Below are 52,135 nucleotides of genomic sequence, written 5' to 3'. Positions count from 1 at the left end.
CGCCCGTGTTGTCCGACTTCACCCGGATCTTGACGTTGTAGTCAACGACCCGCTTTACCGCGACCAGGACTTTCATCTTCCTTGCAACCCTCTGATCCGGCGCGCGATTTTATCAAAATCGCCGCACTGAATATTGGTATTGCATCGCACAATATGACGGGTCTTCGGTGATGTCAACGACACCGGAACGGCCTTGGACGCAAGCCAGCCCCTACTCCGCCGCCGCCATCTCGTTGACCATCACCCGGTTGCGGCCGGAATGCTTGGCCCGGTACAGGGCGACATCGGCGGCATTCACCAGATCGCCGGGATCGTGCTCTTCATCGGGAATGATCGAGGCGGCGCCAATACTGAGCGTCACCCGGTCGGCGGTCTGGCTGGCGGAATGGGCGATATTGCGATCGAAAATGGACTGGCGGATGCGTTCGGCCACCCGCAGGGCACCGTCGAGATCGGTGGACGGCATCACCACGGCGAATTCCTCGCCGCCATAGCGGGCGGCCAGATCGGTGGGGCGGAACACCTGATGCCCCATGGCCTCGGCCACCGCCTTGAGGCAGCTATCCCCCTTCTGGTGTCCATAAGTGTCGTTGTAGAGTTTGAAATGGTCCACATCCACCAGCAGCAGCGACAAAGGCGTGCCCTCCCGCTGGGCATGCAGCCATTCCGCCTCCAGCTTCTCGTCGAAGCTGCGACGGTTGGCCAGTCCGGTGAGGCCATCCTTTACCGCCAGGCTGTGTAGCGCCATCTGGGCCAGCTTCTGCTCGGTATTGTCGCGCAAGGTCTCCACCACCGCCAACAAGGCACCGTCCTCGTCGAAAATGGGGCCGGCATCAATGGCCAGATAAAGGCGCTTGTGCACGCGCGGCATCACGCACCAGTTCTCGGCCCGTATCCCATGGGCCGTCTCCCCCGGTTCCGAATGGGCCGCGTAAAGGCTTTCCAGTTCCTCGGTGCTGCCCAGCACCAGAATATCGGCCAGACAGTGGCGCGGCTCCTCGTAGAAGGCATGCCAATGATCCGAGGTGCCCAGGACTTCCGCCGCGGCGACGCCTGTCAGTCGTTCGCAGGCCTTGTTCCAGATGATGACCTTGCGCTCGGCATCGAGCACGAAGGTCGGAACCACCAGATGCTGCATCAGACGCACGGCAAAGGCATGCGCGAACTCGGCATTTCGTGCTGCGGGCACAATGATCCCCTGTCCTGGATGTTCGCCTGATCCGGATATTTCTGTTTTATTCCGGATAACTCCCTGGGAACAGAGTGCATGGAAGCTGCACGGATTTCCATCGAATCGATCAAGGAACCCGGAAATATCACTGGCCGAAAAGGTCGGGCGGATCGGCCTCGGCCACGGGGCGCAGATCGGTGACGCCGATGCCGATCAGGCGGAAGGACCGGCCATCCGCCAAGCGGTCCAGCAGCATCCGCCCGGCCCGCAGGATGATGTCGGCCCGGGCGGTGGGGTCGGCCAGGCGATGATGGCGCGTGACCAGGCGGAAGTCGGCGCTCTTGAGCTTCAGCACCACGGTACGCCCCGCCAACCCCTGCCGCTCCAGCCGCCGGGCGACGCCCTCGGCCAGGGGAACCAGCTCGCGGTCCAGCGCGGCGGGATCATTGATATCACGGGCGAAAGTGGTCTCGGTGGAGACGCTCTTGGCCGGGCGATCCGGCGTGATCCGGCGGTGATCGATGCCCTGGACCAGCCCGGCCAGCTGGCGCCCGAACTTGCCCCAGCGAGCCGACAGTTCGGCCTCGGGCATGGCCTGGAGCTGGGCCACCGAGGTGATGCCCTGCTCGGCCATGCGCGCGGCGGTGGCGGCTCCCACCCCCCACAAGGCGCGAACCGGCAATTCCGCCAGCACCTGTCGGGCCTCGGCCCGGCCGATGACGGCGAAGCCGCGCGGCTTGTCGCGATCCGAGGCCAGCTTGGCCAGGAATTTGTTGTAGCTGAGCCCCACCGAAACGGTGATGCCGATGCGAGTCTCCACCGCCCGGGCCAGCCGGGCCAGCAACACGGCGGCGGGGCGCTCCACCAGCCGCACCCCCTCGGACAGGTCGAGATAGGCCTCGTCCAGGGACAGGGGTTCCACCAGCGGCGTCGCCTTGGCGAACAGGGCGCGAATCTCGGCGCCGACCCGCTTGTACTTGGCGATATCGGGGGGAATCACCACCGCCTGCGGGCAGAGCTCCAGCGCCTTGAACATGGGCATGGCCGAACGCGGCCCGAACCGGCGCGCCACATAACAGGCGGTGGTGACCACGCCGCGCCCGCCGGGATGGCCGACGATCACCGGCCGCTCGGCCAGGGCGGGATTGTCGCGCTTCTCCACCGAGGCATAGAAGGCGTCGCAATCGATATGGGCGATGGACAGGTCCAGCAGTTCCGCATGCGCCACCAGCCGCGCTGATCCGCAGACGGAGCAGGCATCACTTCCGCCCGGATCGGCATGGCCGCATTCCCGACAGACTGACGCCACCGCCCTCGGCCCGGCTCAGCCGCGCGACGTGGCGGCCAGATCGGCTTCCAGCTCGGCGATGCGCTTGGCCAGGGCTTCCTTGATGGCGGCGGCAACCCAGGGCTTGAACGCCGCCTGCTCCTCGCGCAGCCTTTGCAGCATGCGTCGCTTGTCCTCGTCGGTGCGCTTGATGGGCTGCCGGTCGGACCGCTGACCGTCGTGACTGCGCCAACCACTCATGCTCTGCCTCCGGCGTTCTTGGGCCAGGACTATGCCCCGCCGCCGCCGCCTTGCGCAAGCGACGAAACCAAGACGGTATCCAGGGTTCCGAAACGGGGCTCACGGCAACGAGGTCAGGTTAACGGACAGGCAAGATGATTTCTGGGGTCCTGCTCTCTATGCCCCAGTGGCTGCGGATCGCTTCGGCGGCACCTTCCGGGGGGAGGGAGGCGTCGTAATGAATCCTTTATGCTCTCTCGTATCGAACCTTAATGCCGTTCGGCGGGACAATAACTCCATCGCCTTAAGGGCTGCGCATGCGCGAGTCGGCGAGATGGAGGATGTCATGGATAAGGATCTGTTGGGCCTGCTGATCGGCATCGGCCTGCTGATCGCGTTCGTGGCTTACATGGCCTTTATCTATTTCAACCCGGACCGCTTCGATTGGTTGAGGTTGTCTTCGGCGGAATCGAAAAGCACGACGCCAAACCGTCCGAGGAATGATCCAGCCTAGCGGCCTGACCGCGATCATGTCCGCGCCACCCCCCGCAGAAATCGCCGCTCGAGCGCGAGCGCAAACAGACAAAGGCGGAGGACGCGCGAACGCCCTCCGCCTTTTCGTTACCTGCGACCCAAGCCTCAGCCGGTGGTGACGGCGGTCTCCACGTCGGACGGATCGATCCGCTTGTTCAGCGCTTCCTTCAGCATGTCGTGGTCCAGTTCCTTTTCCCACCACGACACCACGATGGTGGCGACGCCGTTGCCGATGAAGTTGGTGAGCGCCCGGCACTCGCTCATGAACTTGTCGATGCCGAACACGATGGCCATGCCGGGAACCAAGGCGGGATTGACCACCGCCAGGGTGGCGGCCAGGGTGATGAAGCCCGCGCCGGAGATACCGCTGGCGCCCTTGGAGGTCAGCATGGCGACGATCAGGATGGTCATCTGATCGGAGAAGCTGAGATCCACGCCCATGGCCTGGGCGATGAACAGGGTCGCCAGGGTCATGTAGATGTTGGTGCCATCCAGGTTGAAGGAGTAGCCGGTGGGAACCACCAGCCCGACCACCGGCTTGGAGCAGCCCAGGCGTTCCAGCTTTTCCATCAGCAGCGGCAGGGCGCTTTCCGACGAACTGGTGCCCAGCACGATCAGTATCTCGTCCTTGATGTACTTGATGAAGCGCACGATGCTGAACCCGGCCATGCGGGCGATCAGGCCCAGCACCACGAAGATGAACAGCGCCGCCGTCAGGTAGAAGGTGCCGATCAGGCCGACCAGGCTGCCCAGGGCCTGCGGGCCGTATTTGCCGACAGTGTAGGCCATGGCGCCGAAGGCGCCGATGGGGGCCGCCTTCATGACGATGGCGATGACGCCGAACACCGCATGGGCGGAATCGTCGATGAAGGAACGGATGGCGCGGCCGCGATCGCCCAGCACCATCAGCGAGAAGCCGAACAGGATGGAGAACAGCAGGACCTGCAGGATATCGCCCTTGGCGAAGGCGCCGACCACGCTATCGGGGATGATGTTCAGGACGAAATCCACCGACTTCATCTCGCCCGCCTGCTTGGAGAACTTGGCCACCGCCGAGGCATCGGGAACGGCGCCGCCGAAGCCCGAGCCCGGCTTGACCAGATTGCCGACGATCAGGCCCAGGGCCAGGGCGAAGGTGGAGACCACCTCGAAATAGATCAGGGCCTTGACGCCGACCCGGCCCACCTTCTTGGCGTCCTGGATATGGGCGATGCCCGAGACCACGGTGAAGAAGATGATGGGGGCGATCATCATCTTGATCAGCTTGATGAAGCCGTCGCCCATGGCCTTGATCCAGTCATTGGTGGAAAAGACCGGGAACAAGGCCCCCACCAAGCCGCCCAGGACGATGGCGAACAGGACCTGGACGTAAAGCTGCTTGTAGAACGGGATTTTCTCGGATGTGGGTGTCATCGTTTCCTCGCCTTGCCACGCGCCGTCAACCGGCTTCATGGATGGCGCTTGTAATCGTTTTGGCACAGACCGGTCGATTGTGGGTTTCCGACGGTCGGGACCAGACGACCGTTGACGCCAGCCCCCGGGTGGGAAATGGTGTGGGCCGATTGAAGCGACGGAACAGTCATGCCGGGCAGGAACGATTACAGCGCCTCGACACTGGTTCTGCGGGTGACCCTGCCCTTCGCGGCGGGCTATTTCCTGTCCTACCTCTATCGCACCGTCAATGCCATCCTGGCCCCCGAGATCGCCCGGACCATCGCCCTTGACGCCGCCGATATCGGCCTGATGACCGGCATCTATTTCATCACCTTCGCCAGCGCCCAGTTGCCGCTGGGCATCCTGCTCGACCGCTTCGGGCCGCGCCGGGTCGAGGCGCTGCTGCTGGCCTTCGCCGCCGCGGGCGCGCTGGCCTTTTCCCTGGCCGAGAGTGTACCCACCCTGGTGGTGGGGCGCGCCCTGGTGGGATTTGGCGTTTCGGCCTGCCTGATGGCGGCGCTGAAGGCCAATGTCCAGTACTTCCCGCCGTCGCGGCTGGCCCTGATGAACGGCGTCATCCTGGGGGCGGGCGGGCTGGGCGCGGTTGCCGCCACCGCGCCGGTGCAGATGGCGCTCCACGTCACCGACTGGCGCGGCGTTTACGGTGGTGTCGCCGCCCTGACCCTGCTGTCGGGCGTGGTTCTGTGGCTGTCGGTGCCCGAGCGTCCGGCCCATGCGGGGCCGAACAGCCTGCTGGCCCAGATCCGCGATGTGGGCGAGATTTTCCGCGACGCCACCTTCTGGCGGGTGGCGCCCGCCACCATGATCGCCATGGGCAGCTTCATGTCCATCCAGGGCCTGTGGGCCGGTCCTTGGATGCGCGATATCTGCGCCATGACGCCGCCCGAGGTCGCCACCGGCCTGACGGTGATGGCGGCGGCCATGGCCCTGGGCTATCTATCGACCGGCGCCATGGCGGAATGGTTCGAGGCCCGGGGAATCGCTCCCATCACCCTCGGCGCGGTGGGCATGGGCATCCACGGCCTGGCCCTGGCGGCCATGGCCCTGGGATGGACCGCCTTTCCCCTGAGCCTGGCGGCTCTCTACGGTTTTTCCGGCGCCGCCTGTTCCATCAATTACGCCGTGCTGACCCGACGCTTTCCCCTGCGGCTGGCCGGGCGGGTCAATACCAGCCTGAACCTGCTGATCTTCGTCGCCGCCTTCGCCCTGCAATGGGGGCTGGGCTGGGTGATCGGCGCCTGGGACAAGATGGACGGCCATTGGCCACCCCAGGCCTGGACGGTCTCCCTAGGCCTTCCAACCGCGGCCATCCTCGCCTCGGTGGCATGGCTGGTTCCCGCCTGCCGGGCGATGTCCCGCCCATGACCGAGGACTCCTTGGATCGTCGGCCGGGCCTGAGCATGGGACTGGCACTGTCGCTGCTGCTGCACCTGCTGCTGGTGCTGGCCATTCGCTACGCCGATCTGCTGCAGTTTGAGATTCCAGAGCAGCCCCCCACCACCGAGGTGGAGATCGTCCGCGAGGAGCCCAAGCCACAGCCTCCCAAGCAGGCCGAACCCAAGCCGGAACCACCCAAGCCGCCGCCCGAGCCGCCCAAGCCGCCGCCGGAACCGCCGAAGCCGCCGCCTGAGCCACCGAAGCCGAAGCCCGAGCCACCCAAGCCGAAGCCCGAGCCGCCCAAGCCGACTCCGGTTCCCCGTCCGCCGCCGCCACAACTGCAGACGGCACCGCTGGCCGAGAAATCGTCGGCGCCCAAGCAGACCCCGAGCGAGCCGGGAATATCGCTGGAGCGGCGCACCACTCCGCCGCCCGGCGGCCTCAGCCAGTCGGCCCAGGACAAGATCCTGGCCCAGATTCTGCGCATGTGGCACTACGACGTCGATCGCTTCCGGGGCAGCGACCTAGTGATCAACATGACCATCACCATCCAGGCCGATGGCACCTTGGGCGACTACATGCACAAGAATGCGCCGTGGAAACCGGAAGCGGTGATCGGCGGCTATGACCGGCTGGCCCCCGCCATGAAGCAGGTGCTGGAATCCATGCTGCTGGCGCTGAAGCTGTCCCAGCCCCTGTCCCTGCCGCCCGATGACGGCAAGGGCTGGCCCCGGCGCATGACCATCAGCTTCCGGCCCGGCGATCTTTGAGCAGCCCGGGAATGCCTTTGACCGGGTTGTGGTGACCCTTGGCGGCTGCTATCGTCCGCTCCCTGTTCACCGGCAGATGACGGAGGCCGTCGCCATGAAGGAGATCAAGGTCGCCATCCTGGGCGCCAGCGGTTACACCGGCGCCGAACTGGTCCGCCTATTGGCGCTGCACCCCGCCCTGAAGATCACCGCCATGACCGGCGACCGCAAGGCGGGCCAGCCCATGGCCACCGTCTTCCCCCATCTGGCGGGGCTTGAGCTGCCCGACCTGGTGGCCATCGACCAGGTGGACTTCAAGGCGGTGGACGCGGTGTTCTGCTGCCTGCCCCACGGCACCACCCAGGAGGTGATCGCCGCCCTGCCCCAGCATGTGAAGATCGTCGACCTGTCGGCGGATTTCCGGCTGTTCGACGTGGACACCTATGCCCAGTGGTACGGCCACGAGCACCGGGCGCCCGCCCTGCAGGAGCAGGCGGTCTATGGCCTGACCGAGATCGCCAGGAATCAGGTGGCCAAGGCACGGCTGGTGGCCAATCCCGGCTGCTATCCCACTTCGGTGCAGCTGCCGCTGGTGCCGTTGCTGGAGCAGGGCCTGATCCTGGCCGAGGATATCATCATCGACGCCAAGTCCGGCGTGTCGGGCGCCGGGCGCTCGGCCAAGGAAGCCAACCTGTTCACCGAGGTGGCCGAGGGCATCCACGCCTATGGCGTCGCCAGCCATCGCCACGCCCCCGAGATCGAGCAGGGCCTGTCCCAGGCGGCGAATTCCCCGGTGGTGGTCAGCTTCACCCCCCATCTGATGCCCATGAGCCGAGGCATGCAGTCCACCATCTATGTCAAGACCACCGGCGCCAACACCGCCGCCAGCCTGCGCGCCGCCCTGGCCGCCCGGTTCAAGGCCGAGCCTTTCGTCCGCGTCCTGCCCGAGGGCGCGGTGCCCGCCACCCGGCATGTGCGGGGGTCCAATTTCTGCCTGATCGGCCTGTTCGACGACCGCATCAAGGGCCGGGTGATCATCACCTCGGTGATCGACAATCTGGTCAAGGGCGCCTCGGGCCAGGCGCTGCAGAACATGAACCTGATGTTCGGTCTGCCCGAAACCCTGGGGCTGGAACAACAGCCCATGTTCCCGTGAGGACGCCATGAGCGGACATATCCTGCCCTATCAGGGCACGCTTCCCACCATCGCCGACGATGTCTTCATCGCGCCCACCGCCACGGTGATCGGCGATGTGGTGATCGGCGCGGGCACCAGCGTCTGGTTCAACTGCGTCATCCGGGGCGACGTCCACGAAATCCGCATCGGCGCCCGTACCAATATCCAGGACGGCACCGTCGTCCATGTCACCGGCGGCAAGCTGGGCACCTATATCGGCGACGACATCACCATCGGCCATGGCGCCATCCTGCATGCCTGCACGCTGCAGGACTGCTGCTTCATCGGCATGGGCGCCGTCATCCTGGACGGAGCCGTGGTGGAAACCGGCGCCATGGTGGCGGCGGGCGCGGTGGTCACCCCGGGCAAGCGGGTCAAGGCGGGCGAGTTGTGGGGCGGCAATCCCGCCAAGCTGCTGCGCACCCTGTCGGACGAGGATCGTGCCTTCTTCCCGGTCTCCGCCGCCAATTACACTGCTCTGGGTCAGCGCTACAAGACCGAGGCGGCGGGCTGAACCTCTTGTCGCATCGGGGCAAGCTGGCTTATCCTGACGCGTAAGGATTTTGGGGGCAGCAATGAAAAGGAAGCGGCCAAACGACAGTCTTCTATCAAGACTGGCAAGGCCCTTCTCGGCCCTGAGCCGTTTGGTGGGGAGCCAGGCCGAAAACGAGGCCCAGGCCTTACCCGCCAGCGCCGATGCCGATGCCGACCGGCTGGTGGAGGATTCCTTCACCCTGGCGCTGGACGCCATGTTGTCCGACGAGGACGCCCGCTTCCAGACCAAGCTTCATGTCATCTCGCTGGTGGAGTTCCGCGAGGCGGTGGGAGCCAAATGGTCCCGGCTATCGGAAAAGGTGATGCTGATCGCCGAGGGCGTCATCAATCATCATATCGGCCCCGGCAATGTTTATGGCCGACGCGGCCAGGACTTCTTCGTCCTGCTGTTCCGCACCGTTCCCGCCGCCGAAGGGCGGCGCCGCGCCGTGCTGATCGCCCAGGACCTGGGAACACGGCTGGTGGGAGCCCAATTCGTCGGCGCCGAGCGACCCCTGGCCCTGGCGGCGGAAATCTCGCTGGAAGAGGCCACCGCCCCCCATGGCGTGCTCAATGTCGAGGCCATCCAGGGCGCGGTGGGCGAAGTCCGCGCCATCATGGCCCCCGAGGCCGAGAGACGCGGCTATCGCCCCCATTTGACCAAGATGCCGACGGACGAGGACCTGTCCATCCATCATTCCGCCCTGCCCGCCCCCATCCCGGAGTCGCACGACCTGCGCGCCCATCTGCGGCCGAGCAAGCTGCAGGCCCGGGACTTCACCCCCCGCCGCTCCATGCTGCCGTCCAATCCGGCACCGGCCAAGGCCGAGGAGCCCCAGAAGGTGGCGGCTCCCAGTTGGACAGCGGTGGACATGGCGGCGGCCAAGCCCGGCACCGCCGCCGATCCCGGCCTGAACGCCGCGCCGCCCATGCCCGGCAATGCCGCCCTGTCCCTGGCCTGGCGCCCCACCTGGATGGCGGAGCCCGAGACCATCGGCGCCTATGTCGCCCAGGTGCAACGGGTGGACGCCCCCGGCGAGACCGCCTTCGAGGGTTGCCGGGCCTACCCCCCCGGCGGCGGCGACAGCGCCCTGGCGTTGGATCGATTCACCATCGGCGCCATGGTGCGCGAGGCCCGTTCTCCCGAAACGGCCCGGTCGGGTGCCGCCATCGTCATCCCCGTGCACTGGGCCTCGGTCAGTTCGCCCCAGCGCATGACCGTGCTGGCCCCCTTCGCCGATCTGTCGGAGGAAATGCGGGCCAACCGGCTGATCATCGACCTGTTCGGCATCCCCGATGGCCTCGGCGAGGCCCCGCTGGCGGCCATGATCCAGTCGCTACGGCCCATGTGTCGCGATGTCTGGCTGCGGGTCCGGCTGGGCTTCCCCCGCCTCACCCTGGCCAAATCCGCCGGAACCCGCATGATCGGCATCGAGCTTGGCGAGCTTTCCCCCGAACAGCGCACCGACGATGCCGGGCTGTTGGACGCCCTGGCCACCCTGAACCGTGACGCCGCCGACATGGGGTTGAACAGCTATGCCTGGGGCATCCGGCGCCGGGCCGTGGTCACCGGCGCCGTCGCGGCCGGCCTGGCCATGATCAACGGGCCGGGGCTGATGAAGGATCTGCCGCGCCCGTCCAAGGTTCTGCCCGCGCCGCGCTCGCGCCTGACCGGATCGGCGTCGTGACCACGCCGCCGCCCAGGCTGGCCGCTGGGATTTCCGCCCTGGCGCTGGTGGCGGTGATCCTGGGCGCCCTGGGCTGGGCGGTGTTCCATCTCGCCTGGGCCAGAAATACCGCCGCCGCCGCCCTGCTGCTCTATGTGGCGCTGGAGGCCTGGCGAACCCCGAGAAGCGGCCAGTTCATGCTGCTGGCGGCGGTGGCCGCCACCGTCGCCGCCCTGCTTCGACTGCCCGATGCCAGCGCCGTGCTGAGCCGCGCCCTGGCCGAGGCGGTGTTCATCACCGGCCTGTTCACCTCGCTGGGCATGCTGCGCGACACCGCCCAGGGCTCGGCCCTGGTGCGCGACTGCGGCGAGGCCATGGTGCGCCAGCCGCCGGGGCGCCGCTACGCCGTCCTCAGCCTGGGCAGCCACGTCATCTCGCTGGCCTTGAATTTCGGTGTGCTGGCGCTGCTGGGCGTCATGGTCATGCGCGGCAACACCCTGGAGGCGGCCGAAGGCGACGCCAAGATCCGCGACATCCGCAAGCGCCGCATGATGACCGCCGTGCTGCGCGGCTTCGCCATGATGACGGTATGGTCGCCGTTGTCGGTCTCCTTCGCCGTCACCCAGGGCGCCATGCATGGCGTCGCCTGGGAACGGCTGCTGGCGATTCAGCTGATCCTCGCCGCCCTGCTGATGGGCCTGGGCTGGGTCATGGATCGGCGCGCCCATCCCCCCGGTATCCGTCGCTTCGCCGACACCTCTTCCGCCGCCGATGCCCGGCCGCTGCTGCTGCTCAGCCTGCTGATCGGCGCCATCGTCGTTGCCGCCGTCTCGGTGGCGGCGTGGCTTTCGGTCCGCATGGTCATCGGCACCATGCTGGTGGTGCCGCTGGCCGCCCTGGCCTGGCTGGCGGTGCAGCAGCGGGCGCCGCTGGCGGCTGCCCGCGACTTCACCCATCGACTGAGCCGCAGCCTGCCCGCCTTCCGCTACGAGGTCGCCATGCTGGGCGGCGCCATGTATGTGGGAACAGTGGTGGCGGGCTTCATCTCGCCCGCCGCCGCCGCCGCCGCCATCGGCGGCCTGCCGCTGCCGCCCATCGTCCTGGTGATCGCCATGGCATGGTCGGTGATGCTGCTGGCCCAGATCGGCATCTCCCAGATCATCACCGTCAGCCTGTTGGGCAGCGCCCTGGCTGATCTGAGCCAGTTGGGCATTCACCCCCTGGTGGCGGCCAGCGGATTGATGGGCGCCTGGGGGCTGTCGGCCTGTTCCACCCTGGTGGGGGCGGCCGTCCTGTCGGTGGCCCGCATCGCCGAGGTTCCCGCCGCCACCGTGGCGCGAGACTGGAATGGCCGTTTCGTCCTGGCCGGCGCCGTGGTACTGGCGGTATGGATGCTGACCCTGTCCCTGGTGTTGCGCTGATGCCGAGAAAACCCGTCCTGATCCTGGCCGCCGCCATGGCCGCCGTGCTGCTGCTGGTCGCCGTCCCCGCTTTGGTGGACTGGAGCCGTTTCCGCCCGGAAGTGGAGGCGGCGGCCTCGGCGGCGCTGAAGCGTCCGGTGCGAATCGACGGCGCCGTGTCGCTGCGGCTACTGCCCTCGCCCGCCCTCGACCTTGCCGGGCTGACGGTGGGAGAGCCCGCCCAGGCCGGGGCCGAGCGCCTGCGGCTGGGATTGCGCCTGGGAGCTCTGCTGTCGGGGCGGCGAGAGATCGAAACGCTCGAAATTTCCGGCGGCCGCATCGGCCCGGTGGAGGCCATTGCCGCCCGCGTCACCCCCGATGGCGCCATCACCGCCGAGGGCCGCAGCGGCCAGGCCAGGCTGAATTTCCAGGGCAAGGCGGAGGGCGGCGCCGTGGCCGGACTGCTGCGGGCCAGTGCCGGAACCGCCGCCGCCGAGGGCAGGCTGACCCTGTCCGCCGAGGAGCTGTCGCTGCCCGAGATCGCCATTTCCCTGGGCGGGGTCCCGGTGGCCAATGCCTCCCTGGGGGCCAGCCTCGCCACCTCGCCGCCCCAGTTGGACCTGATCCTCCGGGCCAGCGAGGTCAATCTGGACGAGGCCGCGCCCGCGCCATCCGCCACCGCTCCCGCACCGGCCCCCGCGACACCGACCTCGCCGCCCCAGTCCGCCGCAAGCCCAATCCCATCCATCGGCAAACCCGGCGGCTTCGCCCTGCCCGGCGGCGTCACCGCCAGTATCGACCTCAGCGCCCAGCGGCTGCGCTGGCGCGGACAGGTCTGGGACCGGGTGGCCCTCAATGCCTTGCTGGACCAGGGCGCCCTGACGGTGAACTGGGCCTCGGCGCTGGTGGCGGGACTCGGCCCCGTGGCCCTGACCGGCACCCTGGCCAGTCACGACGGCGCCCTGGTGGCGGCACCGCTGGGGCTCAGCCTCGGCGGCGTCGAGCTGGGCGGCGCCGCCCGGATCGAGCACGACGCGGTGGTGGTCAATCTTGCCGCCGCCAGCTTTCCCCAGGTGATGCGCCGCCTGACCGGATATCAGCCCCAAGGCGGTGGCCCCCTGACCCTGGCGGCACGGCTGAGCAGCCAGGGCAGGGTGGTAAGCCTGGATCAGCTTCAGGCGCGGCTGGGACCGACCAGCGTCGCGGGCTGGCTCCATCTCGACACCGCCACCCACTCTGTCACCGCCGAACTGACCAGCCCATCCGTGGTCCTGGGGCCATGGCTGCCCCCCGATGCCAAGCCGGGACCGCTGAATTCCTGGCGTCTCGACGATGTGTCGGCGCGGCTGAGCGCTACCGCCAACGCGGTGACGGTGGAGAGGCTGACCGGCCGCGCCCTGGGCGGGACCCTGGCCGCCGCCGGCAGCGCCAACACCGCCGGAGTGGCCCTGGCCGCCAGCCTGCGCGGCGCCGATATCGGCGGCCTGGGCTTGGGAGCGGGCGGGGTCAAGGCCGCCAAGGGCCGCCTGGACGGCGAGGCCCGGCTGGCGGCGCGCGGCACCGCCCCCGACCAGTGGCGGGCCAGCCTGAGCGGCGACGGCCGGATTCAGGTCAAGGACGGCGTGGTGGATGGCTTCGACCTCGCCGCCATGGATGCGCGCATGCGCAACCTGGAAAATCTGGGCAGCCTGCTGGGACTGGTCCAGGCTGGGCTGTCGGGGGGAAGCTCGCGCTTCTCGTCGCTGTCCTCCACCTTTACCGCCGACAAGGGCGTGATCACCAGCCGCGACATCACCCTGGCGGCAGAGGGGGGCTCCGCCGATGGCAGTGCCGTGATCGACCTGCCCCGCGAGAGTCTGGATGCAAGGATCGCCTTCCGTCTCGCCGCACCGGGAGCGCCGCCGCTGGGCCTGCGCCTGACCGGACCGCTGGCCTCGCCCAACAAATCCATCGACGTCAACGCGCTTCAGCAATGGATGGTGGAGCGCGGCCTGGGCAAGGCCATCAAGGGCAAGGCGGGTGGATTGCTGGACTCCCTGCTGGGCCGCCGCCGCGACAAGGCGGAATAAAAGCCCCCTACACCGCGCACATGGACAGATTGACCAGGAAGCCGCCGATCAGGTGATGGGGGTCGGCGCCGAATTCCTTCTGGAACCGCTGGGCCTCGCGCACCGGCAGGTCGGCCAGCGGGTCGAACAGGGCGTGGAAGAACAGGCAGAATTCGTGCTCGCCGAACACGATGGGTTCCTCGTTGGGATCGTGTTCGCGGGTGACGAAGGCGTTGGAGGCGACGCTGACCGAGGTGGGGCGGTACTGCATCAGCTTGATGAACCAGTCCTTGCGCAGGTCATAGCGCTTGAACGAGGCGGCCACATGCACCAGCGTGTGCCACATCACCACCTTGGCCTCGGGATCGTCATAGAAGGCGTCCCAGGTGAAGTGGTCGCCCATCTCGTCCTTCAGCGCCTGGACCACGTCCTTGCACTTCTGGGCATAGATTTCCACCTCGTCACCCAGCACCATGTGCAGGAACGAGAACACATTGGTGACCAGGGCGCGGTCGAGGGATTCGTCCTGGAACAGCGGGCTCAAGGGATGCAGCATCAAGCGGCCGAAGGCGTTGGTCCGGCGCTGCTCGCGTTTCTCGCTTTCGACGATTTCCATCATCTCGCGATAGGAGCGGTGGTAGAAATCCTCGAAATTGGCCGAAACCTTCAGCCCGGCCACCACCGTTTCCAGCAGGCCCATGCTGAGCGGCTGGCCGTGCCCAGCCTGTTCCACCGCCTTGACCAGGGCGTCAAGCACCACATTGGTGGTCTTGCGCAAATGCTGCGGTCCTCGCGCCCCCATGCCGTTACACCTCCGCTTCGTCGCCCATCGGGTTATGGCGCCGCCCATGGACTATAGACCGAAAAATGTTACCTTTTCCATAAGTGCACACCGCGCTGGAGACGCCCCATGAGACGGATTTGGCCACTGATCCTGGCGTTGATGATGGTGACGTCGGGGGCCTGGGCCGACAGTTGCGGACCCAGCCGGGGCGAGACCGGCCGCTTCGACCTGTTCCTGCTCAGCCTGTCGTGGTCGCCGGGCTTCTGCGCCACGGATTCGGGACGGGCCAATCCCGAGCAATGCCAGGGGGTACGCCGCTTCGGCTTCATCGTCCATGGGCTGTGGCCGCAATACGCCTCGGGCTCGTGGCCGCAATGCTGCCGGGCGGCGCCGTTCCGCCCGTCCGCGGCGAGCGAGGCCATGGCGGGGAGCATGCCCGGCCAATCCCTGCGCCGCCATGAATGGGAAAAGCACGGGTCCTGCGTCAGCCCGCGCCAGGACGACTATTTCGCCCTGATCGATCGCGCGGTGAAGACCCATGGCCTGGGCGGATCATTGACAGCGGGCGAGCGCATCAGGGTCTCCGACCTCAAGCGCCACTGGCCCGGCCTGCCCGCCCAGGCCGTCACCGTGCGATGCAAGGGCAAGGCGCTGGCCGAGGTCCGGCTGTGCCTGGAGCGCGATCTGAGCCCCCGTCCCTGCCCGGCCGCCATCCGCGACCAGGACAATTGCCCCGGCACCGTGACCGTTCCATAACTTATTCCAGCCACTCCATCAGGGCGGCGGTCACCGCCTCGGGCTGTTCGATGGGCGACAGATGGCCGCAATCGGCGACCACCACCAGCTTTGATCCCGGTATCAGCTCCGCCATTTCCTCATGCCGGTCCGGTGGAGTCAGCGCATCCTCGGCACCGCACAGGATCAGGGTGGGGCAGCGTATCCGCGCCAGACTCTCGCGCGAATCCGGCCGCGCCATGATGGCGGTCTGCTGTCGGATGAAGGCATCCTTGCCCACGGTGCGGGCCATCTCCTTGACCAGTTCCGTGATATCCGCGTCCGCCTGGCTGCGGGCGCACAGCAGATTGGGCAGCATGCCGGGCATGATCTTGTCGAAGCCGCCGATCTTGGCGATGCGCATGGCATCACGGCGACGCTGGGACTGTTCGGGCGCATCAGGCCGGGCGGTGGTGTCCAGCAGGGCGAGACGCTCCACCCGTTCGGACGCCTGGCGCATGATCTCCATGCAGACATAGCCGCCCATGGACAGCCCGGCCAGCCGGAAACGCGGAGGCGCCACCGACAGCACGCGCCGCGCCATGGCGGCCAGACTGTCGTCGTGGGTCAGGTCGGCGAACAGCACCTCGTGCCGACTCGCCAGGGTTCGGGTCTGATGCCGCCACAGGCGCGAGTCGTTCAGCAGCCCAGGCAGCAGGATCACTGGCGCGGTCATGATACTCCCCCCTATTTTATCAGGGCCGACAGTTCCTTGAATTCCGGCGTTCCGGCCCGGTGCAGCCATTCGAAGATGGCCATCTCCACCGTGGCGATCTCGACCCCGTTATCGGCGAGCCGCGCCATGGCAGCGGAGAAACTGGCCTCGGTGCGCGAGGCGCAGGCATCGCCCACCACCACCACATCGTGACCCAGCGCCTTGAAGCCCAGGGCCGATTGCAGCACGCAGACATGGGATTCGATCCCGGCGATCACCACCTGTCCCCGTCCCGACGACAGGACCCGGGCGCGGATGGCGTCGTCATGGGCGCAGGAGAAATGCAGCTTCTCCATCACCGCCCCCTCGGGGGCAATATCCAGCAGTTCTCCCACGGTGCGGCCCAGCCCCTTGGGGTACTGCTCGCTGACGATGACCGGTATCTCCAGCCGCGCCGCCGCCCGCAACAGCAGGGAACAGCCGCGATACACCCGCCGGGGCTCGGACATCACCGGGGCCAGCCCGGTCTGGACATCGACCACGAGCAGCAGCGAACGGGAGGCCTCGATCAACATGGTGCTCTCCTTGGACGGAACAATAAAACTGTAACAGGAAGGAAAATGACACGCACCTGCCGCGTGATGGACATGAATCAGGCGTTACGAGTTGACTTGGCCGCACGAATCCCTATTATCCGGCCGCACATGACATCCCCAAGCGAACATGGCCGTTCTGACGGCCCCGACACCACCTCGACCACCTTCGAAGATCTGGGCCTTGGCCCGGAGCTGCTGCGCGCGCTCGAAGAGTCCGGCTACCGCCACCCCACACCCATCCAGAGCCAGGCCATACCGGTGGTTCTGATGGGCCGTGACGTTCTGGGCTGCGCCCAGACCGGCACCGGCAAGACGGCGTCCTTCACGCTGCCCATGATCGAGATCCTGGCGGCCGGACGCGCCAAGGCGCGCATGCCGCGCTCGCTGATCCTGGCCCCGACCCGCGAACTGGCGGCCCAGGTGGCCGACAATTTCGACAAATACGGCAAGTACCATCCGCTGAAGAAGGCGCTGATCATCGGCGGCGAGTCCATGAGCGACCAGGTCGCCCTGCTGGATCGCGGCGTCGATGTGCTGATCGCCACCCCCGGACGCCTGCTGGACATGTTCGAGCGTGGCCGCATCCTGCTCAACGACGTCAAGGTTCTGGTCATCGACGAAGCCGACCGCATGCTGGACATGGGCTTCATTCCCGATGTGGAACGCATCGTCGGTCTGCTGCCCAAGATCCGGCAGACCCTGTTCTTCTCGGCCACCATGGGCCCGGAAATCCGCCGCCTCGCCGACGCCTTCCTGATGAATCCCAAGGAAATTTCGGTCTCCCAGGGCGGCTCCACCGCCGCCACCGTGGTCCAGGCCATGGCCGTGGTCGAGGAAATCGACAAGCGCGAGACGCTGCGCCACCTGATCCGCATCGAGGAAGTGAAGAACGCCTTCATCTTCTGCAATCGCAAGCGCGACGTGGACGTTCTGTACCGCTCCCTGAAGAAGCATGGCTTTGACGTGGTCCAGCTTCACGGCGACATGGTGCAGTCGGCGCGCGGCGAGACCCTTGAGAAATTCAAGAAGGGTGAAGTCCGCCTGATGGTGTGCTCCGACGTCGCGGCGCGGGGCATCGACATCTCGGCGGTCAGCCACGTCTTCAATTTCGACGTGCCCATCCATGCCGAGGATTACATCCACCGTATCGGCCGCACCGGCCGCGCCGGCATGGCGGGCCACGCCTTCACCATCGCGACCCCCGATGACGGCAAGTTCGTGGTGGCCATCGAGAAGCTGATCGGCAACGCCATCCCCCGCATCGAGGTCGAGGGCGTTCCCGCCCTGGAGCTGGACATGACCGCCCGCAAGGGCCGGGGTGGTCGCGGCGCCGACAAGGGCGGACGCGGCGAACGGCCCGCCCGGGGCGAGAAGCGCGAGCGCAAGCCGCGCGAGAACGCCCCCCAGGAGACCTTGCCCGAGGAAGCCGTGGCCGTGGACACCGCCGCCGAGGCCCCCGCTCCGCGGCCGGAACGCAGCGAGCGCCCCGCCCGTGCCGAACGGCCGAGCCGTAGCCGCGCCGATAATCGCCAGGACAATCGTGCCGACTCTCGTCCCGACAACCGCAGCCGCGAGGGTCGGGGCCGCGAGGAGCGCGGCGGACGCCGCCGGGGCCGCATCGATGAACTGGGCATCGGCGAGATGCTGCATCCCGATGGCGTGATCGGCTTTGGCGATCATCCGCCGGACTTCATCCTGGCCGCCGTTCCCCTGCCGACGCGGAGCGCCGCCCGCGCCGGGGCCGACGAGGCCGCCGAGTCCGAAGACTGAATCTCTCGCGAGGGCTTCGAGATGCAGACCATCTTCGTCATGGTGAAGTGTGAACTGGGCCGCTCCTACGAGGTCGCCGACGAGGCGGTCGAACTGGAGCAGATTTCCGAGGTCCACTCCATTTCCGGCCAGTACGACCTGATGCTGAAATGCTATCTCGACGATGGCGTCGATATCGGCCAGTTCGTGGTCGACCACATCCAGATGCTACCGGGGGTGAAGGATACCTTCACCCTGATCGCCTTCAAGGCGTTTGCCTGAGCCCCTGCCCGGCTCCGACCCGTCCGAGTAGCCTGTTTCCCATCCACAAGATTTCCCAATCACCTCCCCCGGGGTGTTCCTTAGCTTGACCCGGACCGCCAGTATCGGCGAAAAAGCAGGTCGGTTCTGGGAGGCCACGGCTGATGACACATCTTCGCGACCAACGCGCCGAAGGGCGCGCCATCGGTGCCTACGATCTGCGCCGGGCCACCGAGGCGGCGGCCCGGGCCGCCTATGCCTGGATCGGCCGGGGTGACAAGGTCCAGGGCGACCATGCGGCGGTGGCAGCCATGGCCGGCGAACTGGACAAATTGGCGCTGGACGCCCGGCTGCTGGTGGGCGAAGGCCCCCGCGCCGAGATCAGCATGCTTTATCACGGCCAGACCCTGGGCGATTCGACCCAGCCCAGCTGGGATCTGGTGGTGGACCCCCTGGAAGGCGCCAGCTATCTGGCCAAGGGCATGACCAATGCCATGGCGGTGGTGGCCATGGCTCCCCATGGCAAGCTGTTCGACCCCGCCCCGGCGCTCTACATGGAAAAGCTGGCGGTGCCCCCCGCCGCCAAGGGCAAGGTCGACCCCGCCGCGCCCCCGGCCGAACGGTTGCGCCAGTTGTCGGCGGTACTGGGCAAGCCGGTGGACGAGATGACGGTCTATGTCATCGAGAAGCCGCGCAACAAGGCCCTGGTGGAAGCCATCTACGAAGCCGGTGCCCGTGTCGCGCTGTATCCGGCGGGCGACGTGGCGGGCGCCCTGATGGCCGCCATTCCCGGCTCGGGCATCGATGCCCTGATGGGCACCGGCGGCACCCCGGAGGGGCTGCTGTCGGCCATCGCCATCCGGGCCATGGGCGGCGACTTCCTGGCCCGTATCGACCCGCAACTGGCCTCGGAGCAGGCCGCCGTCGACGCCGCCGGATTGGATTGTAGCCGCTGGATGAGCCTGGAGGAGATGGTTCCCTCCGACGACGTGGTGTTCTGCGCCACCGGCATCACCACCGGCCTGCTGCTGGAAGGCGTCGAGCGCGCCAGTGGCCTGGAACGGACCCAAACCCTGATGATCGGCGGCGAGGCCGGACGCCGCCAGATGCTGACCTCCTGGCACAAGCGCGGCTGAGCCGCTTGCCCCCTTATCCTTACTCCCTTGATCCCCAGACCCTAAGGACCCCTCGATGACCGCAAAGGCCACCCACGCCGACATGGCGAACGCCATCCGCTTCCTGTCCATGGACGCCATCGAGAAGGCCAAGTCCGGCCATCCCGGCATGCCCATGGGCATGGCCGACGTGGCGACCGTGCTGTTCACCCGCTTCATGAAGTTCGACGCCAAGGCGCCGAAATGGGCGGATCGCGACCGTTTCGTCCTGTCGGCCGGTCACGGCTCCATGCTGCTTTACGCGCTGGGCTATCTGACCGGATTCGAGGATCTGGACATCGAGCAGATCAGGAATTTCCGCCAGATGGGCTACCGCACCGCCGGTCATCCCGAATTCGGCCATGTGGCCATCGCCGACACCACCACCGGGCCGCTGGGCCAGGGCATCACCAATGCCGTGGGCTTCGCCCTGGCCGAAAAGATGCTGGCGGCGCGCCATGGCAAGGACATCATCGACCATTACACCTATGTCATCGCCGGTGACGGCTGCCTGATGGAGGGCATCAGCCAGGAAGCCATCTCCATGGCCGGGCACTGGGGCCTGGAAAAGCTGATCGTGCTGTGGGACGACAATTCCATCTGCATCGACGGCGACACCTCCTTGTCCACCTCCGACGACCAGTTGGCCCGCTTCCAGGCCTCCAACTGGGATGTGTCGCGCTGCGACGGCCACGACCCCGAAGCCATCGCCAAGGCCATCGAGGCCGCCCGCGCCTCGGGCCGCCCCAGCCTGATCGCCTGCAAGACCGTGATCGGCTATGGCGCCCCCACCAAGGCGGGCACCGAGAAGGTGCACGGCGCCCCGCTGGGAGCCGAGGAACTGGCCGGTGCCCGTGACAAGCTGAACTGGCCCCATGCCCCCTTCGAGATTCCCGCCCCCGTCCTGGAGGCCTGGCGGGCCGCCGGGTCGCGCGGCGGCGCCGAGCATGCCGCCTGGGCCGGTCGGCTGGCCGCTTATCCCGGCAAGGCCGAGTTCGAGCGGGCCAATGGCGGCACCCTGCCCCAAGGCTGGCGCGAGGCGGTGCACGCCTTCAAGAAGAAGGCCTCGGCCGAACAGCCGAAATGGGCCACCCGCAAGGCCAGCCAGGAAGCCCTGGAAGCCCTGACCCCGGCCATCCCCGAGATGATCGGCGGCTCCGCCGACCTGACCCACTCCAACCTGACCCATACCAAGGTCACCAAGTCGATCACGCCGTCTGACTTCTCGGGCCGCTACATCCATTACGGCGTGCGCGAGCACGGCATGGCCGCGGTGATGAACGGCCTGGCGCTGCATGGCGGTTTCATCCCCTATGGCGGCACCTTCCTGATCTTCGCCAACTATCTGTGGCCCGCGCTGCGCATGAGCGCCATGATGGAGCAGCGGGTGATCTATGTGCTGACCCACGATTCCATCGGCCTCGGCGAGGACGGCCCCACCCATCAGCCCATCGAGACCATCGCCGCCCTGCGCGCCACCCCCAATGTGCTGGTGTTCCGTCCCTGCGACCCGGTGGAGACCATGGAGGCCTACGAGGCCGCCCTGGACAACATCACCGGCCCCAGCGTGCTGGCGCTGTCGCGTCAGAACCTGCCGACGCTGCGCGTCGACCACACCAACGAGAACATGTCCGCCCGTGGCGCCTATGTCCTGGCCGAGGCCGAGGGCAAGCGCCTGGTGACCATCCTCGCCACCGGATCCGAGGTCAGTCTGGCGCTCGACGCCCGCAAGCTTCTCGCCGAGAAGGGAATCGGCGCCGCCGTGGTCTCCATGCCGTGCTGGGAACTGTTCGAACGCCAACCAAAGGAGTATCGTGCCACCGTACTGGGTGAAGGCACCGTCCGCGTCGCCGTCGAGGCGCTGGGGACCTTCGGCTGGGAGCGCTGGGTCGGCGAGGCGGGAGCCATCGTCGGCATGAAGGGTTTCGGCGCCTCGGCCCCCGCCGAGAAACTGTACGAGCATTTCGGCATCACCGCCAAGGCGGTGGCCGACGCGGCCCAGGCCCGCCTGTAAGACGAGCCGACGCGAAAACGTCAGGAAGGAGTTAAGCAGTATGTCTCTCGTTTCCATGCGCCAGCTTCTCGACCACGCCGCCGAGAACGGCTACGGCATTCCCGCCTTCAACGTGAACAATATGGAGCAGGTCAAGGCGATCATGGAGGCGGCCTCCGCCACCGATTCGCCGGTGATCCTCCAGGCCTCGGCCGGCGCCCGCAAATATGCCGGCGAAGCCTTCCTGCGCCACCTGATCCTGGCCGCCATCGAGACCTATCCCAACATCCCGGTCTGCATGCACCAGGATCACGGCACCAGCCCGGCCATCAATGTGCGCGCCATCCAGTCCGGCTTCTCGTCGGTCATGATGGACGGCTCGCTGAAGGAAGACGGCAAGACCCCGGCCAGCTGGGACTACAATGTGGACGTCACCAAGCGGGTGGTCGACATCGCCCATGCCTGCGGCGTCTCGGTGGAAGGTGAACTGGGCTGCCTGGGCTCGCTGGAAAGCGGCATGGCGGGCGAGGAGGACGGCGTCGGCGCCGAGGGCAAGCTGGACCATTCCCAGTTGCTGACCGATCCCGACGAAGCCGCCGAATTCGTCAAGCTGACCCAGGTGGACGCCCTGGCCATCGCCATCGGCACCAGCCATGGCGCCTATAAGTTCACCCGTCCGCCGACCGGCGACGTGCTGGCCATCAAGCGGGTCAAGGAAATCCACGCCCGCATCCCCAACACCCACCTGGTCATGCATGGCTCTTCCTCGGTGCCGCAGGACTGGCTGAAGATCATCAACGACCACGGCGGCGACCTGGGCAAGACCTATGGCGTGCCGGTCGAGGAAATCGTCGAGGCCATCAAGCACGGCGTGCGCAAGATCAATATCGACACCGACCTGCGCATGGCGTCCACCGGCTCCATCCGCAAGTTCTTCAAGGACGAGCCCAAGAAGTTCGACCCCCGCGACTACCTGAAGCTGACCATCAAGGGCATGAGCGAGATCTGCAAGGCCCGCTACGAGGCTTTCGGCACCGCCGGTCAGGCCTCGAAGATCAAGGTCATCAACCTGGAAGAGATGGGCACCCGCTACGCCAAGGGTGAACTGGCTCCCAAGGTCCAATAGTCGCCTATCCCCTCTCCCGCCCGCGGGAGAGGGGCCTCCTGTCTTCGTCATGCCCGGACTTGGTCCGGGCATCCATGGCCCCCCGGACCAAGTCCGGGGGTGACGAGAACAGGCATTCTCGAAGGGAACCGTCCATGACCGTCAAGATCGCACCAAGCATTCTGTCCGCCGACTTCGCCCGCCTGGGGGAAGAGGTCAAGGCCATCGACGCCGCCGGATGCGACTGGATCCATATCGACGTCATGGACGGCCATTTCGTGCCCAACCTGACCTTCGGCCCGCCCATCATCAAGGCGATCCGGCCCTATACCGCCAAGACCTTCGACGTCCACCTGATGATCGACCCGGCCCAGCCCTATCTCGAGGACTATGCCAAGGCCGGGGCCGACATCATCGTGGTCCATGCCGAGGCCGACAAGCATATCGACCGCTCGCTGCAGTTCATCAAGAGCCTGGGCAAGAAGGCGGGCATCTCGCTCAATCCCGCCACCCCGGAAACCGTGGTGGAATACGTACTCGACCGCCTGGACCTGATCCTGGTGATGAGCGTCAATCCCGGCTTCGGCGGCCAGAGCTTCATCGAGGCCCAGCTAGAGAAGATCGCCCGGCTGCGCCGCATGATCGGCACCCGCGCCATCGACCTGCAGGTGGATGGCGGCGTCACCGCCGAGAACGCCCACAAGGTGGTGGCGGCGGGCGCCAACGTGCTGGTGGCGGGCTCCGCCGTCTTCAAGACCAAGGACTACGCGGGTAATATCGCCGCGTTGCGGGGCTGACAGCCTTTCCAACAGTTCGGGGGGAAAGCGCCATGGCGACGGATCGGGAACTGCAAGCGGGTGTGGAAACCGGCCTGCGCTTCGCCATGTTGATGACCGAGGATGGCAGCTTCCTCGATCTCACCTGGAGCGAAATCAAGCGCTGGAAGCCCAGTGATGGCTTCCTGTGGGTCCATCTGGAGCGTGACGATCCCGCCGCCCAGCATTGGGTGCGCGAGGAATCCGGCATCGACCCCCTGGTGGCGCTGGCGCTGCTGGCAGAGGAATCCCGGCCCCGGGTCCAGGATGTGGGCGACCAGTTGCTGGTGGTCCTGCGCGGCGTCAACAAGCAGAATCCCCTGGAAGATGGAAGCATCGACACCGAACTGGTGCCCATCCATATCTGGATGGAAAGCGGCCGCTGCGTCTCGTTGCGCGACAAGGCCCACAACCTGTCGGCCTTGCGCGATCTGCGCCTGTCCATGATGAACGGCAAGGGACCACGGACCGCCGCCGGACTGATGGCCCGCATCGCCGAAAAGGTCACCGACCATCTGGGCGATCTGGTGGAAGACCTGGAAGACGAGATTTCCGAGCTGGAGGACCGCATCGGCGACAACGAGGGCGGATCGGCGCTGCGCGCCGAGATCGCGGTGACCCGGCGCCGGGTGGTTCAGTTCCGCCGCTATCTGGCCCCCCAGCGCGACGCGCTCTACCGCCTGCGCCACGATGACGCCTCGTGGCTGGATCAAGCCGCCAAGGAGCATCTGCGCGAGGTCAACGACCGTCTGGTCCGTCATCTGGAAGACCTGGACGAAATCCGCCAGCGCGCCAACATCCTTCAGGAAGAACAGGTCGCCATGGTCGCCGAACAGGGCAACCGCAACACCTTCGTTCTGTCGGTGGTCACCGTGCTGATGCTGCCCATGACCTTCATCACCGGTTTCTTCGGCATGAATACCGGGCAGTTGCCCTTTGGCACGGAACACCCGTATGGAACCCTGATCGCCGCGACGATCATCGGCGTGGTGGGTCTGGTTACCGCCGCCATCCTTCGCTTCGGTCTGTTCGGCGGCCGCCGGTAGCGTTGTAACAAAAGCTTCATCATTCTGTCGCGGAGCTGTCATCGAGCCCGGATATGGTGCCGGGGTGGAAACCCGTATTCCCCCCCGTTCTACCGCCCGCTCCATTGGAGGACTCATGATCAGGAAGACCATGGCCGTCGCCGCCGTCGCGATCGCCGCCGTCGCCGTCACCGGCACCGCCCAGGCCCGCGACCAGATTCGCGTGGTCGGCTCGTCCACCGTTTATCCCTTCACCACCGCCGTGGCCGAGCAGTTCGGCAAGGGCGGCAAGTTCAAGACTCCGGTGGTGGAAAGCACCGGCACCGGCGGCGGCATGAAGCTGTTCTGTTCGGGTGTCGGCCCGGACTTCCCCGACCTGACCAACGCGTCGCGCCGCATCAAGTCGTCCGAAGTCGAGTTCTGCGCCAAGAACGGCGTCGCCGATATCGTCGAGATGAAGATCGGCTATGATGGCATCGCCCTGGCCAATTCCAAGAAGGCCAAGCGCGTCCATTTCACCCGCAATCATCTCTTCCTGGCCCTGGCCAAGGACGTGCCGCAGGGTGGCAAGCTGGTCCCCAACCCCTATACCATGTGGAACCAGATCGACCCGTCGCTGCCCGCCGCCAAGATCGAGGTTCTGGGTCCGCCGCCCACCTCCGGCACCCGCGACTCGTTCAACGAAATGGTCATGGAAGGCGGCTGCAAGAGCAACGCCGACATGAAGGCGCTGAACCTGGACGATAAGGCCCATGCCAAGGCCTGCATGACCATCCGCGAGGACGGCGGTTATGTCGAGGCTGGCGAAAACGACAACCTGATCGTCCAGAAGCTGGACGCCAACCCCGCCGCCGTTGGCGTGTTCGGCTACAGCTATCTCGAGCAGAATGCCGACAAGATCCAGGGCAGCTTCATCGATGGCATCGAGCCGACCTTCGATACCATTGCCTCGGGCAAGTATCCGGTGTCGCGCGCCATGTTCGTCTATGCCAAGAAGGCCCATGTGGGCCAGATCCCGGGCATCAAGGAATTCCTGGCCGAGTACACCTCGGAAAAGGCCTGGGGCAAGACCGGCTACCTGTCCGACAAGGGCCTGGTTCCCATGGTCGATGCCGAGCGCAAGGAATGGGCGACCAAGATCAATGGCCTTGAAAACCTGAAGATGTAATGTGACGGACCGCCGCCCCGACTGGGGTGGCGGTCCCTTTCCTTCCCTCCTGCCGGACGTCATTTGGCATGCAGCTCTTCATCCTGACCGCGGCGCTGCTGGCGCTGATCAGCTTCGGATATGGCGTCGGCCGCCGTCGGGCGCTTGCCGTTGCCGGGCCGAACCTCCGTTCCCTGCATTCCCTTCCTCGCTACCATGGCTATCTGGTCGCGCTATGGTGCGGTTTGCCCGCCCTGGCGGTAGTCGCGGCCTGGCTGGCCTTCGAGCCCTCGCTGCTGCATGCCCTGGTGATAGGGGCCCTGCCCGCCGACTTGGCCCAACTCTCCGACGAACGTCTTGCCCTGGCCTATAACGAAGTGCGCAATGTCGCCCGTTACGGCCACCCCGCAAGCTCTGATTCCATCGCCGAGGCCGCGCGCCATTATGCGTCGCTGCGCCAGACCATGTTCCTCTCGGTGGCCGCCATTGCCGTTGCCCTGGCCGTTGCCGGGCTGGCCGCCGCCCGTGCCCGCATCCATGCCGGGCTGCGTGCCCGCAATCGGGTCGAATCCATCGTCAGCATCTTCCTGATCGCCGCCTCCACCGTGGCCATCTTCACTACCATCGGCATCGTGCTGTCGCTGGTGTTCGAATCGCTCCGCTTCTTCCAGATGGTGCCGGTCACCGAATTCCTGTTCGGCACCTCGTGGAGCCCGCAGATGGCCATCCGCGAGGATCAGGTCGGCAGTTCCGGCTCGTTCGGCGCCGTGCCGCTGTTCGCCGGAACCATGCTGATCGCCGGGATCGCCCTGGCCGTGGCGGTGCCGTTGGGCCTGCTGGCCGCCATCTACATGTCGGAATATGCCGCGCCCAAATTCCGCTCGGTGGTCAAGCCGCTGCTGGAAGTGCTGGCCGGCATCCCCACCGTGGTCTACGGCTTCTTCGCCGCCCTGACCGTCGCCCCCTTCATCCGCGACCTGGGAGCCAAGCTGGGCCTGTCGGTGGCCTCTGAAAGCGCGCTGGCCGCCGGTCTGGTCATGGGCATCATGATCATCCCCTTCGTCTCGTCCCTGTCCGATGACGTCATCTCGGCGGTGCCCCACTCCTTGCGCGAAGGCGCCTATGGCCTGGGCGCCACCAAATCGGAAACCATCAAGCAGGTAGTGCTGCCCGCCGCCCTTCCCGGCATCGTCGGCTCGATCCTGCTGGCGGCGTCGCGGGCCATCGGCGAGACCATGATCGTGGTCATGGCCGCCGGTCTGGCCGCCAACCTGACCGCCAATCCGCTGGAAGCGGTCACCACCGTCACCACCCAGATCGTCACCTTGCTGGTGGGCGACCAGGAGTTCGACAGCCCCAAGACCCTGGCGGCTTTCGCCCTGGGCTTGGCCTTGTTCGGCATCACCTTGGCGTTGAACGGCATCGCGCTGCGCATCGTCAACAAATACCGAGAAAAATATGACTGAGAGCACGCAATTGATCCGCTCCTCGGACACCCGCACCGCCGCCCAGATCGCTGCCAGCCATCTGAAGCGCCGCCATGCCGCCGAACGTCGCTTCAAGGCCATCGGCCTGTCGGCGGTCGTGGTCGCCATGACGTTCCTCGGCCTGCTGCTGTTCACCATCCTGGGCAACGGCCTGTCGGCCTTCACCCAGACCTATGTGAAGCTGGACGTCACGCTGAGCCCCGAGCTGCTGGGCATCGGCGAGCAGCGCACGGCCGAGGCCCTGGCCACCGCCGACTATGGCGGCGTGATCAAGGACGCCATGTATAAGCGCTTCCCCGCCGCCCAGAGCCGGGCCGAAAAGCGGGAAGTGGCCGGGCTGATTTCCTCTGGCGCCGACATGGCGCTGCGCAAGGCCCTGGCCGCCAATCCCGAGCTGATCGGCACCACCCAGACCTTCTGGCTGGTGGCGGACGATACCGTCGACATGGCCATCAAGGGCTATACCTCGCGCCAGACCGGCCAGGAGGGCAACCGCCTGAGCGACAAGCAGCTGGGCTGGCTGGCCGAGCTGGAAGCCGATGGCGGCGTCACCCGGCGCTTCAACTCCATCCTGTTCAGCTCGGGCGACTCGCGTGAGCCGGAACTGGCGGGCCTGTGGGGCTCGGTGGTGGGCTCGGTGTTCTCGCTGCTGATCACCCTGGCGGTCTCGTTCCCGCTGGGCGTCGCCACCGCCATCTATCTCGAGGAATTCGCCCCCAAGAACAAGTGGACCGACCTGATCGAGGTCAACATCAACAATCTGGCGGCGGTGCCCTCGGTGGTGTTCGGCCTGCTGGGGCTGGCGGTGTTCCTCAACTTCCTCGGCATGCCACGCTCGGCGCCGCTGGTGGGTGGCCTGGTGCTGGCGCTGATCTGCCTGCCCACCATCATCATCGCCGGTCGGGCCGCGCTGAAGGCGGTGCCGCCCTCCATCCGCGAGGCGGCCGCCGGACTGGGAGCCTCCAAGCTGCAGGTGGTCACCGACCATGTGCTGCCCCTGGCCATGCCCGGCATCCTGACCGGCACCATCCTCGGCATGGCCCATGCCCTGGGCGAGACGGCGCCGCTGCTGATGATCGGCATGGTGGCCTTCATCGTCGACATCCCGGCCTCGCCGCTGGATCCCTCGGCGGTGCTGCCGGTGCAGGTCTATCTGTGGGCGGACTCGCCCGAGCGCGCCTTCGTCGAGCGCACCTCGGCGGCGATCATCGTGTTGCTGATCTTCCTGGCGGCCATGAATTTGGGCGCCATCCTGTTGCGTAAAAAATTCGAACGGCGGTGGTAGAGTCCATGAGCATGACCATGAACACGGCAAACACCAACGGAACCGCCAAGGTCCGTTCCCGAGGCCTAGAGGTCTTCTACGGCGAGAAGCAGGCGCTGTTCGGCGTCGATCTCGACATCCGGTCCGGTGAAGTCACCGCCCTGATCGGTCCGTCGGGCTGCGGCAAGTCCACCTTCCTGCGCTGCATCAATCGCATGAATGATCTGGTGGATGGCGCCAAGGTCAACGGCTCGCTGACCCTGGACGGCGACGACATCTACCATCGCGAGGTCGATGTGGTGCAGTTGCGGGCCAAGGTGGGCATGGTGTTCCAGAAGCCCAATCCCTTTCCCAAATCCATTTACGACAACGTCGCCTATGGCCCGCGCATCCACGGCATGGCCGCCGATCAGGCCGAGCTGGACGAGATCGTCATGACCAGCCTGGAAAAGGCCGGCCTGCTGGGCGAGGTCAAGGACCGGCTGCAGGAATCCGGCACCGGCCTGTCGGGCGGTCAGCAGCAACGTCTGTGCATCGCGCGCGCCATCGCGGTGGAGCCCGAGGTGATCCTGATGGACGAGCCCTGTTCGGCCCTGGACCCCATCGCCACCGCCAAGGTCGAGGAACTGATCGACGAGCTGCGTGACAACTACACCATCGTCATCGTCACCCATTCCATGCAGCAGGCCGCCCGCGTCTCGCAGCGCACCGCCTTCTTCCACCTGGGCAAGCTGATCGAGATGGGTGACACCGAGCAGATTTTCACCAATCCGCAACAGCCCCTGACTCAGGGCTACATTACCGGCAGGTTCGGATGAGCGATCATACGGTCAAGTCCTACGACGACGAACTGGCCCATCTGACGGCGATCATCGCCCGCATGGGCGGCATGGCCGAGGCGCAACTGTCCTCGGCCGTCCAGGCATTGGCCAACCGGGATGACGATCTGGCCCAACGGGTCATCGTGGGCGACACCCGGATCGACGAGTTGGACAATGAGGTCCAGACCTTCGCGGTTCGGCTGCTCGCTTTGCGCCAGCCCATGGCCAGCGATCTGCGCCAGATCGTCGGCGCGCTCAACATCTCGGGCGAGATCGAACGGATCGGCGACTACGCCGCCAATCTGGCCAAGCGCTGCCTGATCCTCAACCACTTGCCGGTTTCTGCCTCGGTTGCCGGAGTGGTCCGGCTGGCGGAGCTGGTGCGCAGCCTGGTCAAGGATATCCTGGACGCCTATCTGGAGCGCAATCTGGAAAAAGCCATCCAGGTGTGGAGCCGGGACGAGGACGTGGACGCCATGTATAATGGCGTCTTCCGCGATCTGGTGGATCAGATGACCGAGGATTCCGGCACCATCACCGCCGCCACCCATCTGCTGTTCATCGCCAAGAATTTCGAACGGATCGGCGATCACGCCACCAATATCGCCGAAACCCTGCATTTCCAGATACTCGGCACGCAGCCCAAGGGGGAGCGTCCGAAGGGCAATACCATCGGAGTTCCCAAATGAGCGTGCGCGACGGAGGCCTGGCATCCCAGTCCAAGCCGCTGATCCTGATTGTCGAGGATGAAGCATCCTTGGTCACCATGCTGCGCTACAACCTGGAAAAAGAAGGCTACCGGGTCTGCGAGGCGGGGGATGGCGAGGAGGCGCTGACCGTGCTGGCCGAGCGCAAGCCGGACCTGGTGCTGCTGGACTGGATGCTGCCGTCCCTGTCGGGCATTGAGGTCTGCCGCCAGTTGCGGCGCAAGCCCGCCACCCGCGAACTCCCCGTCATCATGCTGACGGCGCGTGGCGAGGAAGGCGACAAGATCCGTGGTCTCAATACCGGCGCCGACGACTACCTGACCAAGCCGTTCTCGCTGCCCGAACTGATGGCCCGCATCCGTGCCCTGCTGCGCCGGGCGGCCCCCGCCCCCCAGAAGGGACAATTGGCCTGGGGCGATATCAGCATGGATCTCGGCGCCCACCGTGTTTCGCGCGGCGGCAAGGCCATCCATCTCGGCCCCACCGAATTCCGCCTGCTCCAGTTCTTCATGCAGCACCCTGGCACCGTGTTCTCGCGCGAGGAACTGCTGGACGCGGTCTGGGGGCCGGACATCTATGTGGAGCCCCGCACGGTGGATGTCCATATCCGCCGCCTGCGCAAGGCGCTCAACTGCGATACCGAAAGCGACATCATCCGCACGGTGAGGGCCGCGGGTTACGCCCTGGACGAAGAAAGCGCGGCCTGACCACCGCCACCTGACTTTGATCCAGTTGCCGCCCCCACCGTCCTGCGTCATTATGGCGCAGAGGTTGGGGAGTTCTGGGTGTCTGCACCTTTGCCGAAATGGATTATTCGCGCCGCCGCGGCCTGCCTGCTGGCGGCGGGGCTGGTTGGTACGGCCATGGCCGAGGGTCGCCAGACCTGGACCGCATCCTACCAGTTCTCTCCCGGCGATCCCCGCGACGAGGCCATGCGCGCCATCGCCCATCAGGTCGCCAGGGTCGGCCTCGACATCCGGCTGTTTCCCTCCGCCTCGCTGCTGCGGCCCACCGACCAGTGGAACGCCCTGACCAAGGGCAATATCGACATGGTCTTCATTCCCGCCGATTACCTGCTGGACCGGTTCCCACAACTGGCGGCCCTGTCGCTGCCCGGGGTGGTGCGCGGCCCCGCCCATGCGGAACGTATCGCGGCTTCGGCGGTGATGCGGGACCTGCGCCAGCAGATCGAGGCGGCAGGCGTGATGGTCATCGCCGAGTCCTGGATGCCCGGCGCCTACGCCACCCGGGGCCGCTGCGTCACCACTCCCGCCGACGCCAAGGGCTTGAAGGCCCGGACCATCGGCCCGTTCATGTCGGAATTCTGGGCGGCGGCCGGAGCGACACCGGTGGCGGCCACCACATCGGACACCCTTCCCATCCTGGTCAATAGCGGCCTGATCGACGTGGCCAATACCAGTGTGATGACGCTGTTGTCGCTGCGCATGGAAAAGAGCTTCGCCTGCCTGACCGTGCCGGGCGAGAGCGGGGCACTGTGGTATCTTTACGAACCGATCCTGGTGTCCAAGCGCCGTTTCGAGGCTCTGGACGAGCGGGGACGCCGCGAGTTGCTGGCGGCGGCCGCGCGGGCGCATGAGACCCTGGCCGCTTCCGTCTCGCTCTCCACCCGCCGTCTGGCGGGAAATTTCCTGGCCGCCGGAATCGAAGTGGTTGATCTCGATGCCAACAGCCTGACAGCCTGGCACAAGCTGGCGCGCAAGACGGCCTGGAAGCAGTTCCGCGATCAGGTCCCCGGTGGAGCCGAACTTCTGGACCGTCTGCAAGCGGTGGAATGATGAAGGAAACCTGCAAGGCGACCCTGCGCCGTCTCGGCCAACCCGATTTCGCCACCCGGTATTTCGTGGGCCAGGGGCTGGATGTGGGCGCCACCACCGACCCGCTGAGCCAGTTCTCGGAACTGTTCCCGCTGATCAAGGGCGTCAGGCTGTGGGACGGTATCGACGGTGATCCGCAATATCTGACGGGTCTGGCCGATAACAGCTTCGACTTCGTCCATGTCGCCTTTGCCCTGCAACGCATGCCCGACCCCTTGGAAGCCTTGCGGCACTGGTTCCGGGTGCTGCGGCCCGGTGGCCACCTGATCGTGACGGTGCCCGACGAGGACATGTACGAGCAGGGTTTCTGGCCGTCGCGCTACAATCTGGAAAACCGCTGGACCTTCACCGTCTTCAAGACCAAGTCATGGAGCCCGGTTTCGGTCAATCTGGTGGATGCCGTCCGCGTGCTGGGCGCCCAGGCCGATATCCGCCGCCTGGAAGTCATGGCCAGCGGCTATCGCCACACCCTCCCCCGCTTCGACCAGACCCTGACGCCGGTGGCCGAATGCGCCATCGAGCTGGTGGTGCGCAAGCGCCCCCAGGCGGAAACCGTGGCGGGCGGCCGCCTCAATCCCGATGGCGGGCTGAGTCCCAAGGACGTGCTGGCCCTGACCGGATTGCGAGTGGACGCGCTGAAAGTCTAACTTCCCAGGAATCGCTCGAGCACCTCGATCTGCGAGGCCACGTTGAGGAAGGGGGCGTGGCCGCAGCCCGGTATGGTTACCAGTTGGGCGGCGGGACCGCGCCGGGTCATCTCCTCGGCAACCTCGGGCAGCAGCACGTCGGAGGTGGCGCCGCGCAGGACCAGGGTCGGGCAGGCCACCCCGTCCCATACCGGCCAGCAGTTGAGGCCGTCGGGCTGTTCCGCGAAGACCCGCATGATTTCGGGATCGTAGTGGACCGTCACCCGTCCATCATCCCGCCGCCGGGCCGAGCTTTCCGTCATCACCCGCCATTCCTCGTCGGTCAGCGCGCCAAAGGGCTGGTAGATCTGGCGCAGGAACATCTCCAGTTCGCGCAGCCCGCCAAAGCTGGGCCGGGCGGTGACATAGGCGCGGATTCGGGTGATGGCGGCGGGATTGGGCCGGGGCCCGATATCATTGATCACCAGCCGCTCGATGCGGCTCTTCATGGCCCCGGCCGCCAGGGCCATGCCCAGCAGCCCGCCCATGGAGGTTCCGACCCAGTGGCAGCGCCCGACCCCCAACCGGTCAAGCAGCCCAACCGCATGTCCGGCATAGGCCTCGATGGTATAGTCGCGATCCGGCAGCAGGGCCCAACCGGACAAGCCTCGGCCCAAAGTATCGGGACAGATGACGCGGTAACGGGCCGAGAAGTGGCGCGCGGCCGTGTCGAAGTCGCGGCCGGTGCGGGCCAGGCCGTGCCACATGACCAAGGCGGGAGCATCCGGCGCCCCCCATTCGGTCACATGGAGTTCATGGCCTTCGACCTCGACGTAAAGGCTGCGTCGGATGGACATCCCCGTTCCCCCCATGGACTTCCCACTGCGGGATATGGTGCCCGGCCCACCGGCCCGGGACAAGGGATATCAGTGACTGAACAGGACCGGCACGGTCATGTGCTGGAGGAGATGGTGCGTCGCACCGCCCAGAACCATTTCGCGCAGCCTTGACCGGCCATAACCGCCCATCACCACCAGATCGCAATCCTCGTCCATCGCCCGGTTGAGCAGCATGGCGCCCGCATCCACCTCGTCCGAGCGGATATGCTCGCCAATGGCGTTGACGCCATGGCGTGAGAGATGGAGACAAATATCGGCACCGGGAAGCTCGCCATGACCAGACATGCCGTGGCCGGGATTGACGGCGATGACCCGGACCGAGCTGGCGCGGGCCAGGATCGGCAGGGCATCGTGAATCGCCCGGGTGGCCTCGCGGCTGCCATTCCACGCCACCAGGACACGGCGGCCAATACTGGGAAATGTGCCGGAATGGGGAACCACCATCACCGGCCTGCCCATGGCCAGCACCAGATTATCGGCCAATGGCCGACCATTCATATCATCGGGGGCGGTTTGGCCGATCACCACCAGATCGCAGTACCGGCCATGCAGGGCGAGTGTGTCGGCGGTATCGCCCACCACATCGCGCCATTCCAGCGAAACAGCGCCGTTTCCCCGCCGGGCTTCCACCTGGGCCTGAGCCTGGGCGGCCAGTTCCGCGTCATCCCGGGCCAGGATGCCATCCATATCGGCCCCCAGTTGCACCGCCAGCAGCTTTCCATACTGGGTGCGGCCGCGCACATGCAGCGCCACCAGATGGGCTTCGTGCTCCGCGGCCAGGGCCAGGGCAAGCTCCAGCCGGGCTTCGCCACGGGCCGAGCCGTCAACATGCACCAGAATATCCTTGATCGTCATGGCATCCCCCTGGCTCACCCCTCGCCCACCAGCTTATGCCCGCAGTGCCGGAGGAACCAATATCACTATATCCCGGCAGGATTGCGTCAATAGCTGGTCGGGTCGCAGGACTGACGATAAAGCTTCAGGACCTTGCACAACTTGCGGGCTTCATCCTGGCTTTTCAGTGGCCCGACCACCACCTTCCAGCGGCTTCCCTTTTCGCCCAGATCGACCTTGCGCATGCTGGCGTTCATGCCCCCCAGTTCCTCGGGGAACTTGGCCTTGATCTTTTCCCAGGACTTTTGCGCTTCCTCTTCCGACTTCAGCGTGGCGAGCGAGGCACCGGGGGTGCTACCTCCCGTCTTGGCGCCATTACCGTTGGAGGGCGGAGATCCCTGCCGCAATCCGGTGGCGGTGCCGCTGACCGGCACCTTGGCCAGTTGGGTATCGAGCACCCGTTCCACCGCGTCCTTTTCCTTCTTGGCCTCGTCGGCCGAGACCAGACCGGCGGCCCGCATGCGCTCGACCCGGCCCACCGCGGAGGCGGCTTCCATCACGTCCTTGGGCGGCAGCACCGGCAGGTCGACCTTGCGCGGCTCGGCCGGCAGCAAGGCGTCGAGAATGGCGCCACGCTCGGCGGCGTGCTCGGCGGGAGAAATAGCGCGAGTTTCCAGGGCCTTGCCCAACTCCTTCAGCCGATCGAGCACCTGAGCATCGGTGGGGCCGGGCCGCTCCAGTCCCTGGGCGGGCGGCAGCTTGCTCGAATAGGGCGTCAAGGCGCCGAGATTGGTATTGCGGCGCCGGGCGTATTCATCGGGCGTCACCAGACCTTCGTCCAGCAGGCGGCGCAGGATACGGAAGCGATTGGAAACATTGGCCTCGGCATTCCCCGCCTGGGCCGTGGTACCGCCAGGGCCGTCCAGGGGCTCGGCCATGACGCCCGCGCCGCGCCCGGCAGTCATGGGCGGCAGCGGCTCGACGAATCCGGTGGGGTCGGGCATGCGCCCGGAGCGGGCGGCGGTGCGCGGGGCGGAGCGGCCGGTAACCTTGTCGATCACGGCGATATTGGCCTGGGCGACATCCACCAGGGTGCGGACCTGCGGCGCTCCATCCGCCAGGACCGTGATGGTGACCTGGGGACGGTTGGCCAGAATCACCTCGTAATACTGCCGGGACAGGTCATAGCGGCCCGTCGCCTGATAGACCATGCCCGCCACATAGAGCGCGTAAGGATCCTTGGGGTTGTTGCGAAGCGTCAGCAAGGCGGCGCGCTCGGCATTGGGATAGTCGCCCTGGGCCATCAGGGTCATGGCCTTGTCGGAATTGGGATCGCCGAAGATCTTGACCCAATCCTTCAAGACCTGGGTGGGGCCCAAGGGATCGTTCAACGGACCGCAGCCGCTGAACGGGACCACGACGAGCATCGCCAAGACCACCCGGCTGACACGTCCCAAGCTCATCGTCCTCTTCCCCCTGGCAGACACCGGGCAGGCCAAGCCCCCGCCATCATGAATGACATGACCGGCGGACCACTGGCGACACTTTCATACCGGGTTATCATGCCCCGCAGAAAGTTCACACTTTACTAATGCCGTCGGAGATTGGCGTGGCCCGGCTTTGTCGCTATAATTCGGCTTCGCCCAGGGGAGCCTCATGGACGGCCAGGAAATCGAACTGAAGCTTGCGATAAGGCCGGAGGATCTGGCCAGTTCCGCGCTTCGCTCCTGTCTCCGGCTGCCTTCCGGCAGTCAGGCCCGGTGTCGGCACCTGGAGTCCACCTATTTCGATACCCCGGACATGGCCCTGGCCCAGGCCGGGATCGCCCTCAGGCTGAGGGTAACCGAAACCGGCCATGTCCAAACCGTCAAGACCGCCGGGTCCACCACCTCGGGCGGCTTGTTCACCCGCTCGGAATGGGAAGCGCCGCTGGAGCGCTTCGCCCTCGACCCCGAACATCTCAAATCCACCAGACTGCCCAGTTTCGACGATGACTCCCTGATCGCCCGGCTGGAGCCGGTGTTTTCCACCGCCATCGAGCGGGAGGTTCTCCATCTGTCCGATGGCGGCGAAGAGGCCGACTGGGAGATCGAGGTCGCCCTGGACCTGGGGCATGTCCGCGCCGGAGCCTTGAGCACCGATATCTGCGAGATCGAGCTGGAATTGCGCCGTGGCAAGCCGGAGCGTTTGTTCTCCCTGGCGCGACGGATCATGGAGACGGTTCCGGCGCGGCCATTGGTCGCCAGCAAGTCCGAGCGAGGCTATCGCCTGGCCATGGGGCGCCTGACCACGCCGCAAAAGGCGAAAGCCCCGACGCTGCATCCCGGCCTGACCGTGGCCGAGGCCTTCCAATCCATCGCCCGGTCCTGCCTGGACCATCTGCTGGTCAATGAACACTGCCTGCTGACCACCGGCCAGGGAGAGGCCATCCACCAGATGCGGGTGGCATTGCGCCGCCTGCGTTCGGCGGTGAAGGTCTTCCGCCCGGTCCTCGACTCCCCCCGGCTGGATGAGGTCAAGGCCGATCTGCGCTGGCTGCTGGCCCATCTCGGACCGGCCCGCGATGCCGAAGTTTTCCTGGCCGAAATCGTCGAACCGGTATTGGAACGCCATCCAGGCAATGACGGACTGGTCGCGCTGCGGCAGCACTGGCAAAGCGATCGCGATGCCAAGGTCGCGGCCGCCATGGAGGCGGTACAGAGCCGCCGCTTCGCCGCCCTGGTGCTGGGGCTGGGCGAATGGGTGGAAACCGGGGACTGGCTGGGGCGTCCCGATGCCCCGCGCAAACGCAAGCTGGACGCTCCCATCGCCGAATTCGCCATGCCGCGCCTGGGCAAGGCGGTGCGGCGACTGATCGCGGAAGCCCGGGATTCCCTCGGCCGCCTCAGCCCCGAGGAACAGCATCAGGTGCGCATCAACTGCAAGCAGGTGCGCTATGCCGGAGAGTTTTTCGCCTCGCTGGTGCCGCGCAAGCATATGAAGGTGTTCCTGGCGGAACTGGCCGAGTTGCAGGATGTGCTGGGGCAGTTGAACGACATCGCGGTCGCCGGCCCGAAGCTGAGCGGCAAGCACATGACCGGCCCCAAGGCCAAGGCCGCCGGACTGGTGGCGGGATGGCACCAGGCGCGGCGCCCGGCCCTGACCGCCGAGGCCGAGAAGGCCTGGAAACGCTGGCGGGCCTGCCCCCTGCCCTGGCAGGAAAATTGATCAGACGGAGAAGCCGCGCTCCAGCAGGGCCATCACCTCGGCTTCGGGTATCGGGCGGCTGAACAGATAGCCCTGCGCGATATCGCAGTTGATGGCGTCGAGATGGGCCAGTTGCTCGGTGGTTTCCACCCCCTCGGCGATGACCTTGAGCCCCAGGCCCGAGGCCATGGCGACAATGGTTTCCACCAGCACCTTGCGCTCCTGGCGTTCCAGCATGCCGACCATGAAGGAGCGGTCGATCTTCAAGGTATCGAAGGGATAGCGTTCCAGATAGCTGAGCGACGAATAGCCGGTGCCGAAATCGTCGATGGACAGGTGCACCCCCATATCGCCCAGGGCATGCAGCAGGACATCCACCTCGCCCCGCTCGGCCAGCAGCAGTCCCTCGGTGATTTCCAGCTCCAGATTGGCGGCTGGCAATTCGGTGGCACCCAGGGCCGCACGCACATCCCCCAGGAAACCGGCATCCTGGAATTGACGCGGCGAGACGTTGACGCAGACCCGCACATCGCCGAATCCGGCATCGACCCAGCGCCGTGCCGCCAGGCAGGCGGAATTCAGCACCATGCGCCCGATGGGAACGATCAGGCCGCTGGTCTCCGCCTGGGGAATGAAGCGGTCGGGCGGCATCGCCCCCAGCTCCGGGTTCTTCCATCGCAACAGGGCTTCCATGCCCAGTACCCGGCCGGTCCGGACTTCCACCAGCGGCTGGTAGTGCAGGAACAGCTGCTCGGTGCCCACGGCGCGGCGCAGCTCGCCCTCGATGCGAAGGCGGCTTTCGGCCTCCTCGTTCATGCGGGCGGTGAAGAAGCAATACCGGTTCCGCCCGCCCAGCTTGGCCTGGTACATGGCGGTATCGGCATTGCGCAGAAGGGTCTGGGGGGTGCGGCCGTCATCGGGATAGATGGCCAGCCCGATGCTGGCGGTGGCGATCAGGTCGCGGCGGCTGATCCCGAAGGGAGACGAGAATTCCTCGACAATGGCGGCCGCCACCACCTCGGCGGCGGCGGCTCCCTCGATATCGCCCATGATCACCAGGAATTCATCGCCGCCGAAACGCGCCACCATGGCCCCCGACCCGGCGGCGCGGCGCAGCCGCTCCGAGGCCAGGACCAGCAGCTCATCCCCATATTCATGGCCCAGGGAATCATTGATGGACTTGAACTCATCCAGGTCGACAAACAGCAACGCCACCTTGCGGTCGGCGTCGCGGGCGGTCTCGATGTCGTGGGACAAGCGGTCCAGGGCCTGGGTGCGGTTGGGCAGGTCGGTCAGGCCGTCGAACAAAGCCTGATGCTGCAGCCGACGCTCCTGTTCCTTGCGGACGGTGACGTCCTCCATGACGATCAGGAAATGGGTCGCGTCCTCGCCCGGAGTCGCCACCCGCGAGGCGCGGACCTGCAACCAGCTGGACGGGCCGCCCTTGGCCTGGGACTGAACCTCACCGCGCCAGTCGCCGCCGCCCGACAGGGTCCGCCACATCTCCTCGACCACGCCGCGTGCCTTGGCGGGAAACATTTGCACCAGCGGGCGCCCAACCACCGTCTCCACCGGATGGTGGGAAATCTCGGCATGGGCCGAGTTGACGTATTGCACCATTCCGGCGCCATCGACCACCATGACGCCCACCGGGCTCTGCTCCACCGCCTGCGACAGCAGCCGCACCGTCTCTTCCGCCTGCTTGCGTTGGGTCAGATCGCGGATGGAGGTGACCCGCACCGACTTCTCCCCCATCTTGCTGTGCTTGGAGTAGATCTCCATGGGGAAGATGCTGCCGTCCTTGCGCAGGCCGCGGACCTCGTAAGGGTCTTCGTATTGCAGCCGGACCATCTCCTTGGCGCGGGGAATGTCGCGGGGGTCGATGACATCCCAGGCCCACATGCTCAGGAATTCCTCGCGGGAATATCGGAACAGGGTCTCGAACGCCCGATTGAAGTCGATGATCTTGCCTTCGAAATGGATACAGATGGCCTCGGTGGCCACGTCGGAGAGCCGCCGGAAACGATCCTCGCTGTCCTCCAGGGTCTTGCGCGTCAGCCACAGATCGGTGATATCGCGCACCATGCCCTGGATACCGGCGAATTCCCCCGACGGCTTGGTGACGGCGCAGACGGAGATCAGGGACCAGATGGTGGCGCCGTCCTTGCGCCGCTGTTCCACCTCCATTTCCACCGCCGCGCCCTTGGCCTCCAGCGCCGCCTTCAGCAGGGCGACGCGATCATCGGGACGCACATAGAGCCGGTGCGCCGAGGTGCCGATAAGTTCATCGGCAGTGTAGCCCAGCAGTTTGGAGACATTGGGCGACAGCCAATCCAACCGGCCATCGGCGGAGGACCGGAAGAAGACATCATTCAGTCGCTCGAACAGAACAGGCAGCAAATCGGGAGGTGGAATGCAATCCCCTCCCCTTTTCGACGCACCCATCCTTTCCTCCCCGGACAAAGATGCGGTTGACCGCATTCTTCTTGAATATACAAATATATTAATCAAGCAACAATTCTACATCAATTCTTTGCCACGAAAAAGTCGATAACGGCCAGCATACGGAGGAGGCACACTTGCATACCTTTGAACGAATTTAATCTTCTAGCTTCTTGCCATCCAGGGCCTGGTCCAGCTTCTCCCTTGCCTTGCGAGCCTCGGTCTTTTCCACCTTGGTGCGGCCGAAGGCGACGCGATTGTCGGCCGCCCGCTCCTGCGCCTCGGCCTTGGCCCGCGCCTTCCGATAGCGATTGAGATTGATGATTTCAGGCACTTTCGCCTCCCGCCATTGCTCGCCCACAAAATAGTGCAAGCGCCACCCCGAAATCATCACGAATCACGCTTGCACAGGTGGGATGGGCCTGCTATATCCACGGCCCTCGCGCGGGTGTAGCTCAGTTGGTCAGAGCGCCGGCCTGTCACGCCGGAGGTCGCGGGTTCGAGCCCCGTCACTCGCGCCATTTCCTTCTTCAGGATTTGTCACCGCCCAGGACCGTAAGCCAGCAGGCTTGCGGTCCTCGGCGCTGTCTTTTCATGAAAGCACTGCGCCTAATTTTTAGGCTCGCCACATTTCTGCCCTCAGAATAATCAAAATATTTGCGTCAATCAGTGCGCAGATGATGATTGCTTGTTGTTTGAGCAGAACACTCACCCCCCAAGATGACATCTTGGGCATGTCAGTTGAAAACAAATCCAGAAGTCCTGCCAACCATCTGATTTGATGCCAGTCTTATGAATACGCCTTGGTGGCATGCAAATTGAACCCGGCGCCCCACCCTTTCACGGGCGGGTCAGGCAACGATCGAGGATGGATATGGAGACGGTTAGGACGGGCGCGGATGTACTCTTCATCCTGCTGGGGGCGATCATGGTTCTGGCCATGCATTCAGGCTTCGCCTTCCTGGAGGTGGGCACGGTTCGCAAGAAGAATCAGGTCAACGCGCTGGTGAAGATCCTGTCGGATTTCGCGGTCTCGACCATTGCCTATTTCTTCATCGGCTACTCGGTCGCCTACGGAACCAGCTTCCTGGTAGGGGCCGACGTCCTGGTGGGCAAGAGCGGCACCGGCTTTGCCGTCCAGGGCTATGACCTGGTCAAGTTCTTCTTCCTGGCCACCTTCGCCGCCGCCATTCCCGCCATCGTGTCGGGCGGCATCGCCGAACGGGCCAAATTCGGCACCCAGTTGATGGCCACCGCCATCCTGGTGGGCCTGGTCTATCCCACCTTCGAAGGCATGGTCTGGGGCAGCAAGTTCGGCTTCCAGGACATGATGAAGGGACTGTTCGGCGTCGGCTTCCACGACTTCGCCGGATCGGTGGTGGTTCACGCGGTGGGCGGCTGGATCGGTCTGGCGGCGGTGCTGATGCTGGGCGCCCGTCTGGGGCGCTATCGCCGCGACGGCCGACTGGTCGCCATACCGCCGTCCAATATTCCGTTCCTGGCCCTGGGAGCCTGGATCTTGTCGGTGGGCTGGTTCGGCTTCAACGTCATGAGCGCCCAGGTGGTGGCCGATATTTCCGGCCTGGTGGCCATCAACTCGCTGATGGCCATGGTCGGCGGCATCGTCACCAGCCTGCTGGTGGGACGCAACGATCCCGGCTTCGTCCATAACGGCGCCCTGGCCGGTCTGGTGGCGGTCTGCGCCGGCTCCGACGTCATGCATCCCATCGGCGCCCTGGCCACCGGGGCCGTGGCGGGCGGCATGTTCGTCTGGCTGTTCAACCAGTGCCAGATCCGCTGGAAGATCGACGACGTGCTGGGTGTCTGGGCGTTGCACGGCATGTGCGGCCTGATGGGCGGCATTGCCTGCGGCGTGTTCGGGCAAGAGTCCCTGGGCGGACTGGGCGGTGTCAGCCTGGGCGCCCAGATCACCGGCACCCTGGGCGGCGCCGCCTTCGGCTTGGTGGGCGGACTGGCGGTCTATGGCGGGCTGAAGGCGGCCTTCGGCATCCGCCTGTCCGACGAGGAGGAATTCGCCGGGGCCGACCTGTCCATTCACCAGATCGGGGCCTATCCCGAGGACGCCATCAGCGTCCACGACGATGGATTGGCCATGTCGGTGCACGCCTCCAACGCGGCGGCCAAGCGCTCGGCCTGAGAAGTGCGGGGACTCCGACGAGCCGATGCGTCATCGGCGAGGAGTTGCGGGCGAGGTCCGGCGCGCCGCATGGCGCGAGAGGCAAGGGGGGGGGGCGGAGCCCCCCGCCCGCCGATTGAGGGGACCTATATGACCGTCCGGGTGGCGGGGAAGATCACCGTCACCCGGGTTCCCCGCCCCGGCTCGCTGTCCAGCGCCAAGCTGCCGCCGTGCAGTTCGGCGAAGCCCTTGGCCAGCGGCAGTCCCAGACCTGTTCCTTCATGCTTGGGACTGATGGTGTTTTCCGCCTGCCCGAAAGGCTGCAGCACCATACTGAGATCCTCGGGGGCGATACCGACGCCGTCATCCTCCACCACCACCACGACTCCGCCATCGCGCAAGCTGGCCGCAACGCGGATATGGCCGTTTTCGGGAGTGAACTTGGCGGCATTGGAGACCAGATTGAGCAATATCTGCTTGATCAGCCGGGCATCGCCGCGCAAGCGGGGCAGGCCATCGGGAACATCGCTGTCGAGGGTCTGACGCTTGCCCAGAACCACATGCTCGATCAGGCGGCGAACCGAACGCACCGCATCGGCCAGATCAACGTCGCTTTCCCGCAGCACCACCTTGCCGACCTCGACCCGGGACACATCCAGGATGTCGCTGATCACCCGCAGCAGATGCTGGGCCGATTCGGTGATATTGTCCAAGAAACCGCCATACCGTTCCTGGGCGGGCGGGTCCATGATGCTGGCGGCCAGCTCCGAGAAGCCGAGGATGGCGTTGAGCGGCGTGCGCAGCTCGTGGCTCATATTGGCGAGGAAGATGGTCTTGGCCCGGTTGGCGGTCTCGGCCGCCTCGCGCGCCGCCTGGGCCTGGGCCTCGGCATCGGCGCGGCGACGGACTTCCTGCTGCAGCCACAAGGTGCGCTCGTCCACCGCCTCCTGCAGCCGGTCGCGGGCGTGGCGCAGATAGTCTTCCGCTTCCTTGCGAAGGGTGACGTCACGCGCCACCGCCACCAGACCGGTGACGATGCCGTCTTGCCAGATGGGCGCCTTGGTGACCGAGAACCAGCGGCTTTCCCCTTGGGAATCCGCCACCTCCTCCAACTGGTCCGTGACCGGAAGCCCGGTCTCGATCACGCCGCGCTCCTCCGCCTCGACCCGTGACGCCCGATCAGGCGGAAGCAGCTCGCCCAGTCGCATGCCGACGATATCCTGGGGATCGGCCGCCCCCAGCATGGCCGCCGCCGCCCGGTTGAGCCGGGTGAAGGTCAGGGTGCGGTCCTTGAAGGAAATGGCGTCGGGAATATTGCCCATCAGCGAGCGCAACAGATTGCGTTCCTGATCCAGGCTGCGTCCCAGCCGCCAGCGGTCGGCGGCGGCGCGGACCACCACCTTCAGCTCCAGGGGGTTCCACGGCTTGGACAGATAGGCGTGAATCTGGCCGAGATTGACCGCCGTCACCAGGGCGTCCAGGTCGGAATAGCCGGTGACCAGCACCCTTGTGGCCTCGGAGAGCGAGCGGGCACGACCCAGGAACTCGGCTCCGGTCATGCCGGGCATGCGCTGGTCCGACAAGATCACCGCCACATCGGCGCGTTCCAGGATTTCCAGGGCCGCGGCCCCATCGGAGGCGGTCCAGACCCGGAATTCCGGATCCAGCAGATCGCTGATGGCGGTCAGGATCTGAGGCTCGTCGTCAACGACCAGAACCCCCAGCCTGCGATCTCCCACCGACGCCCCCACGGCGCTGGTCATGTCTCCGATCCCCCCCTGAGGTCGAGCGGAACCAGGATGCGAACGCTGGTCCCGGCACCCGGCGTACTGGACACCTCGATCCGCCCCCGATGATGAGTGATGATACCGTAGGAAATGGAAAGACCAAGCCCCGTTCCCTGCCCCACCGGCTTGGTGGTGAAAAACGGATCGAAGATGCGCTCGAGGTGTTCGGGCTGGATACCGCAACCGGTATCGGCAACGGTAATCATGAACATGCCGCCGTCACGGCCGGTGGTGATGGTGATGGTCCCCTTATCGGCAATGGCGTCCACCGCGTTGGCCACCACGTTCATCAGGACCTGATTGAGCTGCCCGGCATAGCAGGCCAGCATGTTGTCGCGTTGGTAATGACGTTCGATCGCGATGCGGTCGGTGGTCTTGTGCCGCAGGAACAGCAGGACCGATTCCAGGGCATCGCGCACGTCGATGGATTTGAACTCGCCCTGGTCCAGGCGGGAGAAGGTCCGCAGCTTGACCACCAGTTCCCGCACCCGTTCCAGCCCCTGGCCGGTATCGAGGATACGCCTGCGCGACTTCTCCAGCAGGGCGGCATGCTCCGCGGACAGGGCGCCACTGTCCCCCAGGACCGAGGTCAGCCAGCCCTCGATGGAGAAGACATTGGACAGGGCGAAAGACAGCGGGTTGTTGATCTCATGGGCGATACCGGCCACCAACTGACCCAGCGACGCCATCTTCTCCGACTGGATCAGATGGACCTGGGTCTCGCGCAGCCTGGCATTGGCCTCTTCCAGCTCCCGATTGGCCTTGGCCAATCCCTCGGCAAGGGCGGCGCGGGCCTCGGCCGCCTCCTTCTCCGCCTTGGCGCGCAGGGTTTCCATCTCGCGCAGGCGGATTACATCCAATATCCGCTGGTTCTGCTCCAGCAGGAATTTGCGCCGCAACAAGGCCCGCAGGCGGGCGCGCAACACGCTCATCCCGGTGGATTTGCCGACAAAGTCGTCGGCACCGGCCTCGAGGGCGCGGGCAACATTCTCCTTGGTCTCGTATGCCGAGAGCATGAGCACCACCAGCGGCGCCGCGTCGTCGCTGCGCCGCGCCGCCAGCTCCTTGCACACGGCGATACCGTCCATGCCGGGCATCACCATGTCGACCATGACGCAGTCATAGTCGCCGCGCCCGAGTTCGACCAAGCCTTCGGGGCCGGACGGCGCGATCACCACGTCGCAGCCTTCGTCGGTCAGTTCCTGGGCCAGGCTCTGGCGATAGGTGTTGCTGTCGTCGATCACCAGGACCCGCGACCGCCGGAACAAGGAGCGCCCGACCTCGACACCCACCGCCTGGTGACGTGACTTGCGCAACAGGTTGTGGACGCGCAGCAGCAGGATTTCCGGGTCCTCGGACTTGGCGACGAAATCATCGGCGCCACTCTCCAGGCCATGCAGTTCGACCGCCGAGGTGTCATCGGAGGTCAGCATAAGCAGCGGAATCCCCCGGGTGGTGATATCCATATGGATCTGGCGGCACAACTCGTCGCCCTGGATACCCGGCAGGTGGTAATCGACGATGATCAGACTGGGAAGCCGGGTATTGATCAGCTCCAGCGCCTCCTCGCCCGAGGCGGCGATCACCGACTGGAACCCTTCCTGTTCCAGGGCGAACTGGAGGCGGATGGCCTGGGTGACCGAATCCTCCACGATCATGATCAACCGTTGATCGGTCACACCCCTCCTCCGACATTGGCAAGATCGCGCAGCCGGGGGGCGATGGCGGGAAGCGGCAGCATCTCACGCACCGCACCCAGCTTGAAGGCGGCCGAGGGCATGCCGAACACCACACAGGTCGAGGCATCCTCGCCCACGGTATAGCCCCCGGCCTGACGCATTTCGGCCAGCCCGTCCGCTCCGTCATTACCCATGCCGGTCAGCACCACGCCGATCCCCTGGCGCCCAAGTTCGCGGGCCAGCGAACGGAACAGCACGGTGCCCGATGGCTTCTGGCCGCTGACGGCCGGTCCGTCCTGGATGGCGAGGCGCCCATGGATCAGCGCCAGATGGCGGTCCACCGGGGCGACATAGATATGGCCCGGCAGCGGCAATTCATCTTCCTGGCCGATATGGACCTGGAACGGCGTCGCTCCCGACAGCCAGGACACGAATCCCTCGAGGAAGCTCGAGGTGATGTGCTGCACCAGCAAGATGGGCAGCGGATAGCCATCCCCCAGCCCGCACAGCACCTGGACCAGGGCCTGCGGCCCACCGGTTGAGGCGCACAGTCCGACCATGGAATAGCTGCCGGGGCGGAAGTTGGGGGCCTGCGGCACTTCCACGCTGCCGAAGCGCAAGCCGCGATCGATACCTTGGCGCACCACCTTGACCTGGCTCATGATGGCCAACTGGGTGCACAGCTTTCCCGCCATGGCTTCGAAGGCCACATTGGTGACGCCCACCGGCTTTTCCACCACCGACAGCGCCCCGGCGCGCAGCGCGTTCATGGCGATGTTCAACTCATCGTCATCCACCTGGGCCGCCACCACCACGATGGGAGTCGGCCGCTTGGCCATGATCTGCAGCGTGGCGTCCAACCCGTTCATGCCGGGAAGGCGGATATCCAGCGAGATCACGTCCGGGCTGGTGGTCTCGAGCAATTCAAGGCATTTCTCGGCGCTGTCCACCGCCGCCAGAATCTCGAAGCGGGCATCCGAGCCGATGATGTGCTTGAGCAACTCGCGCACCACCAGGGAGTCCTCGACGATCAGGACGCGGATTTTCCGTTTCATAGGAACTGTCCTATGGTTTCCAGCAGTTCCTTCTGGTCGAACTTGCGCTTGACCACATAGGCATCGGCTCCCAGGGCCAGACCGCGTTCGCGGTCCTCGCGCGCTTCCAGCGAGCTGACCAGGATCAGCGGTATGGATTTCAGGACCGGATCGGCCTTGATGGCCTGCAGCAAACCGAAGCCATCCAGGCGTGGCATCTGGATATCGGAAATGATCAGGTCAATTTGCTCGGCGCGCAGACGGCCCAGCGCCTCCAGCCCGTCGAAGGCCAGACGCACCTGATAGCCGTGGGCCTCCAGGATGCTCTTTTCCAGGGTACGGGTGGTCAAGGAGTCGTCCACCACCAGGATCACCGGCACCCGGCGTTCCACCGGCTTCTCCACCGTGGTCAGGACCCGGATGCTGCCGGATTTGCGGAAGGTCTCGACAATTTCAAACGGATTGAGCACCAGGGCGATGCGGCCGTCCTCCATCAGCATGCCGCCCGCCACCATGGTGCCGCGCACGCCGGGAACCCCGATATCCTTCACCAGCCCCTCGCGGATGGACAGGAAGGAATCCACCGCGATGGCGACCCGGCGGTCGCCATTCTGCAACACCACCAACGGCACCACGTTGCGGGTCACCTTGACCGAGCTTTCGCCCAGGGCCAGCAGATGGGCCAAGGACAGCAGCGGCAACTGGCGGCCGCCGAGATAGACCACCGACTTGCCTTCCACCGTCCCCACATCCTCGGCCTTGACCCGGTACAGGCGGTCGACGCCCTCGGTGGGCAGGGCATAGACATGGCCCTGGCATTCCACCAGGAACAGCCGCTGGGTCGACACCGACAGCGGCACCGACAGGCGGAAGCAGGTTCCGGCCGGTTGGCGGCGGCGCACCTCGACGGTGCCGTTCATCATGGCGGCAGCCTCGCGCACCACCGAAAGGCCCATGCCGCGCCCGGCCAGATCGTCCACCTGCCGGGCGGTGGAAAAACCGGGATCGAAGATCAGATCCAGCAGCGCCTCGCGCTCCAGTCCGGCCGCCTCGTCCTCGGACAAGGCGCCGCGTTCCACCGCCTTGGCGCGGATGGCCTGGTAATCGACTCCATGGCCGTCATCCTCCACCAGCACCGCCAGCCGCCCGTCGGACACGTCGAAGCGCAGCGAAATGGTGGCCACGGGCGGCTTGCCCGCCGCCACCCGTTCCTCGGGCGGCTCGACGCCGTGGGAGAGCGCGTTGCGCAGCAGGTGCATCACCGGGTCCTTCAGCCCCTGAAGCACCATGCGGTCGGCCTCCACATCCAGGCCTGCCACCTGGACCTCCACCTGCTTGCCGGCATCGCGGGCAATGTCTCGCACCATCTTGCGGAAGCCACCGAAAATGCTGTCGGCGGGAACCATGCGGACCTGACGGACTTCCTGCTGCAACTCGCCGCCCAACTGGCGCAAGGTCCAGCCGGTACGCTGCTGCAGTCGCCGCCCGTGCCGCGTCTCCGCCACCAGGGCGCGCAGGGACTGCTCCAGGGACTCGAACTGCCTGTCCAACTGGCTGGAACGTTCGTGATCCACCGCCTGGCGCACCAGGGCGGAAGCCACCTTGCGCACCCGGCGCCATTGCTTGTCGAAATCGCCCAGGCTGCGGTCGATATCCAGCAGCATGCCGGTGAGCTGGCGCTGGATCATGGTTTCGGTGACCAGCTCGTTGGTGGTGCGCAGCAGCCGGTCGAGATGCTGGGCCCGCACCCGCACCGTCTCCTCGGCGCGAAGCGGCGCCGTCACCCGTTCCGTATCCTCGGCAGCGGCAGGCTGGGGCTCTGGCGGCGGCGAGGGCACGGCGGCGGCGAGGGCGGCGGGAACGGGCGGTGGCGGTGGCGGTGGCGGTGGTGGTGGCGATGGTGATGATGGTGAAGGCTGGAGTGGGCGACCGGCCAGCACATGGTCCAGTTCGGCCATGGCGGCGTCCATGTCCGGCAGGGTTTCGCCCGCGCTGTTGGCCGAGACCCAATCCTCCACCGCGTCCAGCACCCGCCCGATCAGGGCGGCCAAGGCGGGGTCCAGCTTGATGTCGCCGCTGCGGATACGGGCGAACAGGGTTTCCAGCCGATGGGCCAGTTGCTCGATGGGCGGCAGGTCGACGGCGCGGGCGGCGCCCTTCAGCGAATGGGCGCGACGGAAGGTCTCATCCAGTTGCGCGATACCACTGCCTTCCGTGCGCCGGGCAAGTTCGTCCAGCAGCCCACGGATGGCTTCCAGGTGTTCGCGGTACTCGATGTGAAAGGCTTCGAGAAGCCTTTCGCGGATGCCCTTCACAGCCGGTATTTCTCCAAGGTCCGGGCCAGGTTCTGGCCGAGATGGCTGAGATCGAGCGAGGCCTTCTCAAGCTGGGCGGTGGTCAGCGCCGTCTGCTGGCTGGCCTGGCGGATTTCATGCAGGGCCTGGGTCACCTGTTCCAGGCCGATCTGCTGCTGGTTGGTGGCGCCGACGATCTGCTGGAAGGCGTGGACGCTTTCCTGGATGTTGTCGGACATCTGGCGGATGACATGTTCCGACTGGGTGGTACGCTCGCGCCCCGCCTCGACCCTTTTCAGCGCCTCCTCGGTCAGCATCACCGAGGTGTTGATGCCCTTCTGGGTCTGTTCCAGGATGCCGCGCACCTGGGCCGTGGCCTCCTTGGCCTGATCTGCCAGATTCTTGATCTCGCCCGCCACCACCGAGAAGCGACGGCCCTGTTCGCGGGCATCGGCGGCCTCGATGGCGGCATTCAGGGCCACCAGATTGGACTGCTCGGCGATCTCGTTGACGGTGGCGATGATCTCGCCCACCGCCTGGGTGCGCTCGGACAGGGTGATGATGTTCTCGGCCACCGTCTCGGTCTGCTCGCGGATGGCCTCCATGCCCACCGAGGCGTCGCGCACCGCCTGCAGGCCGGTGGTGCCGGAACTGGCCACCGCCTCGGCGGTGCCCGCCACCTGACGCGACCGCTCCGCCACCTGCTTGCCCGACAGGCTGATTTCCTCGACGGTGGTGGTGATCTCCTGCACCGCCGCCGCCTGCTGCTTGGTGCCCGCCGCCTGTTCCTGGGCCGAGGACAGGATGGCGGCGGCGGCGGCGATCAGCGAATCGCAGGCCGAGCGGGCCTGGGACGCCACATCGCGCTGGCTGGCCACCATTTCATTGAACGAGGATTGCAACAGGCCGATCTCGTCGGACGAATGCACATCCAGGGCCTCGATCCGCAGGTCGCCCTCGGCCACCTTGCGCGCCGCCTCGGAGCAGGCCTCCAGCGGCTCGGCGATCTGGCGGCCGATCAGGCGGCTGATGACCATGGCCAGAAAACCGATAATCGCGCCGATCGCCACCTGCAGCCAGATCATGGACTGGATCGACGACCAGGCGTGGTAGCTGAGCATCTTCACCGCGCCTTCGGCGGCGTCGCTGACCTGGCTTTGGGCGGCCAGCAGGTCCTTCATCTTGTCGGCCCGGCGGCCATCACCGCTGGTGCTGGCGAGAAATGCGGTCGCCGCCTGCTCATACAGTCGCAACGCCACGGCCTGTTCCGCCAGTTTGGCGCGGATCTCGGCATTGGGTGCTGGCGGCAGGTCCACCTTGGCGCCGGTATCCAGATTGACGATGATCTCGCCGCCTTCCATCAAGGCCGCCAGGGAATCCCGCATCACCCGCAAGGTCGCCAGATGGTCCACCGCCACGCCACCGGCCACCAGCAGCACCTCCTTGCCGAATTTCTGCGACAGCATGCGCTGGCGCCCGGCCATGTCGGTGATCTGGGAATACTGCGACTGGTTGCGCAGCACCATGACGTTGAAGACGATCAGTCCGGCCAGGACCAGGGTGAAGGCGACCGATACCGTCGAGAACTTGCGGCGCAGCTTCATGGTGGTCCACAGGGAGTGTCGGTTTGCGTTGGTCATGGGGTCTTCCTTCAGGAGGCGCGTCGGGCGTCGGCCCTGGCGTCGTTCAGGACATCCAGGGCAAGGATCTGGGAAACATCAAGCAGGATCAAAGTGTCGGCGGCAATTCCGGCGACAAAGCGCTGAGGCAGGCCGTTACCGCTATCCTGGGGGCGGGTCAGTCCCTGGGGATCAAGCGAGGCGACGCGCTCGAAGGCATCGACCCTGAGGCCGACCTCGCTGTCGCCGTGATCCACGAATACCACCCAGGCGCGGCTGTCGGCGGGGGGCGGGGTCAGTCCCAGCAGCGAATGCAGGTCGATGACCGGGCGTATCTCTCCCCGCAGATTGGTAACACCCAACAGGTATTGCGGCTGCCCCGGCACCGGCGTCCAGGCCCCCAGCGGCACCACCTCGGACAGGCGGGACAAGGGCACGGCATAGCGTTCCGAACCGATGAGGAAGCACAGGGCATCGTGGTCGGCCAAAGCCTCTTCCACAGAGCCGCGCGGCCGGGCCAGACGCCGGGCACGGAGCTTGAGCAACTCCTCGGCGAAACTGACGGCATGGTCGTTTTCGGCCCATTCGACCCGGGCATGCAGCCGTGACAGCAGGTCGTCCGCCTTTTCTCCCCCGCCGGTCATGAGCCCCCTCCGATCAGCTTCAGATGCATGTCGACGGCCTCGCGCATTTGCCCGACGGTGATCTTGTCGCCATCGGCGACGGACAATTCGTCAGACATCCCCCTCAAAAGATCCTGGACGTTGCGGAACGCCTTGGCCGCGGCCGCCATGTCGTCGCCTCGCAACAGGAACAGACCCAGATGATAGTGCGGCAGAACCAATTTGCGGTCGAGGTAAATGGCGCGACGCAGAGCCTTTTCACACTCCGCCGCCTCGCCGACCTGTTCGTGGATCATGGCACGGTAGAAGTGACTCCAGGCGTCGAGCGGCGTGCTCGCCAGCAGGGCATCGCAAGCGGCGGCGGCGGCATCCCATTGCCCCTGATCAGCCAGGCGACGGATCGTGCCAACGCTGTCAGAACCGGCCGCCGGTACGGGGTGGCTCGCCTGAGGCACGACCCTCGGCGGCGCAAGCCGCGTGGCTTGGCCACGGCGCGGCGAGGCCTGGGGCGGATCGGGGCGGCGCACATCCAGGGCGGCCAGCCGGGGCAGAACCGCCGAGGGCGACTTCGTCGCCGATGGGGGTGCGATCTCGGACGACAGGAGCACCGTCGGGGGCCGATAGCCGTCCACCCTTTGGTACAGCACCGCGCCATCGGTATTGACCGTGCGGAAGTCGCGGAACAGATGCTGGTTGGGCTCGGCATGGCCCATGACCAGCCATCCCGTGTCGTTCAGGCTGGCGTGAAAGCAAGGAATCAGCCGCTCGATGGTCTCGGGGCTGAAATAGATGATGACGTTGCGGCAGATGATGATGTCGAAACCGGCGATATTGTCGACGATGGACGGGAAGGTGCCGGTAATCAGGTTATGGTACTGGAACTTCACGAAGCGCTTGTATTCCGGATTGATCTGCCACTGATTGCCATGCCGGGTGAAGCAGGCGGCGCGAATATCGTCGGGCATGGCGCGGAAAGCCCAGGAATCATAGCGTCCGTCCCTCGCCCGAGCCAGGAACTTCTGATTGATGTCGGTGCCCAGCACGGTCACATGCCAATCGGCGATACGGGCACCGAATTCCCGCTCCAGCATGATGGCAATGGAATAGGGTTCCGGCCCGGTGGCACAGCCCGCGCTCCAGATCCTGAGGCGGCGCAGCGGCCGGTTGCGTTCGATCACCTCGGG

General features: G+C 66.0%; 45 protein-coding genes, 1 tRNA gene and 1 pseudogene (1 of these 47 running past the window's edge). 27 read left to right on the top strand and 20 right to left on the bottom strand.

Features of this window, described 5'->3' with window-relative positions; translation table 11 throughout:
• The 4 genes and pseudogenes from A6A04_RS22165 to A6A04_RS04190 form a co-directional block, all read right to left on the bottom strand.
• A pseudogene (locus tag A6A04_RS22165) lies at nt 1-76 on the bottom strand (electron transfer flavoprotein subunit beta/FixA family protein); the annotation flags it as partial.
• Nucleotides 77-211: 135 nt separating this feature from the next.
• A complete protein-coding gene (locus tag A6A04_RS04200) occupies nt 212-1,189 on the bottom strand; it encodes a sensor domain-containing diguanylate cyclase (protein ID WP_068490210.1) in 978 nt (325 codons plus the stop codon).
• Nucleotides 1,190-1,316: 127 nt separating this feature from the next.
• On the bottom strand, nt 1,317-2,480 hold the full coding sequence (locus A6A04_RS04195) for a DNA polymerase IV (RefSeq protein WP_068490209.1): 1,164 nt from the start codon (nt 2,478-2,480) through the stop codon (nt 1,317-1,319).
• Between the two features lie 15 nt (nt 2,481-2,495).
• Entirely contained in the window at nt 2,496-2,699 is a 204-nt protein-coding gene (locus A6A04_RS04190) for a hypothetical protein (protein WP_068490207.1), read from the bottom strand.
• A gap of 325 nt (nt 2,700-3,024) precedes the next feature.
• On the opposite strand from A6A04_RS04190, the gene A6A04_RS22160 reads away from it, so the two are divergent.
• Nucleotides 3,025-3,192 (top strand): hypothetical protein, encoded by a 168-nt coding sequence (locus tag A6A04_RS22160; RefSeq protein WP_156612464.1) that lies wholly within the window; start codon nt 3,025-3,027, stop codon nt 3,190-3,192.
• 125 nt (nt 3,193-3,317) lie between these two features.
• Here the strand turns inward: A6A04_RS22160 and A6A04_RS04185 are convergent, their stop codons facing one another.
• Complete coding sequence (locus A6A04_RS04185) at nt 3,318-4,625, bottom strand: dicarboxylate/amino acid:cation symporter (protein WP_068490205.1); 1,308 nt, start codon at nt 4,623-4,625, stop codon at nt 3,318-3,320.
• A 168-nt stretch (nt 4,626-4,793) separates the two neighbouring features.
• Between A6A04_RS04185 and A6A04_RS04180 the strand changes: the two genes are divergently transcribed.
• The 7 genes from A6A04_RS04180 (at nt 4,794) to A6A04_RS04150 (ending at nt 13,640) form a co-directional block, all read left to right on the top strand.
• A complete protein-coding gene (locus A6A04_RS04180) occupies nt 4,794-6,032 on the top strand; it encodes an MFS transporter (protein ID WP_068490204.1) in 1,239 nt (412 codons plus the stop codon).
• Nucleotides 6,029-6,814, top strand: a complete 786-nt coding sequence (locus tag A6A04_RS04175) for a hypothetical protein (protein ID WP_068490229.1) — start codon at nt 6,029-6,031, stop codon at nt 6,812-6,814. The genes A6A04_RS04180 and A6A04_RS04175 overlap by 4 nt, the downstream gene beginning before the upstream one ends.
• Before the next feature lie 94 nt (nt 6,815-6,908).
• Entirely contained in the window at nt 6,909-7,949 is a 1,041-nt protein-coding gene (gene argC / locus A6A04_RS04170; protein ID WP_082914680.1) for an N-acetyl-gamma-glutamyl-phosphate reductase, read from the top strand.
• A 7-nt stretch (nt 7,950-7,956) separates the two neighbouring features.
• Nucleotides 7,957-8,484, top strand: coding sequence for a gamma carbonic anhydrase family protein (locus A6A04_RS04165; protein ID WP_068490200.1), 528 nt, complete (start codon nt 7,957-7,959; stop codon nt 8,482-8,484).
• Nucleotides 8,485-8,617: 133 nt separating this feature from the next.
• A complete protein-coding gene (locus A6A04_RS04160; RefSeq protein WP_082914679.1) occupies nt 8,618-10,192 on the top strand; it encodes a hypothetical protein in 1,575 nt (524 codons plus the stop codon).
• The gene (locus A6A04_RS04155) at nt 10,189-11,592 is read left to right on the top strand and encodes a hypothetical protein (RefSeq protein ID WP_156612463.1); all 1,404 of its coding nucleotides are present in this window, start codon (nt 10,189-10,191) and stop codon (nt 11,590-11,592) included. The genes A6A04_RS04160 and A6A04_RS04155 overlap by 4 nt, the downstream gene beginning before the upstream one ends.
• Nucleotides 11,592-13,640, top strand: a complete 2,049-nt coding sequence (locus A6A04_RS04150) for an AsmA family protein (RefSeq protein ID WP_068490196.1) — start codon at nt 11,592-11,594, stop codon at nt 13,638-13,640. Before A6A04_RS04155 ends, A6A04_RS04150 begins: the two co-directional genes overlap by 1 nt.
• A 7-nt stretch (nt 13,641-13,647) precedes the next feature.
• On the opposite strand, the gene A6A04_RS04145 is transcribed toward A6A04_RS04150, so the two are convergent.
• Nucleotides 13,648-14,421, bottom strand: coding sequence for a hypothetical protein (locus A6A04_RS04145; protein WP_068490195.1), 774 nt, complete (start codon nt 14,419-14,421; stop codon nt 13,648-13,650).
• 108 nt (nt 14,422-14,529) lie between these two features.
• Between A6A04_RS04145 and A6A04_RS04140 the strand changes: the two genes are divergently transcribed.
• Entirely contained in the window at nt 14,530-15,159 is a 630-nt protein-coding gene (locus tag A6A04_RS04140) for a ribonuclease T2 family protein (RefSeq protein WP_082914677.1), read from the top strand.
• 1 nt (nt 15,160) lies between these two features.
• On the opposite strand, the gene A6A04_RS04135 is transcribed toward A6A04_RS04140, so the two are convergent.
• Together A6A04_RS04135 and A6A04_RS04130 are read right to left on the bottom strand one after the other, a co-directional pair.
• The gene (locus tag A6A04_RS04135) at nt 15,161-15,853 is read right to left on the bottom strand and encodes an alpha/beta fold hydrolase (RefSeq protein WP_068490193.1); all 693 of its coding nucleotides are present in this window, start codon (nt 15,851-15,853) and stop codon (nt 15,161-15,163) included.
• 11 nt (nt 15,854-15,864) lie between these two features.
• A complete protein-coding gene (locus A6A04_RS04130) occupies nt 15,865-16,407 on the bottom strand; it encodes a hydrolase (RefSeq protein WP_068490191.1) in 543 nt (180 codons plus the stop codon).
• Nucleotides 16,408-16,536: 129 nt separating this feature from the next.
• Between A6A04_RS04130 and A6A04_RS04125 the strand changes: the two genes are divergently transcribed.
• From A6A04_RS04125 to A6A04_RS04055, 15 genes are all read left to right on the top strand, one after another.
• Nucleotides 16,537-18,198 carry a DEAD/DEAH box helicase gene (locus A6A04_RS04125; RefSeq protein ID WP_068490189.1) on the top strand — a complete coding sequence of 554 codons (1,662 nt, stop codon included), beginning with the start codon at nt 16,537-16,539 and terminating at the stop codon, nt 18,196-18,198.
• 21 nt (nt 18,199-18,219) lie between these two features.
• Nucleotides 18,220-18,459: an Lrp/AsnC ligand binding domain-containing protein gene (locus A6A04_RS04120; protein WP_068490188.1), complete on the top strand. Its 240-nt coding sequence runs from the start codon at nt 18,220-18,222 to the stop codon at nt 18,457-18,459.
• Nucleotides 18,460-18,602: 143 nt separating this feature from the next.
• Complete coding sequence (glpX, locus tag A6A04_RS04115) at nt 18,603-19,574, top strand: class II fructose-bisphosphatase (RefSeq protein WP_082914676.1); 972 nt, start codon at nt 18,603-18,605, stop codon at nt 19,572-19,574.
• A gap of 55 nt (nt 19,575-19,629) precedes the next feature.
• Complete coding sequence (gene tkt / locus A6A04_RS04110; RefSeq protein WP_068490186.1) at nt 19,630-21,606, top strand: transketolase; 1,977 nt, start codon at nt 19,630-19,632, stop codon at nt 21,604-21,606.
• A 40-nt stretch (nt 21,607-21,646) separates the two neighbouring features.
• Nucleotides 21,647-22,711, top strand: a complete 1,065-nt coding sequence (gene fba, locus A6A04_RS04105; protein ID WP_068490184.1) for a class II fructose-bisphosphate aldolase — start codon at nt 21,647-21,649, stop codon at nt 22,709-22,711.
• Between the two features lie 134 nt (nt 22,712-22,845).
• A complete protein-coding gene (gene rpe, locus A6A04_RS04100) occupies nt 22,846-23,487 on the top strand; it encodes a ribulose-phosphate 3-epimerase (protein WP_068490183.1) in 642 nt (213 codons plus the stop codon).
• Between the two features lie 32 nt (nt 23,488-23,519).
• Entirely contained in the window at nt 23,520-24,551 is a 1,032-nt protein-coding gene (locus tag A6A04_RS04095; RefSeq protein ID WP_068490181.1) for a zinc transporter ZntB, read from the top strand.
• 115 nt (nt 24,552-24,666) lie between these two features.
• Entirely contained in the window at nt 24,667-25,698 is a 1,032-nt protein-coding gene (locus tag A6A04_RS04090; RefSeq protein ID WP_068490179.1) for a PstS family phosphate ABC transporter substrate-binding protein, read from the top strand.
• A 68-nt stretch (nt 25,699-25,766) separates the two neighbouring features.
• A complete protein-coding gene (gene pstC / locus A6A04_RS04085) occupies nt 25,767-27,143 on the top strand; it encodes a phosphate ABC transporter permease subunit PstC (RefSeq protein WP_068490177.1) in 1,377 nt (458 codons plus the stop codon).
• Nucleotides 27,136-28,449, top strand: a complete 1,314-nt coding sequence (pstA, locus tag A6A04_RS04080; RefSeq protein ID WP_068490175.1) for a phosphate ABC transporter permease PstA — start codon at nt 27,136-27,138, stop codon at nt 28,447-28,449. Before pstC ends, pstA begins: the two co-directional genes overlap by 8 nt.
• An 11-nt stretch (nt 28,450-28,460) precedes the next feature.
• Nucleotides 28,461-29,246, top strand: a complete 786-nt coding sequence (gene pstB, locus A6A04_RS04075) for a phosphate ABC transporter ATP-binding protein PstB (protein WP_172822730.1) — start codon at nt 28,461-28,463, stop codon at nt 29,244-29,246.
• Nucleotides 29,243-29,938 carry a phosphate signaling complex protein PhoU gene (gene phoU, locus A6A04_RS04070; RefSeq protein ID WP_068490174.1) on the top strand — a complete coding sequence of 232 codons (696 nt, stop codon included), beginning with the start codon at nt 29,243-29,245 and terminating at the stop codon, nt 29,936-29,938. The genes pstB and phoU overlap by 4 nt, the downstream gene beginning before the upstream one ends.
• On the top strand, nt 29,935-30,663 hold the full coding sequence (phoB, locus tag A6A04_RS04065) for a phosphate regulon transcriptional regulator PhoB (RefSeq protein WP_068490171.1): 729 nt from the start codon (nt 29,935-29,937) through the stop codon (nt 30,661-30,663). The genes phoU and phoB overlap by 4 nt, the downstream gene beginning before the upstream one ends.
• Nucleotides 30,664-30,741: 78 nt before the next feature.
• On the top strand, nt 30,742-31,752 hold the full coding sequence (dctP, locus tag A6A04_RS04060) for a TRAP transporter substrate-binding protein DctP (protein ID WP_245651068.1): 1,011 nt from the start codon (nt 30,742-30,744) through the stop codon (nt 31,750-31,752).
• Nucleotides 31,749-32,438: a class I SAM-dependent methyltransferase gene (locus tag A6A04_RS04055; RefSeq protein ID WP_245651067.1), complete on the top strand. Its 690-nt coding sequence runs from the start codon at nt 31,749-31,751 to the stop codon at nt 32,436-32,438. Before dctP ends, A6A04_RS04055 begins: the two co-directional genes overlap by 4 nt.
• On the opposite strand, the gene A6A04_RS04050 is transcribed toward A6A04_RS04055, so the two are convergent.
• The 3 genes from A6A04_RS04050 to A6A04_RS04040 all read right to left on the bottom strand — a co-directional run bounded on the left by A6A04_RS04050 (nt 32,435) and on the right by A6A04_RS04040 (nt 35,613).
• Complete coding sequence (locus A6A04_RS04050; protein ID WP_068490164.1) at nt 32,435-33,274, bottom strand: alpha/beta fold hydrolase; 840 nt, start codon at nt 33,272-33,274, stop codon at nt 32,435-32,437. The genes A6A04_RS04055 and A6A04_RS04050 overlap by 4 nt on opposite strands.
• Nucleotides 33,275-33,343: 69 nt before the next feature.
• Nucleotides 33,344-34,171, bottom strand: coding sequence for a universal stress protein (locus A6A04_RS04045; protein ID WP_068490162.1), 828 nt, complete (start codon nt 34,169-34,171; stop codon nt 33,344-33,346).
• A gap of 86 nt (nt 34,172-34,257) precedes the next feature.
• Nucleotides 34,258-35,613, bottom strand: a complete 1,356-nt coding sequence (locus tag A6A04_RS04040; protein ID WP_068490160.1) for an SPOR domain-containing protein — start codon at nt 35,611-35,613, stop codon at nt 34,258-34,260.
• Between the two features lie 193 nt (nt 35,614-35,806).
• Here A6A04_RS04040 and A6A04_RS04035 point away from each other — a divergent pair, with 193 nt between their 5' ends.
• A complete protein-coding gene (locus tag A6A04_RS04035) occupies nt 35,807-37,357 on the top strand; it encodes a CYTH and CHAD domain-containing protein (protein ID WP_068490158.1) in 1,551 nt (516 codons plus the stop codon).
• On the opposite strand, the gene A6A04_RS04030 is transcribed toward A6A04_RS04035, so the two are convergent.
• Both A6A04_RS04030 and A6A04_RS04025 read right to left on the bottom strand, forming a co-directional pair.
• Nucleotides 37,358-39,781, bottom strand: a complete 2,424-nt coding sequence (locus A6A04_RS04030) for a sensor domain-containing protein (RefSeq protein ID WP_082914675.1) — start codon at nt 39,779-39,781, stop codon at nt 37,358-37,360.
• 154 nt (nt 39,782-39,935) lie between these two features.
• The gene (locus A6A04_RS04025; RefSeq protein WP_082914683.1) at nt 39,936-40,112 is read right to left on the bottom strand and encodes a DUF4169 family protein; all 177 of its coding nucleotides are present in this window, start codon (nt 40,110-40,112) and stop codon (nt 39,936-39,938) included.
• 110 nt (nt 40,113-40,222) lie between these two features.
• Between A6A04_RS04025 and A6A04_RS04020 the strand changes: the two genes are divergently transcribed.
• Together A6A04_RS04020 and A6A04_RS04015 are read left to right on the top strand one after the other, a co-directional pair.
• Nucleotides 40,223-40,299 (top strand) — tRNA-Asp (locus A6A04_RS04020).
• Nucleotides 40,300-40,652: 353 nt separating this feature from the next.
• On the top strand, nt 40,653-41,936 hold the full coding sequence (locus tag A6A04_RS04015) for an ammonium transporter (RefSeq protein ID WP_068490152.1): 1,284 nt from the start codon (nt 40,653-40,655) through the stop codon (nt 41,934-41,936).
• A 125-nt stretch (nt 41,937-42,061) separates the two neighbouring features.
• Here A6A04_RS04015 and A6A04_RS04010 read toward each other — a convergent pair whose 3' ends face one another.
• The 7 genes in view from A6A04_RS04010 to A6A04_RS03980 are tightly spaced (at most 11 nt apart) and all read right to left on the bottom strand, a layout consistent with a single transcriptional unit that may run on beyond the window.
• Entirely contained in the window at nt 42,062-43,678 is a 1,617-nt protein-coding gene (locus A6A04_RS04010) for a hybrid sensor histidine kinase/response regulator (RefSeq protein WP_068490149.1), read from the bottom strand.
• On the bottom strand, nt 43,675-45,381 hold the full coding sequence (locus A6A04_RS04005; protein WP_082914674.1) for a response regulator: 1,707 nt from the start codon (nt 45,379-45,381) through the stop codon (nt 43,675-43,677). The genes A6A04_RS04010 and A6A04_RS04005 overlap by 4 nt, the downstream gene beginning before the upstream one ends.
• Nucleotides 45,378-46,436, bottom strand: a complete 1,059-nt coding sequence (locus tag A6A04_RS04000) for a chemotaxis protein CheB (protein ID WP_068490148.1) — start codon at nt 46,434-46,436, stop codon at nt 45,378-45,380. Before A6A04_RS04000 ends, A6A04_RS04005 begins: the two co-directional genes overlap by 4 nt.
• Nucleotides 46,433-48,730, bottom strand: a complete 2,298-nt coding sequence (locus A6A04_RS03995) for a hybrid sensor histidine kinase/response regulator (protein ID WP_082914673.1) — start codon at nt 48,728-48,730, stop codon at nt 46,433-46,435. Before A6A04_RS03995 ends, A6A04_RS04000 begins: the two co-directional genes overlap by 4 nt.
• A complete protein-coding gene (locus A6A04_RS03990) occupies nt 48,727-50,349 on the bottom strand; it encodes a methyl-accepting chemotaxis protein (protein WP_082914672.1) in 1,623 nt (540 codons plus the stop codon). Before A6A04_RS03990 ends, A6A04_RS03995 begins: the two co-directional genes overlap by 4 nt.
• A gap of 11 nt (nt 50,350-50,360) precedes the next feature.
• Nucleotides 50,361-50,972, bottom strand: coding sequence for a chemotaxis protein CheW (locus A6A04_RS03985; protein WP_068490145.1), 612 nt, complete (start codon nt 50,970-50,972; stop codon nt 50,361-50,363).
• A protein-coding gene (locus A6A04_RS03980; RefSeq protein WP_068490142.1) for a CheR family methyltransferase crosses the window boundary here: on the bottom strand, nt 50,969-52,135 show its 3' portion. It continues 306 nt past the right edge of the window; only the last 1,167 of its 1,473 coding nucleotides appear in the window; the start codon falls outside the window, past its right edge; it ends in the stop codon at nt 50,969-50,971. Before A6A04_RS03980 ends, A6A04_RS03985 begins: the two co-directional genes overlap by 4 nt.

This window comes from Paramagnetospirillum marisnigri (genome assembly GCF_001650715.1).
Lineage (GTDB): Bacteria > Pseudomonadota > Alphaproteobacteria > Rhodospirillales > Magnetospirillaceae > Phaeospirillum > Phaeospirillum marisnigri.
This window is presented reverse-complemented; position numbering and strand designations above follow the sequence as displayed.

Excerpts from the sequence above, each read along its gene's own strand:
- A6A04_RS04190 (WP_068490207.1), bottom strand. The coding sequence starts at position 2,699 with ATGAGTGGTTGGCGCAGTCACGACGGTCAGCGGTCCGACCGGCAGCCC.
- A6A04_RS22160 (WP_156612464.1), top strand. The coding sequence starts at position 3,025 with ATGGATAAGGATCTGTTGGGCCTGCTGATCGGCATCGGCCTGCTGATC.
- A6A04_RS04185 (WP_068490205.1), bottom strand. The coding sequence starts at position 4,625 with ATGACACCCACATCCGAGAAAATCCCGTTCTACAAGCAGCTTTACGTC.
- A6A04_RS04180 (WP_068490204.1), top strand. The coding sequence starts at position 4,794 with ATGCCGGGCAGGAACGATTACAGCGCCTCGACACTGGTTCTGCGGGTG.
- A6A04_RS04175 (WP_068490229.1), top strand. The coding sequence starts at position 6,029 with ATGACCGAGGACTCCTTGGATCGTCGGCCGGGCCTGAGCATGGGACTG.
- argC (WP_082914680.1), top strand. The coding sequence starts at position 6,909 with ATGAAGGAGATCAAGGTCGCCATCCTGGGCGCCAGCGGTTACACCGGC.
- A6A04_RS04165 (WP_068490200.1), top strand. The coding sequence starts at position 7,957 with ATGAGCGGACATATCCTGCCCTATCAGGGCACGCTTCCCACCATCGCC.
- A6A04_RS04150 (WP_068490196.1), top strand. The coding sequence starts at position 11,592 with ATGCCGAGAAAACCCGTCCTGATCCTGGCCGCCGCCATGGCCGCCGTG.
- A6A04_RS04145 (WP_068490195.1), bottom strand. The coding sequence starts at position 14,421 with ATGGGGGCGCGAGGACCGCAGCATTTGCGCAAGACCACCAATGTGGTG.
- A6A04_RS04140 (WP_082914677.1), top strand. The coding sequence starts at position 14,530 with ATGAGACGGATTTGGCCACTGATCCTGGCGTTGATGATGGTGACGTCG.
- A6A04_RS04135 (WP_068490193.1), bottom strand. The coding sequence starts at position 15,853 with ATGACCGCGCCAGTGATCCTGCTGCCTGGGCTGCTGAACGACTCGCGC.
- A6A04_RS04130 (WP_068490191.1), bottom strand. The coding sequence starts at position 16,407 with ATGTTGATCGAGGCCTCCCGTTCGCTGCTGCTCGTGGTCGATGTCCAG.
- A6A04_RS04125 (WP_068490189.1), top strand. The coding sequence starts at position 16,537 with ATGACATCCCCAAGCGAACATGGCCGTTCTGACGGCCCCGACACCACC.
- A6A04_RS04120 (WP_068490188.1), top strand. The coding sequence starts at position 18,220 with ATGCAGACCATCTTCGTCATGGTGAAGTGTGAACTGGGCCGCTCCTAC.
- glpX (WP_082914676.1), top strand. The coding sequence starts at position 18,603 with ATGACACATCTTCGCGACCAACGCGCCGAAGGGCGCGCCATCGGTGCC.
- tkt (WP_068490186.1), top strand. The coding sequence starts at position 19,630 with ATGACCGCAAAGGCCACCCACGCCGACATGGCGAACGCCATCCGCTTC.
- fba (WP_068490184.1), top strand. The coding sequence starts at position 21,647 with ATGTCTCTCGTTTCCATGCGCCAGCTTCTCGACCACGCCGCCGAGAAC.
- rpe (WP_068490183.1), top strand. The coding sequence starts at position 22,846 with ATGACCGTCAAGATCGCACCAAGCATTCTGTCCGCCGACTTCGCCCGC.
- A6A04_RS04095 (WP_068490181.1), top strand. The coding sequence starts at position 23,520 with ATGGCGACGGATCGGGAACTGCAAGCGGGTGTGGAAACCGGCCTGCGC.
- A6A04_RS04090 (WP_068490179.1), top strand. The coding sequence starts at position 24,667 with ATGATCAGGAAGACCATGGCCGTCGCCGCCGTCGCGATCGCCGCCGTC.
- pstC (WP_068490177.1), top strand. The coding sequence starts at position 25,767 with ATGCAGCTCTTCATCCTGACCGCGGCGCTGCTGGCGCTGATCAGCTTC.
- pstA (WP_068490175.1), top strand. The coding sequence starts at position 27,136 with ATGACTGAGAGCACGCAATTGATCCGCTCCTCGGACACCCGCACCGCC.
- pstB (WP_172822730.1), top strand. The coding sequence starts at position 28,461 with ATGACCATGAACACGGCAAACACCAACGGAACCGCCAAGGTCCGTTCC.
- phoU (WP_068490174.1), top strand. The coding sequence starts at position 29,243 with ATGAGCGATCATACGGTCAAGTCCTACGACGACGAACTGGCCCATCTG.
- phoB (WP_068490171.1), top strand. The coding sequence starts at position 29,935 with ATGAGCGTGCGCGACGGAGGCCTGGCATCCCAGTCCAAGCCGCTGATC.
- A6A04_RS04055 (WP_245651067.1), top strand. The coding sequence starts at position 31,749 with ATGATGAAGGAAACCTGCAAGGCGACCCTGCGCCGTCTCGGCCAACCC.
- A6A04_RS04050 (WP_068490164.1), bottom strand. The coding sequence starts at position 33,274 with ATGTCCATCCGACGCAGCCTTTACGTCGAGGTCGAAGGCCATGAACTC.
- A6A04_RS04045 (WP_068490162.1), bottom strand. The coding sequence starts at position 34,171 with ATGACGATCAAGGATATTCTGGTGCATGTTGACGGCTCGGCCCGTGGC.
- A6A04_RS04040 (WP_068490160.1), bottom strand. The coding sequence starts at position 35,613 with ATGAGCTTGGGACGTGTCAGCCGGGTGGTCTTGGCGATGCTCGTCGTG.
- A6A04_RS04035 (WP_068490158.1), top strand. The coding sequence starts at position 35,807 with ATGGACGGCCAGGAAATCGAACTGAAGCTTGCGATAAGGCCGGAGGAT.
- A6A04_RS04030 (WP_082914675.1), bottom strand. The coding sequence starts at position 39,781 with ATGGGTGCGTCGAAAAGGGGAGGGGATTGCATTCCACCTCCCGATTTG.
- A6A04_RS04015 (WP_068490152.1), top strand. The coding sequence starts at position 40,653 with ATGGAGACGGTTAGGACGGGCGCGGATGTACTCTTCATCCTGCTGGGG.
- A6A04_RS04010 (WP_068490149.1), bottom strand. The coding sequence starts at position 43,678 with ATGACCAGCGCCGTGGGGGCGTCGGTGGGAGATCGCAGGCTGGGGGTT.
- A6A04_RS04000 (WP_068490148.1), bottom strand. The coding sequence starts at position 46,436 with ATGAAACGGAAAATCCGCGTCCTGATCGTCGAGGACTCCCTGGTGGTG.
- A6A04_RS03990 (WP_082914672.1), bottom strand. The coding sequence starts at position 50,349 with ATGACCAACGCAAACCGACACTCCCTGTGGACCACCATGAAGCTGCGC.
- A6A04_RS03985 (WP_068490145.1), bottom strand. The coding sequence starts at position 50,972 with ATGACCGGCGGGGGAGAAAAGGCGGACGACCTGCTGTCACGGCTGCAT.